The sequence below is a fragment of the Stenotrophomonas sp. NPDC077420 genome (genome assembly GCF_044543385.1).
In the GTDB taxonomy this organism is placed as follows: Bacteria; Pseudomonadota; Gammaproteobacteria; order Xanthomonadales; family Xanthomonadaceae; genus Stenotrophomonas.
The window spans coordinates 55957-111190 of sequence record NZ_JBITVZ010000005.1 but is presented as its reverse complement, the minus strand read 5'-3'; the positions used below and the strand labels follow the sequence as shown (position 1 = coordinate 111190).

Sequence of the window (55234 nt, the reverse complement as noted above, 5' to 3'; positions counted from 1 at the left end):
GTTCGACCGCGGCTACCTGTCCCCGTACTTCATCAACAACCAGCAGTCGCAGACTGCCGACCTGGATGATCCGTACATCCTGCTGCACGACAAGAAGATCTCCAACGTGCGCGACCTGCTGCCGGTGCTGGAAGGCGTCGCCAAGGCTGGCAAGCCGCTGCTGATCGTGGCCGAGGAAGTCGAAGGCGAAGCGCTGGCCACCCTGGTGGTCAACACCATCCGTGGCATCGTCAAGGTCGTGGCCGTCAAGGCGCCGGGCTTCGGCGACCGTCGCAAGGCGATGCTGGAAGACATGGCCGTGCTGACCGGTGGCACCGTGATCTCCGAAGAGATCGGCCTGTCGCTGGAAAAGGCGACCATCAACGACCTGGGCCGCGCCAAGAAGGTGCAGGTTTCCAAGGAAAACACCACGATCATCGACGGCCTGGGCGACAAGGCTGCCGTGGAATCGCGCGTGGCCCGCATCAAGACCCAGATCGAAGACACCTCGTCGGACTACGACCGTGAAAAGCTGCAGGAACGCGTGGCCAAGCTGGCCGGCGGTGTTGCCGTGATCAAGGTCGGCGCGTCGACCGAAATCGAAATGAAGGAAAAGAAGGACCGCGTCGACGACGCCCTGCACGCGACCCGTGCAGCGGTCGAAGAAGGCGTGGTGCCGGGCGGCGGTGTGGCCCTGGTCCGTGCGGTCACCGCGCTGGCCGGCCTGAAGGGCGCCAACGAAGACCAGAACCACGGCATCCAGATCGCCCTGCGCGCGATGGAAGCCCCGCTGCGCGAAATCGTCGCCAACGCCGGCGAAGAGCCGTCGGTGATCGTGAACAAGGTCAAGGAAGGCACCGGCAGCTACGGTTACAACGCCGCCAATGGCGAGTTCGGCGACATGCTGGAGTTCGGCATCCTGGACCCGACCAAGGTGACCCGTTCGGCCCTGCAGAACGCCGCGTCCATTGCCGGCCTGATGATCACCACCGAAGCGATGGTGGCTGAAGCGCCGAAGAAGGATGAGCCGGCCATGGCCGGTGGCGGCATGGGTGGCATGGGTGGCATGGGCGGCATGGACTTCTAAGGTCCCCGCACACGCGACATCCTGTCGTGCTGTACATGAAGACCCCGCCGCAAGGCGGGGTTTTCGTTTGTCCGGTCGACGGCGCTACCGGACGAAGGTCTTGTTGCCGTATTCCCAGGTCCACGGTGCGCCGGTGTCGCCGAGCACGAAGCGCACCAGTGCCGGGAACGCCGCTTCGGCGCGCACGTCGTTGCCCAGGATCACCACGCAGCGCTGGCCGCGTTCCACGCAGACCAGGGTGTTGCCCACCGCGTCGTCGTGCCCGCCCTTGTAGAACGCGTGGCCCTGCGGCCCTTCGAACACCACCACCCCCAGGCCCGCGGCCAGGCCTGCACGACGTTGCAACGGCGGCAGTTCTTCCTGCAGGGTGGGGAACTGCGAGGCGGTGGTGATCGGCCACTGCGCGCGGACCAGGTCGCGCCGACTGCCGGCGGAGAGTCCTTCGCCGCGCACCAGTCCGGCGGCCAGCGTGGCGATGTCGGCAATGGTGGTATCCATGGAACCGGCGGCGCGTACCCGGCTGCGTTCGTCATGCGGTTCAGTGCTGCCGTCCATCGTCCAGCCATCGGCGAGGTTGCCGGCGAAGTCGGCGCGCCAGGTCATGCTGGTGCGGGTCATGCCGAGGCGGTCGAACACGCGCCGTTGCATTTCCCTGCCCACGTCCAGGCCGATTCCCTGTTCCAGCACGAACTGCAGCAGGATCAGCCCCTCGCCGGAATACGCGTAGCGCGTGCCCGGGTCGAAATGCAGCCGCAGTTTCCCTTCCGGCTCCAGGAAGGCGAAGTTGGAAAAGCCGCTGCGGTGGCTGAGCAGCATGCGCGGGGTCAGCTGGCGCCAGCGCGGGTCGTCCTTCAGGTCCGGCCATGGCGCGTAGCGCGCGTCGGGCGGATAGTCCGGCAGCGGTCGGTCGAGGGAGTCGGCGATGGGCTGGTCCAGGTCCATCACCCCCTCATCCACCAGCTGCAGCACCATGTAGGCGAAGGCGGCCTTGGTCAGCGACGCGGCGTACATAATGGTGTCTGGTTGCAGGGGATCGCCGCTGGCATTGCGCTTGCCCGCCGCGTGCACCTGTACCACCCTGCCGCCATCGACCACGGCGAGGGCCAGGCCCTGGGCATGGGTGGCCTGCATCAACCGCTGCATTTCCGCATCCACCGCTGCGGCAGTGGGCAAGGGGGGTGGGGCTGCCAGGCCCTCGTGGGCGGGCAACAGCAGGGAAAGGATCAGGACGAACGGGCGCATGCTCGGCACTCCTCCGGGGATCATCGCGGATCGTAGCGCGCCGCCCGGCGGCGTTCCCAGTTGCGAATGAAACATTTTGCGTCGCACAAAAGCTGTGCTATCAATAGTCCCCAATGAACGCACGCCCCGCCAATTCCTACTTTTGGTATTACTTTCCGAAGCCACCGGCGGAGGAAGGCATGCGCTCACCCTGAAGAAACCTTCAGACGCATTCCCGAAAGCCGCCAGCGCACCTGGCGGCTTTTTTGTTGCCGCCGCGCTGGGGACCCCTACCTTCCAGGAGACACCCCCATGCCCCCGCACACCGACGACCTGCGCATCCGCAAGATCGAACCCTTGACCCCGCCGGCCCAGCTGCTGGCGATGTTGCCCTGCGATGACGAAGCGTCCGCCACGGTCAGTGCCTCGCGCGCCGCATTGCACGAGATCCTGCACGGTCGCGACGACCGCCTGGCGGTGGTGATCGGGCCGTGCTCGATCCACGACCCGGTGGCGGCCATCGAGTACGCCCAGCGCCTGAAGCCGCTGCGCGATGCCTACGCCGGCGAGCTGGAAGTCGTCATGCGCGTGTACTTCGAAAAGCCCCGCACCACCGTGGGCTGGAAAGGGTTGATCAACGATCCCGACCTGGATGGCAGCTTCCAGATCAACAAAGGCCTGCGCGTTGCGCGCGGCCTGCTGCGCGACATCAACAAGCTGGGCCTGCCGGCCGGCGTGGAATTCCTGGACGTGATCTCGCCGCAGTACATCGCCGACCTGGTTGCCTGGGGCGCGATTGGCGCACGCACCACCGAAAGCCAGGTGCATCGCGAGCTGGCGTCGGGGCTGTCGTGCCCGGTGGGCTTCAAGAACGGTACCGACGGCAACATCAAGATCGCCGCCGATGCGGTGGGCGCCGCCTCCAATCCGCACCACTTCCTGTCGGTCACCAAGCAGGGCGACACCGCCATCGTCGCCACCGCCGGCAACCCGGACTGCCACGTGATCCTGCGCGGCGGCAAGGTGCCCAACTTCGATGCAGCCAGCGTGGATGCCGCCAGTCAGACGCTGGCCAAGGCGCAGCTGCCGGCGCGATTGATGATTGATGCCAGCCACGCCAACAGCAGCAAGAATCCCGAAAACCAGCCGAAAGTAATCGCCGATATCAATGCACAGCTGATGGCAGGCGAAGAACGCATCGTGGGCGTGATGGTGGAAAGCCACCTCGTCGCCGGTCGCCAGGACCTGGTGGAAGGCCAGCCGCTGGTCTACGGCCAGAGCATCACCGATGGCTGCATCGGCTGGGACAGTTCGCTGGAGGTGCTGGAGGCGCTGGCCCAGGCCGTGCGTGCGCGGCGCGCACGGCGACTGGCCGAGGCGGCTTGACCCCGGAGGCCGCCCGGCGTCCGCCGGCGCCACGAAAGTAAGGCGCTATCGGAAGTCTGCTTTTATTGAATAGAATCAATTGGATACTGCGCGGCCGGAAGCGGACACTGCAGGCCCCACTTGAGGGGCCTACAGGTTGTATGTACGATGTATGCACAATCCAGCAACGTGCGAGTGCTTCCCATGGGAACCGCAAGCAAAGTCATCAATTTCCGCGCACCCGCCGATAAGCAGGCTCTGATCGATCGTGCAGTAGAGATCAGTGGTTTGAATCGCACCGAGTTCATCCTGGATGCCGCGTGCGACCGGGCGCGAGAGGTGCTGGCCGACCAGACGCAGTTCACGTTGAATGCCGAGCAGGTGCAGCGCTTCAACGCGCTGCTGGACGCACCGCTGGAGGACAACCTTGCCCTGCGCCGGTTGTTGAGCACGCCGGCGCCCTGGGAACGCTGAGCCCTTGTGGCTCTCCGCTCCAACACCGCTGCACGCGGATCATCTGTTGGATGACGTCCGCTGCAGCGCTCCCGCCCTGGCGAAATGGCTGCTTGAACGTGCACGCCAGAACCAGGCATCCGGCGCATCACGATGCTTCGTGGCCTGCGACGAGCAGCGTCGCGTTGTCGGTTACTACGCGCTCTCAGCCGGCTCCATAGCGCATGAAGCCGCGCCCGGACGAATGCGCCGCAACATGCCCGATCCTGTTCCGGTCATCGTGTTGGGGCGGTTGGCGGTACATGAGGACAGGGCGGGACAGGGCATTGGCCAGGGTTTGTTGAAGGATGCGGTGCTGCGTTCGCTGCAGGCGTGCGCTCAGGTCGGCGCACGCGCGTTGCTCTGCCATGCCATCAATGAGCCCGCCAAGGCGTTCTACCTCAAGCACGGTTTCATCGCTTCACCCATCCACCCGCTCACGCTGATGCTGCCCCTCAGCCACCAAGCGTAAGTGACGACCGCTGGTCGGTGCGCTTCAATGCACCTCGTCGCGGTACACAAACTTCGGCATTTCCCACTTGAAGTGGATCGCCAGCAGGCGGAACGCAAAGCCGCCGCCCAGGCACCCCAGCGTGGCGGCGTTGAGCGACACCCCCAGTTCCAGCAGGCCCAGCCATGCCGCACCGGTCAGCAGGGTGATCACCGCATAGAGTTCCTTCTGGAAGATCAGCGGCACTTCGTTGCACAGCACATCGCGCAGCACCCCGCCGAAAGCGCCGGTCAGCATGCCGGCGATGAGCACGATGGGTGCGGCGTGGCCGCCATCGCGCGCCACCGCGCAGCCGATGAGCGTGAAGCAGATCAGCCCCAGGCCATCGAGCACAAGGAAGGTGCGGCGGAAGTGGTGCATCCAGCGTGCCACCCAGGTGGCGATCAGTGCCGCACAGATGGTGAAGCCCAGGTACTCGGGGTGCTTGACCCAGCCCAGCGGGTAGTGGCCCAGCACGATGTCGCGCAGCGAACCGCCGCCCAGGGCGGTGACGCAGGCGATGATGACCACGCCGAACAGGTCCATGCGCCGACGACCGGCAGACAGCGCACCGGTCATGGCTTCGGCGGAAATGGCGATGAGGTAGATGATGGACAGCAGCATGCAGCGGCTCCGGAGGGAAGGCAGGGACGGAAACGCGCACGCGCCAGCGCCGCAGCACTGTCATGGGGTGGGATTCCGTTGCCGCTCCCGCTGTCCTTTTGCCTGAGAGTTCAGTGGCCAGGCCACGTGCCCCTTCGGCGGGTCATTGAAGACCTCTCTCCAGATCGGCGTGTTGGATGCATGGTTGATGGCGTGTCGCGCCACCGGCCTGAGCGATTATGGGAGCCTGCGCCTTCGGCGGGCGCCGGCGCGGCGCCTCTCTCCTGCATCCGGGGCCGATTCTAGCAGCCAGCGTGCCCGTGCCGGTGGATAATCCCGGTATGCCCGCTGAACCCGCCCCCTGGTACGTGTACCTGCTCGAATGTCGCAACGGCAGCTATTACGCCGGCATCAGCAATGACGTGGAGGCGCGGTTCCAGGCCCACCTGAGCGGCAAGGGCGCGCGTTACACCCGCGCCAATCCGCCGCTGAAGCTGCTGGCGATGCGCGCCTACCCTGACCGGTCGGCGGCCTCCAGGGCGGAATGCGAGCTCAAGCGCCAGCCGCGCGCCCGCAAGCTGGCCTGGCTGCAGCGCCCGTAACGGCGGCGTTTTCGCCGCTTTCCCTGTGCCGGGACGGACGACGCGAAAGCCACTTCCACCGAACCGGGCGTAACGCTAAGCTTGGCCAGCCCCAACGGGCATACCAGGAGACAGGCACAAGGACATGCCCGCCAGGAGTGCGGGACCGCCGTGAACGCAGGACCCGCGCGACCACCGCGCCGCGGCCCGCGCTGCTATACCCCCCCTTACCTGATTCAGTGCGCTGCCGGTTACGCCGGCGGCACGCGCGCAGCCGGCCGTCCTGCTGCCAACCCACCACCACAGGAAACCTGTCCCATGTCCTTGAGCATCCACGACATCCATGCCCAGCTGGGCCAACGCCATGCCGGCAACGAGGGCGTGCGCGTCGAACTGATCGAAGGCCTGACCCCTGCGGTCCGGGTCGAGCTGCAGGAGTTCGGTGACCTGGACATCATCATCGCGGTCTCCGGTGAGCAGATCGTGGTGTCCACGATCCTGGTGCCAGCCAGCGAGGTGTCGGACGTGGCAGGCCTTGATGCCGCGTGCATGCGGCTGAACCCGATCAACCCGCTGTCGAACCTGGGCATCACCACCGATGCCGATGGCGTGGAGAACTACGTCGTCTTCGGCGAGCTGTCGACCCGCTCGGGTATCGACGCCATCGACGAAGAAATCCAGGCGCTTGCCGCCAACACGATCGACGCAGTCGAAGCACTGCGCCCCTACTTCGTCTGAGGCCTCATCGATGAGCATTTTTCTCAAGCTGGTCACGCTGTTCCGCGGCACCGCACACGAGGCAGGCGAGAAGATCGTCGATGCCAAGGCGCTGACGATCCTCGACCAGGAAATCCGCGATGCCGCGACCCAGCTGGACCGGTCCAAGGTCGACCTGGCCCGGCTGATGGGTCAGTCGAAGCTCAGCGAGAACGAGATCGCCGCGCGCGACCGCAAGATCGCCGAGTACAGTCGCTATATCGAAGGCGCATTGGGCAAGGGCGACGAAGCCCTCGCGCTGCAGGTCGCGGAAAAAATGGCGCCGCTGGAGACCGAGCAGGCCAGTGCGCGCGACGCCAGGGCCCAGCTGGACCAGAGCATCGCCACACTGCGTTCAACGGTGTCCAGGACCGAATCGCGGCTGAAGCAGATGCGTGCGCAGGTCGACCAGGTCAAGGCTACCGATACCGTACAACGTGCCCAGGCCGCCATCGCGTCGCGCCACGCCGGGGCCAGCAGCAAAATGTCGACCGCGCTGGGCTCGCTGGAGCGGATCAAGGCACGCCAGGCCCAGCAGGGCGCCCAGATGCTCGCCGCTGAAGAACTGGAGGCCGAGACCGGCGATGGCGACCTCAACCGGAAGCTCGCGGCCGCCGGGCTGCTGGAAGATTCCTCCAGTGCCGCAGCGGTGCTGGCGCGCTTCAAGCAGCCCCGGCAGCTGCCGCAGCAGGCGTCGGGCCTGCTGCCCGGCACCGTGCCGATAGCCGAGGGAGACGTGCTGGTCGGGGTGATCAGCCCGCGCGACGGCCAGCACTGACCCTCGGGGGCGGCATGTTCCTGATCCAGCGCCTGGCCAGTGCCTTCCGCCTGCATGTACGGCGGGTGAGCTGGCCGATACTGGCGGCGGTGCTGCTGGTCCACATGCTGGCCAGCTGGTGCCTGCTCGCGGCCAGCGGCGAGGAGAAACTCACCGCGTGGCATGCCTTCGTGTACTTCTACGTCACGACCGCCACCACCATCGGGTATGGCGACCTGTCCCCGGGCTTGACCCAGGGACGCCTGATCACCGCGTTGTTCGTGATGCCGGTGGCAGTGGCGACCTTTGCCGCGACGCTGGCCAAGCTGAGCGGCGCACTTCTGGCTTTCTGGAAGAGACATCACATGGGCAAGATGGCGTATGACATGGCCGGCCACACCGTGCTGGTCGGATGGCGGGGAGCAGAATCCACCCGCCTGGTCCACCTGCTGTTGAGCGACACCGCGACCGACGACGAGGGTATCGTCATCGTGGCGACCGGCCTGGAAGAGCATCCGCATCCCAACAACGGCCTGGTGCGCTTCGTCAACGTTCCCAGTTACGCCGATCCGGCGGTGTACGCGCGCGCCTCCATGACCACGGCCGGGCGGGTGTTGGTGTACTGCGCCAACGACGACCTGGCCATCTCGGCCACCCTGGCGGTGGGCGCGCTGGCGCTGGACTGCCCGGTCGTGGCGTATTTCGACGCGGTTGCGCCGTCGCGGCTGGTGCTCGCCCACTATCCGTCCATTGAAGTGACCCGCCCGCTGACGGCCGACATCATGGCGCGCGCTGCGCAGGATCCCGGCACGTCCGCGTTGACGATGGACATGCTGTGCGCGGGCGATACCGGCATGACCAACTTCAGCGTTGCGGTGCCGGCGGGACCCCTGCGCAGCTATGGCGGCCTGATCGACGCGTTCCGCCTCGAGCGCGCCAACCTGCTCGGCCATTGCGCGCGCGGCGGTGTCCCGACGTTGAATCCTCCCGAATCCACCGCGGTGGCGCCGGGCGATGTCCTGTATTACCTGCGCCAGCAACGGATCGAACCGGCCGCCGTGTTCGCCTCGTCCCTTGCATCGCCCGCTGCCGCCCTGGCCACTGCATGACATTCTTCAACCGCTTGTTCGGGAAGCCTGCCGCCATGCCGGTGGCGCCAACGCAGGCGCGCGGCGCCATGCGATTCCCGCTGCCACTCGGGCTGCGCATCGGCGCGCGCATCACCTTCGACCGCACCATGTACCAGGTGGCGCCGGCAGCGATGCTGGGCGAGCTGCCGGGTGGCTTCCAGGGCATCCCGTGCATCGGCCAGATCGACCTGGGCGACGGTACCGTGCAGCACCGCTGCTATGTCGACGACGATGCCTACCTGATGGTGCAGACCATCGGCGGGGATGTGGATGGGCTGATGGGTTTCAGCTTCGCCGAAACCGTGAACCCTCCCGACAAGCATGCCTTCCAGGCCTTCATCCTGACCCACGCGCACCTCGGCGCGCCGGAGATCGACTACGGCGGCAAACGCTGGCAGCGGCAGATCAATACCACTGCCAGTGGGCGCATCCCGGCCATGGTGTTCGACGAAACCCTGTACCGTTATGACCCGGCGCGCAAGGATGGCGAGCTCACCCACTACGCCATGATGTACCAGCGCGACGTGCCCGAACTGGACCGCAGCGAATTCCTGCTGGTCACCGCCGAAGACAGCGGGCCAACCGAGTTCTGCGTCACCTACGCGGTGGGCGTGGACCTGGGCGTGGAGGATTTCCAGATCACCTGATGCCTCGACCTGCAACGCTCCATTGCGCATCCCTGTCATTCCCACCTTGCAAGGACCACCCATGCAGTATGTCATCAACGGACATTCCTTCCTCGCGTTCTGCGCCTTTGCCGGCGTTGGCCTGCTGATCCTGCTGCTGGCGATCACGCTGGTGGCGCTGGTCACCCCGCACCGCGAAATTACCCTCATCCGCCAGGGCAACAAGGCGGCAGGCATCGGCATGGCCGGTGCGCTGGTGGGTATCGCGCTGCCACTCAACGCCGTGATCAGCAATTCGGTGTCGCTGCTGGATGCGGCGATCTGGGGCGGTATCGCCGCAGTGATGCAGCTGGTGGCGTTCGGCATTTCGCGCGCCATCATCACCCGTCGCGGACCGGACCAGATCGATGCAGGCAATGAGGCAGCCGGCTGGTTCTCCGCAGGCGTGGCCATTGCCGTGGGCCTGGTCAATTCCGCCGCCATGGTTCCGTAAGGGAGACGCCCATGAAGAAGCGCTCTTCCAACCTGCGCCTGACCCTGATGGTGGCCGCCGCGCCCACGGTGTTGCTGCTCAGTGGCTGCGACAGCCCCGAGCCGCAGACGACCGGACAGGTGCTGTATACCGATTCGCAGTGCGATACCCAGACCGACGTACCGATCGATCAGTGTCATGCGGCCTACAGGAAGGCGCTGGCGGACCACGAGCGGGTCGCGCCGCGCTTCAGCGATCGCAACCAGTGCAATGAACAGTTCGGCGCGTGCACGGAGGCGCGCAACGACCAGGGCCAGGTCAGCTGGGTGCCGCCGATGACCGGCTTCCTGGTGGGGTACATGGCCAGCAACCTGCTCAACGGCCGCCCCGGCACCGACTGCCAGCGCACCCCGGACGCCCAGGGCTGCAGCCGCGGCGGCGGCTCTGGTGGCTACCGCACCGTGGGCGGCAGCTCACCGCTGTATCGTGACTACCGTACCGGCGGATTCCGCCGCCCCAACGGGGATATCGCCAGCGATCATGCGGGTCGTGTTTACGGAGACGCCGGCAATACCAGCGTGCCCGCGCGTGCGGTCAGCGTATCGCGCTCCGGCTTCGGGTCGGTGTCTGCGGCCCGCAGCAGCTTCAGCAGTTCGCGCAGCAGCTCCGGCAGCAGCCGCGGCTATGGCGGCGGACGCAGTTTCGGCGGCTGAGCGCACGCACGGTGAAACGGATCCCGATCAACGAACGCCCGGACTGGCGCGAGCAGGCCGAAGGGCTGGGTTTCCACTTCCACACCATCGACGGTGAGCGCTATTGGGACGAAACCGCCTATTACGCGTTCACCCTGGAGCAGATCGAGCACGACATCGAAGCGCCCACCGAGGCGCTTCACGACATGGCGCTGGGCCTGGTGTCCGAGGTGGTGGAATCGGAGGCATTGCTGACGCGCCTGGGTATCGGGCCGCAGTACTGGGACTGGATTGCCGAGTCCTGGCGGCGACGCGACCCGCACCTGTACGCACGGATGGACCTCAGCTATGCCGGCACCGGGCCGGCCAAGCTGCTGGAGCTGCAGTACGACACGCCGACGTCGCTGTATGAAGGCGCGTACTTCCAGTGGTTGTGGCTGGAGGATCAGATCCGGGCCGGCCGCCTGCCGGTCGGCACCGACCAGTACAACAGCATCCAGGACATGTTGCTGGAGGCGCTTGCCACGCTGGCCCAGCAGCGCCTGATCGGGTCGACGATGCACTTCTCGGCCGTGCGCGAGTCCGAGGAAGATCGCGCCACCGTGCGTTACCTGCGCGACTGCGCGCACCAGGTCGGGATCACCACCCGGGAGGTGGTGATCGAAGACATCGGCCTGTCGCGCGAGGGCTGGTTTACCGACGAGCAGGACAACGTCATCCAGACGTTGTTCAAGCTGTACCCGCTCGAGTACATGATGGAAGAACGCTTCGGGCCGGAGCTGGCCACGCGCCGCATGCAGCTCATCGAGCCTGCATGGAAGGCGGTGCTGAGCAACAAGGGCGTCCTGGCGCTGCTGTGGGAACGGCATGCCGGGCATCCGAACCTGTTGCCGGCCCACTTCGTGGCGCCGGGTGAAGCACCGGCTCCCGGCTGGGTACGCAAGCCGCTGCTGTCGCGCGAAGGCGCCAATATCCGCATCACAACGCCCGACGGGGACTGTATCGAAACCGACGGTCCGTACAACGACGATGCCGCCATCGTGCAGGCCTTCCATCCATTGCCCTGTTTCGACGGCAACTATCCGCTGGTGGGGTCCTGGGTGATTGCCGATACGCCCGCGGGCATCGGCATCCGTGAAGACGCCACGCTGATCACGCAGAACACCTCACGGTTCGTGCCACACGCTATCGTATGACGATACTGAAAGGGCAGGGCCACGACCGTGATCGACCGCGATAAGGCCGAAGCGATGATCGGCGCCACCGTGCTGGCCGGCATCACCTACCTGGATGCCGACGGCAACGCGCTGGAACACCGGCAGTTCGCCGGACGGGTGCTGCGCATCAACGAGGACGAAGGGGTGGTGCTGGCCAGTGCGCTGGACGGCGAAGAACTGTTCCTGCCGCCCGCCCTGGATCACTACACGCCAGCGGCACCCGGCAACTACACCCTGCGTTCGCAGGCGTTGACCATCAGCGACCCGGACTACCTGTGCACCTGGGACGTTCACCTCGCTCCCGGCAACGATCCCTGATCGGGCCGCTTCGGTCGCCGATCCTCCCGATCATCGCCGAAGATGATCCGCGCGCTGCGCTGGTAGCTCCAGTACGCCACCGCCCAGTTGAGCAGCACCACGATGCGGTTGCGGAAGCCGATCAGGAAGAAGACGTGCGCGGCCAGCCAGAACCACCAGGCCAGCACGCCGGACAACTGCAGCCGGCCCAGGTGCACGATGGCGGCCATGCGCCCGATCGTGGCCAGATTGCCGAAGTCCTGGTACTTGAACGGGCCTGGCGCGGGCGCGCCCTCCAACCGTGCGCGCAGGGTCGCGGCCACATGCTTGCCCATCTGCTTGGCGGCCGGGGCCACGCCAGGCACGGGCCTGCCGTCGGCCTGGTTGATCGCGGCAAGGTCGCCGGCCACGAAGATCTCCGAATGACCCTCCAGGGTCAGGTCGGGCTGCACCGGCACGCGCCCGGCGCGGTCCAGGGGAACGTCCAGCGTACGCGCCAGCGGTGAGGCGGCTACGCCTGCGGCCCACACCACCGTACGCGCGGCAACAAACTGATCGCCCAGCTGGAAGCCCTCGCCGTTGATGTCGCTCACCGCCGTGCCGGTCAGCACCTCCACGCCCAGCTTCTCCAACTGCCGCCGCGCTTTCAGCGACAGCACCTCGGGGAAACTGGACAGCACCCGCGGCCCGGCTTCGACCAGCCGCACCTTGGCGCTGGCCGGGTCGATATGGCGGAACTCGTTGCGCAGCGTGTGCCGCGCGATCTCCGCCAGCGTACCGGCCAGCTCCACGCCGGTGGGACCGCCGCCCACCACCGCAAAGCTGAGCCAGGCGGCCTTGCGCGCCGGGTCCGGCTCGGCTTCGGCGCGCTCGAATGCCAGCAGCAGCTTGCGGCGCAGCGCGATGGCGTCATCCAGGGTTTTCAGGCCCGGTGCATCGGCCGCCCATTCGTCATGCCCGAAGTAAGCATGGGTGGCCCCGGTGCACAGCATCAACGTGTCGTACCCGAGCGTGCTGCCGTCGGCCAGGGTGATCTGCCGGGCGTGCTTGTCGATCGTGGTGACCTCGCCCAGGCGGACTTCCACGTTGCGCTGCTGACCCAGGATGTGGCGCAGTGGTGCGGCGATATCGGGCGCGGACAGGCCAGCGGTGGCCACCTGGTACAGCAGGGGTTGGAACAGATGGTGGTTGCGACGGTCCACCAGCGTAATGCGGACGCGCGCGCTGGCCAGCGCGCGGGTGGCCCAGAGGCCGGCGAAGCCACCCCCGATGATGACCAGGTGGGGCAGGGGATCGCGGGTCATGCAAGGACTCCTTGGCAAGCGACACCGGACATCGTCGCACGTACGGGCGCGTGCGTACGTGCAGGCCCGCTGCAGGGTTCAGCAGCCGTCGCGCCTGCGACGCCGATCGGCGTATCGTAGCGGCGCACTTCAATGATCAGGAAACCAACATGCTGAAGATCTGGGGCCGGCAAAATTCCAGCAACGTGCGCAAGGTGCTGTGGTGCGCGCAGGAAATCGGCCTGGCGTACACCTCCATCGAAGTCGGTGGCCCGTTCGGCGGTACCCAGTCGCCCGAGTATGTGGCGATGAACCCCAATGGCCTGGTGCCGGTGATCGAAGACCAGGGACTGCCGCTATGGGAGTCCAATACCATCGTGCGGTACCTCTGCGCACGTTACGCGCTGGGCACGCTGTACCCGGAAGAAGCGATGGCGCGCGCCCAGGCCGAGAAGTGGATGGACTGGAGCACCTCGCGGATGGCGCCGCTGTACAGCGAACTGATCTGGGGCATCATGCGCACCGCCCCGGCCAACCGCGACGAAGCGCGCATCAACGCTGCCGTGGTGCGAGCCGGTGAACTGCTGGCGATGGCCGATGCCACGCTGGCGCAGCAGCCCTGGTTGTCCGGCGGGCAGTTCGCGATGGGCGACATTCCGCTGGGCGCGCTGGTCTACGCGTGGTTCGAACTGCCGATCCAGCGTCCCTCGCTGCCGCACCTGGAAGCGTGGTACCAGCGCCTGCAGCAACGTCCTGCGTATGTCAAAGCGGTGATGACACCGCTGACCTGACCGGCCTTCCCGATCTCAATACAGGTCAGTGGGATCCACGTCCAATGACCAGCGCACCTTGCGCGCCTGCGGCAGCGCATGGACCTGCGGCATGATCTGGTCGAGCAGCGCATGCAGCGGACGCCGCGACGGTGCCGACAGCAGCAGCTGGGTGCGCTGGTACCCCGCGCGACGGGGCATCGGCGCCGGCATCGGGCCGAACCGCTCCACCGGCCAGTCGTGCGGAATCAGATCGCGCACGCCGCTGAGCATGGCGTTGGCATGGTCGACCTGCTGCGCTTCGGCGCGCAGCAGGGCCAGGTGCGCAAATGGCGGGAAGCCGGCCGCGTCGCGCTGCTGCAGCTCGGCGTCGGCGAAGGCGTGGTAACCGCCAGTGACCAGCGTTTCCAGCAGCGGGTGGCCGGGATGGTGGGTCTGCAGCCAGACCTCGCCGGCGTCGGTCGCGCGCCCGGCCCGGCCGGCGACCTGGATCAGCTGCTGTGCCAGCTTTTCGCTCGCGCGGAAGTCGGCCGAGAACAAGCCCTCGTCGATGCCCACCACCACCACCAGGGTCAGCTTGGGCAGGTCGTGGCCCTTGGCCAGGATCTGCGTGCCGACCAGGATGCCGGCGCGTTCGCCCAGCGTGGCCAGCTGGGTCTCCAGGGCATCGCGGCGATGGGTGGTACCCCGGTCGATACGGATCACCGGATAGTCGGCGAAGGCATCCACCAGATGCTCCTCCAGACGTTCGGTGCCGATGCCCTGCGGCTGCAGTGCCAGGCTGCCGCAGTCCGGGCACGCCAGTGGCGCCGGTTGCCGCGCACCGCAGTGATGGCATTGCAGGCGGCGCCCCCCGGCGTGGACCGTCATCGGCGCGTCACAGCGCCGGCACGGCGCGGTCCAGCCGCAGTCGTGGCACAGCAGCACCGGCGCATAACCGCGTCGGTTCTTGAACACCAGGACCTGATGTCCTGCCCGTAGATGCTGGCCGATGCCGTCCAGCACCTCGGGCGACAGGCCGTCCTTGAGCGGACGCTTGCGCACATCCAGCACCCGGACCGTGGGCGGGCGCGCATCGCCGGCGCGCTGCTTCAGGCGCAGATGGGCGTAGCGACCGGCATGCGCGTTGTGCAGCGATTCCAGCGATGGCGTGGCGCTGCCCAGCACCACGGGAATGGCCAGTGCCTTGGCCCGCACCAGTGCGAAGTCGCGGGCGTGGTAACGGATGCCGTCCTGCTGCTTGTAGCTGCCGTCATGTTCTTCATCGACCACGATCAGGCCGGCATTGGGCAGCGGCGTGAACACCGCCGAACGGGTGCCGACGATGACCTGGGCCTCGCCACGTGCGGCGGCCGCCCAGACCCGCGCGCGCTCGTTGTCGTTCAAGCCGGAGTGCAGCACATGCACCGCGATGCCCAGCCGGCTGCGGAAGCGCGCCAGCGTCTGCGGGGTGAGCCCGATCTCGGGCACCAGCACCAGCGCCTGGCGTCCGCGCGCCAGGCAGGCCACGATCGCCTGCAGGTAGACCTCGGTCTTGCCGCTGCCGGTGACGCCATCGAGCAGGAACGCACCGAAGCCCTCGGCGGCGGTGATCGCGGCAATTGCGCTGGCCTGTTCTGCATTCGGCACGGGGCCGGGCTGGAGGCTGGGCTGCGCGGGGCGGTGTGCGAGCGCGACGCGCTCGACCAGTCCGCGTTTGGCCAGCGCACGCGCGGCGCTGCGCCAGGCATCCAGCGCCTGGTCCAGTACGTCCTCGTCGACACTGCCGTCGGCCAGCAGCTCGGCCATGCGGCGCGGCCGGGTACCGGCGCGCAGTGCCGCCCGTTGTTCGTGTCCGGCCGGGGTCAACTGCCAGCCCCAGCGGTGGGTGTCAGGCACCGGTACACCTTTGCGCAACGGCGCCGGCAGCGCCGTGCTGACCACCTCGCCCAGCGGCGCGTGGGTATAACGCGCCAACCACTGCAGCGATGACCAGAGCTCGCCGCCCAGCAGGGGGGCCGGGTCCAGCCACGCGAGCGCCGCACGCAGGGCGCCGGCATCGGCGTCGGCACCCTCCACCGTGCCGATACCGGCAACCACCCCGACCAGCTCGCGCGTTCCGAACGGAACCCGCAGCCGGCGCCCGATCATGCCCGGGTGGGGGGGCTCGCCGGGCGGCGGGGCGTAATCGAACCACTGCGGCAGTGGCACGGGCAGGACAACCTGCAGGCAGGGAATGGGCTCGGGGCGGGGCATCGGACCAGTGTAGCGGTCGCGCACGGCCCTGTTCAGTCAGGCAACGCCGTGCACCGGGGTGGGGCTGTGCAACTTAACTACCGGCTAAATATCCGTGGCCATTAGAGATTCGGTCTTATCCACATCTTCTGTGGATAAGTCTGTGTGCGAGTGTCGAACTCCGAGCTGATTGTCAGGGAGTTCCGCAGCAGCGCACAGGTTGGTCAAAAAATAGCCACAGAGTAATTTTATTTAAAATCAACAAGATAGCTGTGAAACAAAGCTGACACATGAGTGACGCGGGCTTCACCCTCGGGTTTTGTGCCGAATTTGTTGGTGCTGTGCACAACCTGCGCCGCTGTCAAGCGGTCCAGCGCCGCGCTGTCTTCACGTGCGGCCTGCATCGGCATGCCTTGGCGCGGGCGCACTCGGTATCATTCCGGGCACTTTATGGAGTTGCTATGACGGTTGTGAACGCCCCTGTTTCTTCCAACGCAGCGGGTGCGCTTTCTGCGTTCCTGCGCGGTGTCGAACGCCGCGCGCTGGTGGTCGCCGAACTGCAGTGCGGCGATCCGACGCTGGCCGAACAGGCCCTGGTCGCGGTCATGCGCGCCTTCGCCGGGATTGCCAGCGATGTGCCGATGGCGCAGTGGCCGGACCGGTTCTGGATCCTGCTGGCCCACCGGCACCCGATCCGGCAGCCCCCCGCCGGCGGCCAGTGGGCGCCGGGGCTGGCGCATCTGCAGCAGCTGGCTCCGCCCGCGCGGCTGGCCCTGCTGCTGCGGGTCGGTGGCGGGCTGGACGAAGCCGCCGCGGCGCAGATCCTGGACATGCCGGTGGGCGAGTACCAACAGGCGCTGGCCGAAGCCTGCCCGCGCGATGCGAACGGCCACCCGGATGCAGCGGCCTGGCGCGCGCTGGCCGAACAGGTGCAGCAGCGCCTGCGCGAGCTGCCCGCCAGCCGCCTGCAGCAACTGCACCAGCCTGCCGCGGCGCCGTCGCCGGGCAAGGACGCGCCGGCCACGTCCTGGCGTGCCCCGGCGGCGACCGGCAGCGCCGGGCGCCGCCTGCCGCCGCGCCGTGCCGGCAGGCACCGGCCCCTGTGGCGGGGGCTGCTGATCCTGCTGGTCACCACCGGCGTGCTGCTGGGCGGTGCCGCCTGGTGGAAGCACCGGCCGGCCGCCGCGCCGCCCGAAGCCAGCGTGCCCGACGGCGCCGTGTCGATCGCCGATCCGGTGGTGGTGGAGGCCCTGCCGGCCGACGACCTGCCGGTGACCGCCCCGGCCGATCCGGCCCACGCCGCCAGCGACGCCGCGATGCTGGCCGATCCCGAGCTGATGCTGGCCCGCGATGCCGATCTGTATGCCTGGTTTGCCGCCGGCGGCCCGGTACCGGTGGATGAGTCGCAGCCACAGCCCAACCGCCCCGAACCCGCCACCGCCGGCCTGGAGACGGCTGCCGCCGATGAATAAGTCGTCCCTGCTGTTGGCGCTGTGCCTGTGCACTGGCGCCCATGCTGCACCGCTGCCGTTGCCGCAGCCTGCTGCGCCGGCCGTCCCCGTTCCCACCACCGCGCCGGCCATTCCGGCCACGCCAGCGGCGCTGGACCCGGCCCAGCTGCGGCAGCTGCGCGCCCGGTATGCGCAGTGGCAGGCATTGCCCGAAGCCGAACGTGCCCGCATCCGTGACGCGGCACGCCGGGTGGCCGCATTGCCGGCCGCGCAGCAGCAGGCGCTGCGCGCACGTTTCGACGAGCAGGACCAGCGCTTCCGCGACGGTTGGTTGCTGGGTCCGCAGCTCGGCCAGCAGTTCCCCAAGCTGCAGGGTCTGTTCGGCTACCTGCCGGCCGCACAGCGCGAGTCGGCCCTGGTCGCACTGCGCCAGCTCAACGACGGCCAGCTGGCCCAGCTCACCCTGATCGCCCAGCGCACGCCCCCGCAGGAGCGTGACCAGGTGCGTGACCAGTTCCTCGGCCTGGCGCCGGCCGCGCGCGATGCGTGGCTGCGGGAAAATGTAGTGCGCTAGGCGTAAGATGGCCGCCCGCAACCCGGTGCCTGTGCCCTTCGCGCGCTGCCGTAGTCTGCGGTCTGTGATCCCATGTCTACCGCTATCTCCACGCCGCGCCTTTCCCGGGAAGTGCGCGCCACCGGTCTGCTTGCGCTGCCGCTGGTGCTCGGCCACATCTCCACCGGCCTGATTTCCTTCGTCGACAACGTCATTGCCGGTCACCACGGCACCCACACCCTCGCCGCCGTCACCATCGGCACGGCCCTGCTGTGGCTGCCGATGCTCATTCCGATCGGCACCCTGATCTCGCTCACCGCCTCGGTGTCCCAGCTGCACGGCGCCGGACGGGAGCGCGAGATCGGCCCGCTGTTCCGCCAGGCGCTATGGCTGGCGCTGGGCCTGGGCCTGATCATGTTCACCTTCCTTACGGTGGTGCCGCCGCTGCTGCCGGCGTTCGGCATCGCGCCGGACATCGTGCCCGGCGCGACCGCGTTCCTGCACGCCGTGCGCTGGGGTGGACCGGCGCTCACCCTGTATTTCTGCATGCGCTACCTCAGCGAAGGCATGCACTGGACGCTCCCGACCATGCTGCTCGGCTTCGGCGGCCTGCTGGTGCTGGCGCCGCTGGGCTACGTGCTGTGTTACGGCAAGCTGGGCTTCCCGGAAATGGGTGCCGAAGGCCTGGGCATCGCTTCGGCCACCATGATGTGGATCCAGGCGCTGTGCTTTGCGGGGTATCTGTGGAAGACCCGGCGCTTCGCCCACCTGGAACTGTTCTCGCACCTGGAGATGCCGCGCTGGGCGGCGATCTGGGATCTGCTGCGCACCGGCCTGCCGATCGGCATCACCGTGCTGATGGAGGGCGGGTTGTTCATCGTCACCGCGCTGTTGATCGGCCGGCTGGGGGCAACCGAGGCGGCCTCGCACCAGATCGCGATCAACGTGGCGCAGCTGTGCTTCATGATCCCGATGGGCGTGGCCGAAGCCACCACCGTGCGCGTCGGCCATGCGGTGGGCAGCGGCAACGGACCCGGCGTGCGCCGCGCGTCGATCGCCGGGCTGCTGATCATCCTGGGCACGCAGACGCTGTCGGCGCTGGTGCTGCTGTTCGGGCACGACGCCATCGTCGGCGTCTACACCGCCGACCTGGGCGTGGCCGCGCTGGCCTCCACCCTGCTGCTGTATGCCGCCGCGTTCCAGTTCCCCGACGGCATCCAGGTGCTTTCGGCCGGCGCCCTGCGCGGGCTGAAGGACACCCGCGTGCCCATGTTCATCGCCATGTTTTCTTACTGGGGGCTGGGCATGCCGCTCGGGGCCGGGCTGGGCCTGGGCCTGGGCATGGGGCCGCAGGGCATGTGGCTGGGCCTGATCCTGGGCCTCACCGCCGCGGCGATCCTGATGGCGTGGCGGCTGCGTGTCAGCAGCCGCCGTGTCGGAAACGGTCTGGCGGATGGCATCACCTAAACCCGGCCTGACGGCCCCCTTACTTGTGTCCGATGCCGCCCTGTGCGGCAGCGGCTATGCTGGTACCACGGCAAGAAGCCAATTGGAGTTTTCCCCATGAACCAACCCGTGCGTCGCAATCCCGTCGCCAGCTTCTTCATCGGGCTGTGGGATGTGATGAACTTTACCCGCAGGCTGATCCTCAACCTGCTGTTCTTCGGCCTGCTGTTCCTGATCCTGGTCCTGTTCGTGGTGGCCATGGGCAAGGGCGCCAGCAGCAACCGCGCGCTGCAGGACCGCACCTCGCTGGTGATCGCGCCCGAAGGTCGCCTGGTCGAGCAGTTCAGTGCGGACCCGGTCAGCCGGGCGCTTGCCAAGGCCATTGGCGACAACAGTGCCGAAGAAGTGCAGCTGCGCGACCTGATCCGTGCGCTGGATGCGGTACGCGAAGACAAGAAGATCGAACGGGTGGTGCTGCAGCTGGACAAGCTGCAGCCGAGCGGTTTTGCCTCGATGCGCGAAGTGGCCGCCTCGCTGCAGGCGGTGCGTGCCGCCGGCAAGCAGGTCGTGGCCTACAGCGACAACATGAGCCAGTGGCAGTACCTGCTGGCCGCGCAGGCCGATGAGATCTACCTCGACCCGATGGGCGGGGTGGTGCTGGAGGGCCTCGGCCGCTATCGCCAGTACTTCCGTACCGGCCTGCAGGACAAGCTGGGCGTGGACGTGCATCTGTTCAAGGTGGGCGAATACAAGTCCGCTGCCGAACCGTATGTGCTCGATGCCGCTTCGCCGCAGGCCAAGGAAGCCGACCTGTTCTGGATGAACGACGTATGGCAGCGCTACCTGGCCGATATCGCCAAGGCACGCAAGCTGGACGCCGCGCAGCTGGCCGCCGGCATCGACACGATGCCCGAAGGCATCGCCGCCGCCGGCGGCGACCTGGCCAAGTTCGCGTTGCAGCAGAAGCTGGTGGATGGCCTGAAGACCCGCGAGGAAGTCGAGGACCTGCTGGCCGACCGTGGCGTGGCCGACGAAGACGCCGACGGCGGCTTCCGCAACATCGACCTGGACGGTTACCTGGCCCAGCTCGACCTGCGCCGCTCGCCGGTGGACTCGCGTCCGCAGGTGGCGGTGGTGGTGGCCTCGGGCGAGATCGCCGGCGGCGACCTGCCGGCGGGCCGGGTCGGTGGCGAATCGACCTCCGCCCTGCTGCGCGAAGCGCGCGACGACGACAACGTGAAGGCCGTGGTGCTGCGCGTGGACTCGCCGGGCGGCGAGGTGTTCGCGTCCGAACAGATCCGCCGTGAAGTGGTGGCGCTGAAGGCGGCGGGCAAGCCGGTGGTGGTGTCGATGGGCGACCTGGCCGCTTCGGGCGGTTACTGGATCAGCATGAATGCCGACCGCATCTATGCCGATCCGTCGACCATCACCGGGTCGATCGGCATCTTCGGCATGATCCCCAACCTGTCGCGTTCGCTCGACAAGATCGGCGTGCATACCGACGGCGTGGGCACCACCCGTTTCGCCGGTGCGTTCGACATCACCCGGCCGATGGATCCGGCGGTGGGCCAGGTGATCCAGTCGGTGATCAACAAGGGCTATGCCGATTTCACCGGCAAGGTGGCCGATGCGCGCAACAAGCCGGTCGAGGCGGTGGATGAAGTCGCCCGTGGCCGTGTGTGGAGTGGTGCGCAGGCCAAGGAGCGGGGTCTGGTCGACGCCTTTGGTGGGCTGAAGGACGCGGTCGCCGATGCGGCCACCCGCGCCAAGCTGGGCGGTCCGGACAAGGTGCGCGTGCGTTACATCGAAAAGGCCGCCACCCCGTTCGCACAGTTCCTCAGTGGCTTCGCCGGCACCCACGCCGGGGCCTGGATGCTGGGCGAAACGGGCATGGCGCGGATGATGCTGGCCCGGTCGATGCCGGAAGTGGACACCCAGCTGCGCTTCGTCGAAGACGCCGCCCGCGATCCCCGCGGCAGCGCCCCGGTGAAGGCATTGGCTTACTGCTTCTGCGGGTTCTGATGGCGGATCACGACCAACGGTCGTGATCTACCCGATGCGATTGTCCCGGTAGGTCACCACCGTGGGTGGTGACGCGCTTCAACAGGAAACCCGGCCAAGGCCGGGTTTTTTGTTGCTGGCGTCCTGGCGGCTAGAGAATTGCCTGCAGGCCCTTGTCCGCGATGACATTCAGAAGCTTGAGAGCGGGTCCGGTGGGGTGGGTCTCTCCCTGCTCCCATTTGCGAACGGTCGACGCTGACGTGTGCAGGTGTAATGCGAACACCGGTTGGCTGAACTTCAACACTGCCCGGAGCTGTCTGATGTCGGCAGCGCTGAAGTTTCGGACAGGCGGCGGGCAAAGCGCGTCGAATTCACGCATCGTCACTTTGTTGATTGCCCCCGCTTCAACGAGCGCGGCAAGGTCACTGCGCAGGGTCTCGACAATCTTGCTCACAACGTACCTCCAATAGAACGCCAGCCTGGGATAAAACCCGGCAAAAGCCGGGTTTGTAGCCAGTGCAGACCCCGTGTGGCTTGTCGAACTAGCGATCGGCTTCGACTTCGTCGGCGGCGCGGGTGTCGGGTGCTTTCTCCAGCGTGTCGCGCGCGGCCTTGGCCTTGTCCAGTGGCTGCTGCATGGCGTCACGCAGCGCCGTGGCCTGCGGTTCGGGTGGCGTGTCCGGTGCCGGCGGCACCGGGCGATTGCAGCCGCACACGGCGAGCACGGCCAGCAACGGCAGGGCGGAACGGATCAGCATGGCAACCTCGCGGGCAAGCCCAGGGAAACGCAGTGTCGCACCGCTTTGCCAGCCCGTGTGTGATGGGGTGCGCCGCACGGGCATGGGGGGTTATCCTCCCCGCAGCGTTGGATGCGGTATCCGGCGTAGGACGTACAGGGCCGTGGCCCAGGGCAGGAGAAGCAGGTGAGCGCGCAGCGTTGGCGACTGGATGGACAAACCGCATTGATCACCGGGGCCAGTGCCGGGATCGGCCTGGCGATCGCCCGGGAACTGCTGGGGTTCGGGGCCGACCTGCTGATCGTCGGCCGCGATGCGGACGCATTGGAGATGGCGCGCGATGAGCTGGCCGACGCCTTTCCCGACCGGGAGATCCACGGCCTGTCCGCCGACGTGTCCGACGACGAAGACCGTCGCGAGATCCTGGACTGGGTGGAGGACCACAGCGATGGCCTGCACCTGCTGATCAACAACGCCGGCGGCAACATCACCAAGGCGGCCACCGAATACACCGAAGACGAATGGCGGGGGATCTTCGAGACCAACCTGTTCTCGGCCTTCGAGCTGTCACGTTACGCGCATCCCCTGCTGGCGCGCCATGCCGCGTCGGCCATCGTCAATGTCGGCAGCGTGTCCGGCCTCACCCACGTGCGCAGCGGCGCGGTGTACGGCATGACCAAGGCCGCCATGCACCAGATGACGCGCAATCTGGCCGTGGAGTGGGCTGAAGACGGCATCCGGGTGAACGCCGTGGCGCCCTGGTACATCCGCACCCGGCGCACCTCCGGCCCGCTAGCCGATCCGGACTACTACGACCAGGTGATCGACCGCACTCCGATGCGACGTATCGGGGAGCCCGAGGAAGTTGCAGCGGCCGTGGGCTTCCTGTGCCTGCCTGCGGCCAGTTACGTCACCGGCGAATGCATCGCGGTGGACGGCGGTTTCCTGCGTTACGGGTTTTAAAGCGGCACGGCACAGCTGCTCTCGGCCAGCACGGCCTGCAGGCGCTCGCGTTCGGCGGCGGCGGCGGCGGCGTTGCCCGGCGAGGCGAAGCGCTCGCGGCCGCGCGCGTCGCGGAAACGTTGCTGCCACGCATTGCAGCGCTGCGCTTCGTCGATCGGCGTGCAGGCGTCGCGCACCACTTCGCAGCTGGCGGCGTTGGCCGGCGTGCGCCCGCCCAGGCCGGTGACCGCGAGCAGTTCGCAATGCGGTGGCGCGGGCTCGCGCTCATGCAGGTAGCGCCCGCCGTCCCGGCCCTGGCACTGGAAGATCTCCGGCAGTGGCGGCTTCGGCACGCCATCGACCGGAATATCATCGCCCGGCTTGGGCAGGTTGGCGCTGTCCAGGATCGCAGTGCCGGTGGGCACCACGTAGGCTTCTGAAATGGCACGCTCGATGGGCCTGGCCTTACCCGGCACCTGCGGCGGCAGCGGCGTGGGTGGGTCGGGCAGCGTCGTTGGTGCCTGCTGCGGTACCGGCACTGGCGCCGGCGGCGGCGTGGGGCCGGTAGATACCGTTACCTCGGTGCGTGCGGGAGCGGCATTCATCCGCTGGATGACCTGGTGGCTGCCGCCCGGGCAGGGCGTGCCCTGGACGGTGACCTTGTCATTGGCATCGGTACAGCGGAACACGATGCCGTCATCGGCCATTGCCGACGACCACGCCACGCACAGCAACAGGAGCCACCCGGTTTTCATCTGCGCAGGATACAAGATTCGCACCGAGCGTCAGCGGCAGTCGCGGTCCAGCCGTGCATCCACCCCGCGCTGTTCGCGGCTGATCGCATCGCGTTCGCTCTGCAGCGCGCTGTTGTAGCGGCGTACCAGTTCCCAACGCCGGTCGCTCAGGATCGAACAGACTTCGCTGGCCGGCAGGGGGTGGCACGCATCGCGCACCAGCACGTTGCCGGCGGGCACCACCACGTCCTGGTAGGTGCCCGGATAGGCCGCACCTTCGCTGTGCCACTGCGTGCTGCCGCTGCCCACGCTGATGCTGCCGCCCCCGCGGGAGCCGCCGCCGGACACCGTCAGCGAGCCGCCGCTGGCGGTCACCGAACCGCTGCCCATCGGGGCGATCGGCGGCAATGGGCGGGGTCCAGGGCCCGGGCCAGGGCCGGGATGGATGCCGCCGGGCCGGCGTCCGGGAATCCAGGCGCTGGTCCACACCGGCACCCAGCGCGGATTGCCCTCGCTGGTTTCGCTGGTATAGCGGCTGCCGTCGTCGCGGATGCACTCGTACATCGGCTGCGGTGGCTGCACCTGCACGTAGCGCACCTCGCGCTCGGGTGCTGCCGGCGCCGGCGCGGCAGGGTCACGGTCGCTGCGCACCACGCGCGGCGCCGGATCGCGCGGCCGCTGCATTTCCCTCACTTCCTGGCGGCCGTCGCGGCAAGGCGCGTCCTGCAGGGATACCGCCCCGGTGCTGCCCACGCAGCGGTAGACACGCAGGCTGCTGTCCTGCGCCGCCAGCGGGGCGCTGCACAGCAGCAACAGGTACAGCGGGAGGGCAGGATGTGGGCGCATGGCCGCAGTGTGCAGCCTGGGCTGTGCAGGCGCAAAGAACGCCCTGTGGCTCAGCTGCGCAGGACGTGGCCGGTGAGGGCGTCGCGGATCGGGGTGGGTTGTTCCAGCCCGCCGGTAGCGCCATCGACCCGCCCGTCCAGGTCGCGCAGCAGGTTCGGGTCCAGTTCGTCACGGCTGCGCGCCGGCGGCTGGCCGGCCAGGTTGGCGCTGGTGGACACCAGCGGCCCGCCCCAGGCCCGGCACAAGGCCGCCACCACGGGATGCGCGCTGATCCGCACGGCAATGCCGCTGTGTTCGCCGGTGATCCAGCGCGGCGCGCGCGGGCCGGCCGGCAGGATCCAGGTATGCGCGCCGGGCCAGCTGGCCAGCACCTCGGCGCGGCGCTCGGCCGGCAGTGCGTCAATGTCGACCCACCCGTCCAGCTGCGGCAGGTCGGCAGCGGCCAGGATCATGCCTTTCTCGACCGGGCGCTGCTTGAGCTGCAGCAGCTTCAGCACGGCATCCTGGTTACCCGGATCGCAGCCCAGCCCCCACACCGCTTCGGTCGGGTAGGCGATGACAGCGCCGGCGCGCAGGGCGGCGGGGGCGGTAGCTATGGTGAGTTCTTTCATGGCGGGGACCGTTCCGCTGTGTCGGGTTTACGCCCGACCAACGGTCGGGCGCTACCTGTCTCAGGCCTTCCTGGTGGCGGTCTTTTTGGTTACTGCCTTCTTGGCAGCCGCCTTTTTTGCGGCGGCCTTCTTCGTTGTCGCCTTCTTGGCAGGCGCTTTCTTCGCGGCCGCCTTCTTCGGTGCCGCTTCCTTCTTTACGGCGGCCTTCTTGGCCACGACCTTCTTGGCGGCCTTCTTGCCGAAGCCCTTGCGCACCGGCTTGCCGGTTTCTTCCATGAGCTGCTGCACTTCGGCCAGGGTCAGCGACGCGGGTTCGCGATCCTTGGGAATCTTGCCGTTCATCTTGCCGTCGCTCAGGTACGGGCCGAAGCGGCCATTCAATACCTGGATCTCGCTGCCATCGAATTCCTTGATGATCCGGTTGCGGGCGATCTCTTCCTTCTCTTCGATCAGGAACACCGCGCGGGCCAGGTCGATGGTGTAGGGGTCGTCTTCCTTCTTCAACGAGGCATAGGTGCTGCCGCGCTTGGCGAAGGGACCGAACCGGCCGATGCCGACGCTGACGTCCTCGCCCTTGTCCTCGCCGAGTGCACGCGGCATCAGGAACAGCTCCAGCGCGTCCTCCAGGCTGATGGTGTGCATCGACTGGCCCGGGCGCAGCGACGCGAACTTCGGCTTCTCCTCGGCGTCTTCGGCGGTGCTGCCAATGGCCGCGTACGGTCCGAACCGGCCCAGGCGCACGCTCACCGGCTTGCCCGTCTTCGGGTCGGTTCCGAGCTCGCGCGCGCCGCTGGCCTCGGCCCGGTCGACCGATTCCTTCTTCTCTTCCACCAGCTTGTTGAAGGGGTCCCAGAACCGGGCCATCAACGGGATCCAGTCTTCTTCGCCGCGCGATACCGCGTCGAGCTCGTCTTCCAGCTTGGCGGTGAAGTCGTAGTCCACGTACTGGGTGAAGTGGCTGGACAGGAATTTGGAGACCGCACGGCCGACGTCGGAGGGCCGGAAGCTGCGGCCTTCCATTTCAACGTATTTGCGGAACAGCAGGGTCTGGATGATCGACGAATACGTCGAGGGACGGCCGATGCCATATTCTTCCAGCGCCTTGACCAGCGCCGCTTCGGTGAAGCGAGGCGGCGGCTGGGTGAAGTGCTGTTCGGCGAGGATGCGGTCCAGCGGCACGCGGTCGCCCGGCTTCATCGCCGGCAGCTTGCGGCCTTCGTCGTCGTCCTCGGCGCTCTTGTTGTCCTTGCCCTCTTCGTACACGGCCAGGAAGCCGGGCACCACCACGGTCGTGCCGCTGGCACGGAACACGTGCTCGCTGCCGGCGGAGAGGTCGACACTGACGGTGTTGAGCGTGGCCGGAATCATCTGGCTGGCCACGGCGCGCTTCCAGATCAGCTCGTACAGCTTGCGCTCGTCGTCGGTGAGGTAGCGCGAGACCTGCGCCGGGGTCCGCAGGGCCGAGGTCGGGCGCACCGCTTCGTGCGCTTCCTGGGCGTTCTTGGACTTGGTCTGGTAGGTATTGGGCTTGTCCGGGAGCGCGGCAATGCCGTAGTCGCGGGCGATCACGTCGCGGATCTCGGCCAGCGCGTCCTGCGACAGGCTGACCGAGTCGGTACGCATGTACGAAATCAGGCCCACGGTGCCTTCGTCGCCGATCGCCACGCCTTCATACAGCTTCTGCGCCACCTGCATGGTCTTGCGGGTGGTGAAGCCCAGCTTGCGCGAGGCTTCCTGCTGCAGCGTGGAGGTGGTGAACGGAGCCGCCGGGCGCCGCTTGCGCTCCTTGCTGGCCACGTCGGTGACGTGCAGCGAGCCCTGCGCCGCCTGCTGGATGCGCAGGCGGGCGGCTTCGGCGGTGTCGCCGTCGGTCACGGTGAACTGTTCGAACTTCTGCCCGTCCAGCTTGATCAGGCGCGCATTGAAGTGCTGCGAGGGATGCGCGCAGGCGGCATCGATGCTCCAGTACTCACGCGCGATGAAGGCTTCGATCTCTTCCTCGCGCTCGACGATCATGCGCAGCGCCGGGCTCTGCACGCGGCCGGCGGACAGGCCGCGCTGGACCTTGCGCCAGAGCACCGGGGAGAGGTTGAAGCCGACCAGGTAATCCAGCGCGCGGCGCGCCTGCTGGGCATCGACCAGGTCGCTGGCGATGGCGCGCGGCTGGTTCATGGCTTCCTTGATCGCGCGCGGGGTGATCTCGGTGAAGACCACGCGCTGCATCGGCTTGTCCTTGACCAGCCCGCGTTCCTTCAGGATCTCGGCGATGTGCCAGCTGATCGCCTCACCCTCGCGGTCCGGGTCGGTGGCCAGGAAGATGTCGTCGGCGCTCTTGGCGGCCTTGGCGATGGCATCGACGTGCTTCTCGTTCTTGTCGATCAGGTCGTAGCGCATCGCGAAGTTGTTGTCGGGGTCGACCGCACCTTCCTTCGGAACCAGATCGCGCACATGCCCATACGAGGCCAGGACAGTGAAGTCCTTGCCGAGGTATTTGTTGATCGTCTTGGCCTTGGCGGGCGATTCGACGATGAGCAGGTGCTTGGGCATGTCGTTGATTTCTGTGGGCAGCAGCCCGGGGGAGGGCGCTAGGGTGGAGCAAAAGGCCGCATTAGTGAAGGGCAGCCGTCGATTTCCATAAACTGAACGCCCGGTTATGCGCCGGGCGTTCAGGTTCTGCGCCTGTTAGAGGAATCACGCCGGGGCCGCCCGTGTCAAGCGGCCGGGTGTGACGGCCGCTCAGGACATGGTGGAGGCAATGACCCCGAACATGGCGATCACCAGGCCGATGCTGGCCACGGTCAGGATCCCGCTGATGACCAGGATCACGATGGTCACCGTACCCAGGCCGCGCTCCTGGAACTCGGCGTTTTCGGTGAACGCCCACTTGTCCACCACCAGGGTGTCGCACAGCATGTCGTGCAGGGCCTGCTTGCGCTCGGTGAACGCGGCCATGATGAAGCCGATCATCAGGGTCAGGCTGCTCAGGATGAAGCCGAAGTAGCGACCGACGCCGCGCAGGAAGGTGATCCGCTCGCCATCGCTGCGCACCACCTTGATGCCCACGGCCATCTTGCCCAGGGTGGCGCCACCCTTGGAGGCGTGGAAGCCGGCGTAATAGCCGATGCCGATGACGAAACCGCCCAGCATCGCCACCATGCTCAGCGCCACCGCCAGGCTTTCGTTGCCGCTGGCCGCGCCGATCAGGTTGAACACCAGGCTGACCGGGACGTTGATGATGGCCACCACGATCGAGTCGAGGAAGTAGGCGGCATAACGTTTCCAGAAGCCGGCGTAGACCACGTCGCCGCCGGTGACCACGGCCGACCCGTAGCTGCCGGTGGCACCCGGCGCCGTGTAGGGCGAATGGGTGCCGCCACCGGTGCCGGGCAACGGCGCGGTGCCATTGTCGATGGCGGTGTAATCACCGCGCAGGTCGAAGCCGCTGCCCAGGTTCTCGGTTGCGCTGGTGAGGTTCTGCAGCTGCAGTTCCTCCACCGCTTCAGACACCGGCTTCCACTGCGGATAGCCCTCGCGCCAGACCAGTGTGGTCAGGCTGATGTCCCCCCGCTGGAAGCGCTGGCGAAGTTCTTCCACCGGCAACGGACCCTGGCGCTGCTGGCCTTCGGCGTAATACCACTCAGTCATTGCGTACTTCCCCTTCTGGATTCATCCGTAAATGTGAAGCTGCGGCTCAGCCGCGGCACTGCGTCGGAACATATTTGCTGTCCAGATCGCTGCTGCAGGTCCATTCCTGGCGTTGCATGTCGTACTCGAACCACAGCATTTTGCCATCCAGCGCGCGCTTGCCCGGCACCGCGAACTCCATTTCAATGCCGCATTTGTCTTCGCCGAAGCGGCCGATGCGCACTGCAGCGACATAGTCGGCGGCGTACGCGCCGGGGCTCTGGAAGCCGTCGTCGCCGTTGACCGGGCAGCGGTTGGTTTCCAGCGCGTACACGCTTACCTGGTTCTTCAGCGGCGAGACGATGGCCACTGCATTGGCCACTTTGGCGCGATGCACGTAATCGTTGTAGGCCGGCAGGGCGATCGCCGCCAGGATGGCGACCACCACCAGGAAGGCAACGCCCACCACCAGGCCGATCACCAGGCAGCCGGAGGTCTTCTTCGGCGGCGGCGCGGCGCGTGGGTAGGACGGGGCCGTGGCGTAGCCGGGTGCAGGACCGGGGGTGACCGCGCGCGGGTCGGGGGTGTCGAACCCTGGAATGCGCGGCGGGCTGGGCACGGCAGGCGCCGGGGGCGGGCCCACGGGCGGGGCTTCGGCGGCTGCATCCAGGCCGATTTCATCGGCCACGCTGCGCAGCGGCTGCCACTGTGGCAGCCCGTCGCGCCATACCAGCGTATCCAGCGCGATGCGGCTGGACTGGTACAGCGCGATCAACTCTTCAGACGTCAGCGGGCCGCGCTGCTGACGATTTCCTTCTGCATAGAACCACTGGCTCACTTTCCATTCCCCTGAATGCGCAAGGCGCCCAGTGTACGGTCAGTGAAGGGGTTCCGGTTCGTCCACGAACATCTGGGTTTCCATCCAGGCGTAGGCGGCCTCGGCGCCGGGCTGGTTGAACAGCACCATCAGCACCACCCACTTCAGGTCGTCCAGGTCCAGTTCGTCCTGGTCCAGGGCCATCGCCCGGTCCAGCACCAGCTCACGCTGGTTGGCGTCCAGGATGCCGTGCTGTTCCAGGAACATCAGGAAACCGCGGCCTTCCACGTCGAGCTTGTCCAGCTCCGGACCATGGAAAATACGCACGGGGCCATCGACCCGGGCCACGCTCACGGCGGGGCGCTGCTCGGCGAGGGCGTCGAGCCAGTCAAAGGCCTTGTTGATTTCGGTGGGGCTGAAGCCGGCCTGTATCAGGCTGTTCTGGAGGGTATCGCGGTCGCGGACGAGGTCCGCGTCTTCGCTGAAGTAGTGTTCAAACAGGTACAGCAGGACATCCAGAATGCTCTCTTTCATTGCCCCTCGGCCTGCGTCGACGACGCTGTGGAGGTGAAGAAACTAGGGTTTTCGACAGTAGCGGCCATGCCTGGCAACCACCTTTCCATCCAGTTCCATGATCAGCAGCATGGCCGACAGCTGCGTCGCCGTCAATCCGCTGCGCTGGATCAGTGAATCCATACCCGTTGGGTTTTCATCCAGCACGTTCCACAAGCGCTGGTAGTCGGGAGGGAGGAGGGGAGGAGGGGTGGGTGCCGCTGGCCCTGCCTGTTCAGTGGGGACATCCAGGCGCGAACGCAAGGCCTGGCCCAGCCGGGCGGCCACCGCGCCCAGTCCGGCGACCACCTCGGCCGGGGCTTCCACCAGCTGGGCGCCGTCGCGGATCAGCCGGTGGCAGCCCCGCGCGCGGGGGTTGCGCACCGAACCCGGCAGGGCGAACACCTCACGCCCGGCCTCGGCCGCCAGGCGCGCGGTGATCAGCGCCCCCGAGCGGAGCGCGGCTTCGATCACCAGCGTACCCAGCGTGAGCCCGGCGACGATCCGGTTGCGGGCCGGGAACTGGCCCGGGCGCGCGGCCGTGCCGGGCGGGTATTCACTCACGACCGCACCGCGGGCGGCAACCCGGGCCTGCAGATCGGCGTGGTGGGGCGGGTAGGCCAGGTCCAGCCCGGTGGCCACCACCGCCACGGTGCGTCCGCCAGCGGTATCCAGTGCCGCCTGGTGGGCCCGCGCATCCACCCCCGCGGCCAGCCCGCTGACCACGGCCAGGCCGCTGCGGGCCAGCGCGCCGGAGAATTCCGCTGCCAGTTCGGCACCGCTGGGCGAGGGCGTGCGGCTGCCGACCACGGCCACGCCGGGGTGCCACAGCGCGGCAGGGTCGCCGTCAATGAACAAGGCCAACGGCGCGGTGTCGAGCTCGCGCAGCAGGGACGGGTAGTCGGCATCGCCAACCGCGAGCAGGTGTCGACCGGGGTGTTCAAGCCAGGCCAGGCCGCGGGCAAGCGCGCGCGGTTCGGGCAGGGCGAACAGGGCACGCTGCTCGGGTGTGCACCCGGCGGCGCGCCAGGCGGACGGGCCGGCCCGCAGGGCGCAGGCGGGGTCGTCGAAGCGGGACAGCAGCAGGCGGCGCGGGGCGATGGCGCCCCCGGCCAGGACCAGGCGCAGCAGGGCCTCGGTGGAACAGTTCAGTTCGGCAGGCATCCGCTCAGGCTAGCCCGCATACGAAAACGGCGCCCTGGGGCGCCGTCGCGTTGTTACGTAGGGTTTTGCGGTTATTGCGCGTCGGGGTGCTTGGCCGAATAGCCCACCAGCACCGGCTTCACGCCCTGCATCACCAGCGCATAGCTGACCTTGTCGAAGGTGCGGAACACCATCGCATGCGCGGCGTACTCATCCGGCAGCGAGACGCGACCGGCACCCGGGGTAAGCGAGTCGTCCATCCGCGAGGAGTTCGGGTACTTCATGCGGTGGGCCACGTGGCGGCCCTGGCGCCACAGCGACACCACGGTGCCGTTGTCGATGCCATTGGCGCTGCCGGCCGAGATCGCGATGACGTCGCGCGGGCCGCCGGACAGGTACATGTCGGTCACCGCCAGCACGCGCATGTCCAGGCCTTCGGTCTGGGCGGCGGGTGCGTGCGGGAAGAACTGCAGGTCGTACGGGGTGGCCTCCACCGGCACCAGGCGGTCGCCGGCGCGCACTTCACGCCCGTCGACCCGGCCCTGCAGCGCCAGCGTGGTCACTTCGGACGTGCCGTCGGGCACCTTCACCACCGTGCCCACGTTCAGCTGGGCCAGCTCGTAGCCCAGCATCTCGTTGCGCTTGCTCGGCGCGGCCACGAAGTTCTTCCACAGGTTGCCGCTGCCCGGGGTGACGTCGCCATTGGCGGTCAGGTCCTCGGTCGGTTTGGGCAGCGAGTAGCGCACGGTCGGGCGGACCACGGCCCAGCGCTGGCCCACTTCAGCACCGTCCAGGCCACGCACGTAGGCGGTCTGCCCGGTGGTCGCGCGCAGGCGGTTGTCTTCCAGCGCCACCACGTAGGGCAGCGAGTCGATCTCGTCCACCACGCTGAGCTGCTTCAGGAACGGTTCGATCTGCCCCAGCGGCAATGCGTTGATGGGCTGTTCCTGGCGCGGGCCGGGCTGGGCCACGACACGGTCCAGGTAGGCCAGGCTCAGCACGTCGCCCGGGTAGATCAGGTGCGGGTTCTTGACCTGCGGGTTGGCCTGCCAGATTTCCGGCCACAGCCACGGCTTTTTAAGGAAGCGCGCGGAAATGTCCCACAAGGTATCGCCCTTCTGGACGACGTAGGTTTCCGGGTGCCCGCCATTCACTTCAACGGCGGTAGCATAGGTAGCGACGGTCAGCATCGCGACGGCGATGACCGTACGAGTTTTTTCAAACATAGGTGTGGTGCCTGATTCCCCAACAGGTTCGAGCACTATAGTCCAGAAACCGGGGCGCAAGGCAAGCGTTGGCGATAGAATTGCGACGTACGCCGCTTTAAGGGCGCCCCCAAACGGTATTTGCCATGGCCATCCTGCCCATTCTTGAGTTCCCGGACCCGCGCCTGCGCACCAAGGCGGTGCGGATCGACGCTGCCGAAGTGACCACCCCGTCCTTCCAGACCCTGCTGGACGACATGTTCCAGACCATGTACGACGCCCCCGGCATCGGACTGGCCGCGTCCCAGGTGGACGTGCACAAGCGTTTCATGGTGATCGACGTCAGCGAAGAGAAGAACACCCCGCTGGTGTTCATCAATCCGGAGATCGTCGCCAGTGAAGGTGGCCAGGTCTACCAGGAAGGGTGCCTGTCGGTGCCGGGCATCTTTGCCGACGTGACCCGTGCCGACACCATCACCGTGCGCTTCCTGGACCGCCAGGGCGCGGCCCAGGAACTGACCACCGACGGCCTGCTGGCCGTGTGCGTGCAGCACGAGATGGATCATCTGGATGGCAAGCTGTTCATCGATTATCTCTCCCCGCTCAAGCGCGAGATGGTCCGCAAGAAGCTCGCCAAGTCGCGCAAGCACGTTGCCTGACCTGGCCACGGACGTGGCCGCGCGGGATGCCCGCGCGCCGCGACCGGTTGTTTCGGCGCCGTGATCCGGCGCCGTTTTTCTATCTGCAAGTGGGAGCGCCATGAAGATTGTCTTTGCCGGAACGCCTGAGTTCGCCGTGTCATCGCTGCGCGCTGCCGCGCGCCACCACGAGGTGGTGGCGGTGTATACCCAGCCGGATCGCCCGGCGGGCCGCGGCCGCGGGGTGATGCCGTCACCGGTGAAGCTGGAGGCGATCGCCCGCGGCATTCCGGTGTTCCAGCCCGAGTCACTGAAGACCGCCGAGGCCCAGCAGCAGCTGCGCGACCTGCAGCCGGACCTGATGGTGGTGGTGGCCTATGGGCTGATCCTGCCCAAGGCGGTGCTGGCCATTCCCACCCACGGCTGCTGGAACGTGCATGCCTCGCTGCTGCCGCGCTGGCGCGGTGCTGCGCCGATCCAGCGTGCGATCCAGGCCGGCGATGCCGAAACCGGTGTGTGCCTGATGCAGATGGACGCCGGCCTGGATACCGGTCCGGTGCTGCTGCGCCAGCACACACCGATCCAGAGCGGCGAACTGGGCGGGTCGCTGCACGACCGCCTGGCCGAGCTGGGTGCGCAGGTGCTGTCCGACGGCCTGGGCCTGCTGCGCGCTGGCCTCAAGCCGATCGCGCAGCCGCAGCCGGAGCAGGGCGTGACCTACGCGCACAAGCTGGACAAGGCCGAAGCACGGCTGGACTGGTCCGGCGACGCCCAGGCGCTGGAGCGCACCGTGCGCGCCTTCAACCCGTGGCCGATTGCCGAAGCGCAGCTGGCCGGCGAGCGGGTACGCATCCATGGCGCGGTGGCCCTGGAGGACAACCAGGGCAGGGCCCCCGGCACCCTGCTGGCCGCCGGCCGCGAAGGCATCGACATCGCCTGCGGCCAGGGCGCGTTGCGCCTGCGGGTGCTGCAGCGCGAGGGCGGCAAGGCGATCACCGCGGCCGACTACCTCAATGCGCGTCGCGACCTGGTCGCAGGTGGCTGAGATGGCACAGCCCCGCGCACGCCAATCCTTGTCCGCGCTGGCCCCGGGCGTACCCACGCGCGTGCTGGCCGCGCGCGTGCTGGCCCAGGTGATCGGCCGTGGCCGTTCGCTCAAGGCCGAACTGAACACCGCACTGCCCAGCCTGGACGACAGCCGCGACCGCGCCCTGCTGGAAGCCCTGTGCTTTGCCGTGCTGCGCCGGCGCAACGCGTACGACGCGGCGCTGGCGCAGTGGATGGAGCGCCCGCTCGGCGCCCGCGACGAGGACCTGCGTGCCCTGCTGCTGGTGGGTTTCGCCCAGCTCGATGCGCTGGACCTGCCCGCGCATGCCGCGCTGTCGGCCACGGTCGAGGCCGCGCGCGCGCTGGGCCGGGAGCGCCAGGCCGGCATGGTCAACGCGCTGCTGCGCCGCGCCCAGCGCGAGGGCATTCCGGCAATGCCGGCACGCGACGCCTTCCCGAAGTGGCTGGCCGAGCAGATCGAGCAGGACTGGCCCGACCAGGCCGACGCCATCTTCAATGAAAGCCTGCAGCCGGCGCCGTTGTGGCTGCGGGTGAACCGCCAGCAGGGCAGCCGCGAGGCGATGCTGGAGCGCCTGCAGGCGGCCGCGATCGCAGCCGACACCACCGACCTGGGCGCCGACGCGATCCGGCTGCCGGTGCCGGTGGCCGTGGCCTCGCTGCCCGGCTTCGCCGACGGCGCGCTGTCGGTGCAGGACCTGTCGGCGCAGCAGGTCGCCGATGCGCTGGCGCCGCGCCCGGGTGCACGCGTGCTGGATGCGTGTGCCGCGCCAGGCGGCAAGTCGGCGCACCTGCTGGAGCGCGACCCCGGCCTGCGCCTGCTGGCGCTGGACATCGACCCGCGCCGGCTCAAGCGCATCAGCGATACCTTCGCCCGCACCGGAGTGGGCGAACACGCCCAGGTGCGCGCGGCCGACGCCACCGACCCGGCCAGCTGGTGGGACGGCGAACCCTTCGATGTGATCCTGCTCGACGCGCCCTGTTCGGCCACCGGCATCATCCGCCGCCAGCCCGACGTGCTGCTGCATCGCCGCGCCACCGACATTCCGGCGCTGGTCGGGTTGCAGGCCCGCCTGCTGGATGCGTGTTTCGGCATGCTCGCCCCCGGCGGCACCCTGCTGTACGCGACATGCTCGATCCTGCGCGAAGAGAACCAGTTCCAGGTCGAGGCCTTCCTGCAGCGCACCCCGCGGGCGGGGTTCCTGCCACTGGGTGACGCCTACGGCCACGATTCCTGGGCCGGTCGCCAGCGCCTGCCGGGCGAGCAAGGGGCTGACGGCTTCTTCTACGCGCGTCTGCTGAAGAAGGGGTGATCCTGCCCGGTTAGAATCGCGCCATGCTGAAAACACGCCAATCCCGGGAGTTCTGGTTGCTGGCCCTGATGGCGCTGCTGGTGCTGGGCGCCGGGCTGGGCATGCGCGACCCCTGGCCGTCCGACGAGCCGCGCTTCGCGCTGGTCGCCAAGCAGATGGTGCTGAGCGGGGACTGGCTGTTCCCGCACCGCGGTACCGAGCTCTACTCGGACAAGCCGCCCATGCTGATGTGGCTGCAGGCCACCCTGTACACGTTGCTGCGCGACTGGCGGGTGGCGTTCCTGCTGCCCACGCTGCTGGCCTCGCTTGGCACGCTGGCCTGCGTTTACGACCTTGGCCGCCGCTTGTGGACGCGCAAGGTGGGGCTGTATGCCGCTTGGGCGCTGCTGTTCGCGGTGCACTTCACCTTCCAGGCCAAGAAGGCGCAGATCGACCCGCTGGTGGTGTTCTTCATCACCCTGGCCAACTACGGGCTGCTGCGCCACCTGCTGTGCGGGCCGGCCTGGCGCTGGTGGTGGCTGGGCTGGTTCGCGGCCGGGCTGGGGGTGATCACCAAGGGCGTGGGCGTGCTGGCCTTGTTCATGCTGGTGCCGGCGCTGGTCGCGGTGGCGCTGGGCTGGCCGCGCGTGCGCCTGGACCTGCGCAACTGGCGGTTCTGGCTGGGCCCACTGGCGTTCGCGCTGGCCGTGGCGCTGTGGCTGGTGCCGATGGTGCTGGCCGCCACCAGCAGCGGCTCGGCCGAGTACCGCGCCTACATGAACGACATCCTGTTCCGGCAGACCGCCAAGCGTTACGCGCAGTCCTGGGACCACCACCAGCCCTGGTGGTACTTCCTGGCCACCATGCCGTCGATGTGGATTCCCGCTTTCCTGCTGGTGCCCTGGGCGATTCCGGCGTGGTGGCGGCGCCTGCGGCGACGTGACCCCCGCTACCTGCTGCTGCTGGGCTGGTGGCTGCTGATCGTGCTGTTCTTCTCGATCCCGCACGGCAAGCGTGACGTCTACATCCTGCCGGCGCTGCCGATGTTCTGCCTGGCGCTGGCGCCGCTGCTGCCCGGGCTGCTGCGCCGGCGTGACGTGCAGTGGGTGCTGGGCGGGTTTGCCGCGTTGCTCACCCTGGCCCTGCTGGGCGTGGGCGTGGCCATGCTGGGGGGCGAGCCGGGCTTCGAGCGCAGGTGGATCCTGGAGCGGGGCATCGACACGTCGGTGACCGCCGCGCTGGGATGGGTGGGCGTCGCCCTGGGCAGCTGGGGCGTGGTCAGCCTGCTGTTCGCCGGCCCACGCCGCTTCCACCTGGCGGTGATGTCGATCCTGGCCCTGGCCTGGGTGGCCTATGGCCTGGTGGGCTACCCGCTGTTCAATGATTCGAGTTCGGCACGGGGGCTGATGCACCAGGTAGGCGAGCGGATCGGCCCGGCAGGAGAACTGGCGCTGGTCGGCTGGAAGGAGCAGAACCTGCTGATGTCCGACCGCCCGGTGCGGACCTTTGGTTTCAAGCGGCGCTGGTATCTGCAGCTGCAGGACGGCGTGACCTGGCAGGCCGAGGCGCCTGAACGGCGCTGGCTGCTGGTGCAGCAGGCGGCGCTGCTGGCGTGCGTGGACCGCAGCCAGGCCGAGCGGGTGGGCGTGGCCAACCGGCGCGGCTGGTGGCTGGTGCCGGCGCGGGCCTTTGTTGGACCGTGCGAACCCAGTGCGGTGGACCTGGCCCGGATCCGCCGGGAGCAGGGCAAGGAAGACGGGGAGGAGTAGCCGCGCGCTCATGGATCATTCCCGACCGATCAGCCACAATGCCGACCGCTCTGCCCTACTCGCACCGAACGTGAACAACCCGCTTTCCCGTCCTGCCGGCGTCAACCCAATCCTGGCGTGGTTGTTCACCGGGGCGCTGGGGCTTTCGCCGGTGCTGCTGATGTCGACCATGGACGGGGGCAGCGCGGGCTATTACGGGCTGGTGCTGCTCAGCTTCATCGTGCTGGCCTGGGTACGCCGCCCGACGCAGGGCGCACGCTGGTGCGACAACCGCCGCGACTACCTATGGATGGTGGCGGGCATGGCCGTGATGCTGCTGGGGGTGCTCACCAGCCTGGTGGTGCACGGCATCTGGAAGGGGTCGGAAGTCGAAAAAGCGGTGCGCTTCCTCAGCGTGGGCTTGATCCTGGCCGCCGCGCTGCGGATTCCGCGCCACATCCTGGCGCACGCCTCGCTCGGCCTGCTGGGAGGGATCTGGTACGCGGTGATCAACGTGGCCTGGCTGGTGCTGAGCACCGGCGAACGTCCGGCGACCCGGCAGTTCAACGCGGTCACCTACGGCGACCTGACCCTGCTGTTCTCGATGATCGCCTTCCTGCTGCTGGGCCTGCGCATCACCCGCTTCCGCCGCACCGAATTCGCGCTGAAGCTGGTCAGCGGCATCGCCGGGATCGGCGCGTTCCTGGCGACCCAGACCCGCGGCGGCCTGTTGGCCATTCCCTGTTTCCTGTTCATCGCCATGCTGGTCCAGGGTCGGCGCATGACCCGCCTGAAGCTGCTGGCGGCGGCGGTGCTGCTGGGCATGGCCGGGCTCATCGTGGCCAGCGACGCTTCGATGCGCGAGCGCATCCACCTGGGGGTCAGCGAATACGACCAGTGCCAGGTGGCCCACCTTTCCGACACCTCGGTGTGCATCCGCCTGCAGCTGTGGAGCGCGGCCGGGCACATGATCCGCAGCGAACCGGTGTTCGGCATCGGCGGCGGCGACCGCTTCCGCGAAGAACTGGCCAAGCTGGCCGAGTCCAAGCAGGTCACTCCCACGGTGGCACGCGACTTCGGTGAAACCCACAACGACCTACTGTACTTCCTGGCCACCTACGGGGTGCTCGGTGGACTGGGGCTGGTGCTGCTGTACATCGCACCGGGCTGGCTGTTCGCGCGCCGCCTGCGGCTGGACATGACCGACCGGCCCACCCGCCTGTTCGCCGGTGCCGGGCTGATGATCTGCGTGGGCTTTGCGGTGTTCGGCATCACCGAGATGATGTTCCGCGACATGCGTACCGCCTCGTTCTACGCCACCTGGATCGCGTTCTTCCTGGCCCTGTCGGACCCCCTGCGCCTGCGCACCAGCACCGACCGGTAGAGCCGACGTGTAGAGCCGACGTGTAGAGCCGACTGTTAGTCGGCTGCCCCACCCAACACCGCCACATAACTGGCTTCAGTCAACGCACTGAACGTCTCCAACCCGAACGCGTCCACCGCATGCGCGCGCGCGGCCTGGCCAACGGCCGGCAATGTCTGCCGCTGCTCATACAGCGCCACCACCTGCGCGGCGATGGCTGCCACGTCGCGCACCGGCACGATCCAGCCGGTGCGTCCGTGTTCGATGTTCTCCGGCAACCCGGCGTAGTCGCTGACCATCACCGGCTTGCCCATCGCCATCATTTCCCGGCAGGCGAAGGAGATGGTTTCCACGTCGTAGGACAGCACGAAGCCGGCATCGCCACTGGCCACGAACGGGCGGATATCGTCCAGCAGGCCGGCGAAGTGGACCTGCGCGGCCACCCCCAGCTGCTCCACTTCGGCTACCAGGCGTGGGTCCGGGTCGCGTCCGGCCACGGCCATGTGCACCTTGCCGTGCAGCGGTGCGGGCAGGCGGGCGATCGCGCGGGCCAGGTCGATCCAGCCCTTGTGGCCGTCGGTACCGGCGTTGCTCACCAGCACCAGCGCCTCGGGGTCGTGCGTCCAGCGCGCGCGCAGCGCCGCCCCCGCGGCGGCGTCCACCGGGGCGAAACGCTGCAGGTCCACGCCATTGCGCACCACGTCGATCGGGCAGCGCCGGTACGGGCTGTCCAGCAGCATCTGCCGGGTGTGTCCGGACACGGCAATGACCCGGTCGGTACCCCAGCGTGCACGCACGGCGTTGCCGAACGTGCGGGCCGATTTGCTGTTGTGCTTGGTGAACACCAGCTTCGGCCGGTGGCTCAGCCCGGCCACCGCCTCCATGGCGACGCGGTGGTCGCGCGCGCCATTGGCGTGGACGATGTCGATGCCATGCTGCTGGATCAACCCGCGCAGGGTGCGCAGGTCGGCCCACTGCTGGCCCAGCGTGGCCAGGCCGCTGCTGAAGCCGATCTCCACCGGCGTGGCGATGCCTTCGGCGCGGACCACGCGGATCACCCGGCTGTTGCCCGGCGCCGCCATGAACAGCTGGTGCCGGGGCGACAGCGCACGCGCCAGCGAGGCCAGGTAGGTGGTGTGCCCACCGCCGTCACCGGCGTGGAAATTGGTGTAGAGGATCTTCATGGGGGCCTTCGGCAATACGCCCCCAAAGTCTGACATACCCGTGTTCAGGGAGTGTCGCCACCGTCCCGTGGCGGGTCGCTGACCGGCTGTCCCTGCTGCAGCATCCACAACATGATGGTCTTCTGGCGCACGTAGTTGGCGCGCACGTAGGCATACACCAAGCCATGCCAGCCATCGCGGAAGCCGCCGCGCAGCAGCAGCCCCCGCCAGAAACGCCACGCCGGGGCCAGCACCAGCTTGGCCAGCGTGGCGCGCTTGCCGCGCGCGAACTCGTGCTCGGCCATCATCCGCGCATAGCGCTGGGTCTTGGCCAGCTGCTGCTCCAGCGAGCGGTAGGGGTAGTGGATCAGGTCGCCGCGCAGGCTGCCCACGCTGCCATCGACACTGGCTGCTTCGTGGATCTCGCGCTTGCCGCGCCAGCCGCCGTGGCGGCGGTCGAACAGCCGCAGCACCCGGTCCGGGTAAGCGTTGCCATGGCGCAGGAACTTGCCGAAGTACTCGGAAAGGCGGGCGAAGCGGTAACCGTGGTGGCCGGTGAAGCCCGCCGCCTGGGCGGCGAGGATCGCCGTACGCAGGTCATCGCTGACCCGCTCGTCGGCATCCAGGCACAGCACCCAGTCGTGCGCGGCCTGTGCCACGCAGAATGCCTTCTGGCTGCGGAAGCCGTCGAACGGACGTTGCAGCACCCGTGCCCCGGCGGCCGTGGCGATGGCGACGGTGGCATCGGTGGAATAGGAGTCCACGACGATGACCTCGTCGCAGAAGGCCAGCGACGCCAGGCAGTCGCCGATGCGGTCGGCTTCATTGAACGCGATAATGCAGCCCGTAATGCGAGGCCGTTCAACGGGAGCGGTCGTGGAGGACATGATGGCCGAGTACCTGCTGTTTGCGACGGAGCGCTATGCGCTGCCTATTCTCGCCCCGTTGGCCCAGGCGTTGCACGCCTCCGGTCAATCGGTGTCGGCGTGGTTCGCCGACGGGGCGGCCGGGGCCAGCCTGCCGGGCGTGCCGAACGTGGGCCTGCAACAGGCGCTGGCGCTGCGCCCGCGCGCGGTGTTCAGCGCGGCCAACTGGGTGCCGCCGTTCATTGCCGGGGCCAAGGTGCAGGTCTTCCATGGCTTCAACGTGCAGAAGCGCGACAGCGCCCGTGGCCACTTCCGCGTGCGGGGGCTGTTCGACCTGTACTGCACCCAGGGCCCGGCTACCACCACCCCGTTCCGCGAACTGGCCGCACGTGAGGGCCACTTCGCGGTAGCCGAAACCGGCTGGCCCAAGCTCGACCCGCTGTTCCTGGACGACGGCGGCGCCAGCGCGGCGCTGCGCGCGCCCGCACAGGGGCGGCCGGTGATCCTGTTTGGCTCCACCTTCACCGAGCGCCTCAGCGCGGCCCCGCACCTCTACGAGCAGATCGCCGGGGACATCGCGCGGGGCGGCCACTACTGGCTGCTGACCCTGCACCCCAAGTGCCCGCCGGCGTTGTTCGCGCGCTACCGCGCACTGGCCGGCGCCAACGCCGCCTTCATCGAACCGGAACAGGTGATGGCTGCGCAGCGCGCCGCCGATGTGCTGGTGTCGGACACCTCCTCGATCGTCTCCGAGTTCGTGGTGCAGCACAAACCCGTGGTGACCTTCCGCAACCGCGTGCCGCAGCCGCACATGATCGACTTCGACGATCCGGCCCAGCTGCCGGCGATGCTGGCACGCGCGCTGCACCCGGAGCCGACGTTGATGGCAGAGATCCGCCGCTACGCCGACGACATCCACCCGTGGCGCGACGGCCGCTCCAGCGAGCGCGTGATCGCCGCCACCGAAGATTTCCTGGCAGGCGAGATGGGCACCCTGAAGCGCAAGCCCTTCGGCGCGTGGACACGCGGCCTGCAGATCCGCAGGGACCTGGGCTATTGGGGCCCATCAAAGCGATAACTGAAGCCGACGCTCTCCAAGCGCAGCATTGAGCTGTTCAAACACCCCCCGCGCCTCAGCCTCCGGCAGATACCGCAGGCACAGCGCGATGCTGCCGCTGGCCCCGGCCGTATCCAGCCACACGCTGGACGTGCCCAGCCAGCGGTCCAGCGGCGAGCGGCCCAGCCGCAGCGACTGCAGCTTGTCCAGTTCGGCAAACCGCCACCAGCGCTGCCACCAGCCACCGCGCACCGCTACATAACGCGCGTCCAGGTGGTAGCCCATGCGCGCCATGGTGCGGTGCGCGCGCAGCGCCGACCACGGCAGCCACGCCAGCACCAGCGCGCCCCACGGCCCCACTTCCCACACCGCACCGGCGGCCAGCAGCGGCACGATCACCAGCGCCGGCAGGCACAGTCGCCACCAGCCGCGCTGCGGCACCGGCCGCCACTGCGCCGGCGGCCACTGCAGCTGCGGCAACAGGTGCCGGACCAGCGCATCGCACGCCTCCGGCGTGGCCAGCGGCGCCAGCTCGCGCAGGTCGCGGCGCTCGCCGTCGTTGGCAACGCCCGCGGCGATGTCGATGCGCAGGTGGCGGCGCCGGAACCAGCGCTGCAATGCCGTTTCCCGCAGCGTCCAGGCCTGGATGCGGCGGCGTGCCACGCTGGTGCGCATGCGCGTGAGCAGCCCACTGGCCACGGTCAGCCGGCGCTCGTGTTCGGTCAGGCGGAAGCCGTGGTAACGCAGCAGCGCCATCACCACCGAGAACACCCGCAGCATCACCCAGAACCCCGCCACCAGCACCACCGCGGCCACCACCCAGACCCAGGTGGCCGGGTGCAGCGTATTTGCGTAGCCGAAGGCCTGGCGCCCGCCGTACTCGATGGCCTCGTCCACCGCGCCGCGCGGGAACAGCTGGTAGGACGCACCGAGAGCGGCCAGCACCACCACCCAGCCCCGGTTGGACAGCAGCCCGATCCGGACCACGTCGGCGGTGCCCAACTGCAGCAGTACCTCATCGGCCGGCGTGGCGACCGGCACTTCGCTGACCTGGCCGGTGTCGCCCACGCCAGCGGCGACCGCCTGCTGCCCACGCTGGCGCACCAGCTGTTCCAGTGCCAATGCCTGGTCGAGCCGCAGCACGCGCATTTCCGCCTCCGGGCGATTGCCACCGGCCGATTCCAGGCGCAGTTCGGCCACCCCGAACAGCCGGTGCAGCGGGTTCTGGTGTACCACCACGTTGTGGATGCGTGCGAAGGGAATCTCGCGCCGATTGCGTGAAACCACCCCGCTGCGCACGCTGATCGCGTCGCGGCCGATGCGGTAGTGGAAGGTGAGGTACTGCAATATCGAGACCGCCACCAGCACCACGATCACCACCAGCGCGGCCAGGTTCGACCACATCTCCTCCTGGTCACTGTCGCCGCGGCCACCGAACACCACCAGCGCCACCAGCGGCAGCAGGAACTGGCGCAGCTGCATCAGCAGCACGAACAGCCACGACCAGGGATGCAGGCGCTGGTCGGGGGCGCCGTCGTCAGCCAAGGGCGTGCTCACAGGGCGTCGTCGTCCTGATCCAGCTGGCGGCCCAGGGTATCGCGCAGGCGCTCGGCATCGGCCTGGTCCAGCCCGGCCAGCGACACCGCGCTGAAGCGGCTGCCGGCGGTGTGCACCACCAGCGTGGCCAGCCCGGCAGTGCGCTCGATCGGGCCGCGGCGCAGATCGAGGTGCTGCACGCGCGACAGCGGCACCCGCGTTTCCAGCTGCCACATCAGGTCACGGCGCACGCCCAGCCCCTGCGCATCCAGCCGCCACCAGGTGCGGCGCTGCCGGCGGAAACCAAAGACGCCGCCGATCAGCGCGCCGGGAAGCAGCATGGCCGGTCCCGCGATCCAGCGCATCGGCAGGTCGAAGACCACCCACAGCGTGCCGAGCACGCCCCCGATGAAGATTGCACCGGTGATGGCACCGGCCACGCCGGCAATGGTGGCCGCGCGCAGCGGCAGCGGCTGCCACGTGCCTTGGTCGGGCAGGGGTGGCGGGGACGGCAGCGGGGCAGGGGACGGGTCGGACAAGGCAAGCGCTCGGCAGGAGGAAACATGCCGGGCGTCCACGTCAGGTCGGCTGCGCCCGTCGCGCAGACGGTAGCAGGTTGGCGCAGGCTATTGCGCGGCCTGGATCAGCGCATCCACGTCCAGCAGGTGGCCGGCGCGTTCGGCCTTGGTGCGCAGGTAGTGCTCGTTTTCGGCGGTGATGTCGCCGGTCACCGGCACACAGTCCACCACGTCGATCCCGGCATGGCGCAGGCGCTGGGCCTTGGTCGGGTTGTTGCTGAGCAGTTGTACGCGCTGTACGCCCAGGCCCTGCAGCATCGCCACCGCGCTGCCATAGCGGCGCTCGTCGGCGCCGAAGCCCAGCTGCGCATCCGCATCGATGGTGTCCAGCCCATCGTGCTGGTAGCCGTAGGCCCGCATCTTCGCCGCGATACCGGTGCCGCGGCCTTCCTGGTCCAGGTACAGCAGCACGCCGCCGCCCAGTTCCTTGAGCTTGCGCAGGCCGCGCCGCAGCTGGTCGCCGCAGTCGCATTTGAGCGAGCCGAACAGGTCGCCGGTGAGGCAGGAGGAGTGCACGCGTACCGGCACCACGCCGCCCAGGTCCGGGGTGCCCACGATGATCGCCACCTGGTCGCGCTGGGCCACGCCGCCGCGGAACACGGCAAATTCGGTCATGCCCACCTCGCGCAGCGGCACCGGCGAACGCGCCACCAGCTCGTACGCATGCGCGGCCTGTTCGGCGCCCTGCGCCAGGTCGCACAGCGCGACCTGCGCGCAGCTGTCGAACCGGGTATCGCCCGGTGCCAGCAGCACCCCGACCATGGCCGGCAGCAGCAGGCCCAGCCGTGCGATTTCCACCGCACCCTCATCCAGCGCCTGGCCGGCCGTCCAGCCGGCGGGCATCGGCTTGGCATCGCGCAGGTAGCTGAGCGAGGGCAGGGCGTCGAAATCGACCCCGGCCAGCGGCACGCGCGCACCATCTTCGGCGGCCACGCCCAGCACCCGCGCGCGGGTGGCGGTCAGGAACAGGTAGTGCTGCCCGGCGGCCACCTCGGCAAAGGCGCTGTAGCTGCTGCGGGTACTGCTGTCCAGGGCGATGAACGCCAGGCGCTGGCCATGGCTGTCGTCGATCACCACCGGGCGGCCGGCACGCAGTTCGGCCACCGCGCGCTCGCAGCGGATCGCGGCCGGATCGCCGAACGGGGAAGGAGCAGCTGGGGTCATGGCAGGGGCCGTGGGGGACATCGTGGTTTCACAGTGGGGTCGGAAGGCACCGATTCAATCGTGGCCGGCGCGACGCAGCGTCGCATCGATGCGGCCGCGGCCGGTACGGCAACGCTTAGTGAGGATGTTCCTCGGTGGCGTAAGGGTCCACTTCATCGCTTTCGGGCGGGCGCAGCGTGTAGCGTTTGTAGGTCCACTGGTACTGCGCCGGGTCGCGGCGGGCGATCGCCTCGATCCCTGCGTTGAGCGCACTGGCCGCGGTGCGCGGGTCAGGATCGGCCACGGCGGCGTCGGCCGGCGTGATGTGCAGGGCGAACTGCATGCCCGGCCCGGTGCGTTCGCACCACCCGTACAGCACCGTGGCCCCGGTACGCTCGGCCAGCCGGTTGACCAGGGTCATGGTCAGCGCCTCCACCCCGAAGAACGGGGCGAACACACCATCGCCGGCCTTGGGCTGCTGGTCCGGCAGGATGCCGGTGGCGCCGCCGTCCTTGAGTACCTTGAACAGCTGGCGCACCGCCGGCCCTTCGGCGCGGACCTGCTGCACGTTGCTGCCGCCGCGGACCAGCTGCAGGAATTCGTCGCCCACCGCTTCATCGGGCGCCTTGTAGACGATGGCGATGGGGCCGCGCGAGGCCAGCCACTGGTTGAGCAGCTCCCAGTTGCCGTAGTGCGGGGCGGCCACGATCACGCCCTTGCCGCTGGCCAGCGCCGCGTCGTACAGCGCCTCGCCATGGCGTTCGGTCAGCAGGGCCAGGTTCTGCTCGCGCGGACGGGTCCACAGGCGCAGGGTTTCCACCGCCTGCAGCGCGGTCGAGCGCAATACCGCCTTGTACAGGGCCGATCGCGCCTCGGCCGACAGCTCAGGGTAGGCCAGCTCCAGGTTGCGGCGGGTCACCCGGCTCTCGCGGGCGTTCAGGGTGATCCACAGCCAGGCCAGCGCGTGGGCGAAGCCGCGCAGCCAGGACCAGGGCAGGCGGGTGAACAGGGCAGCGGCGCGATAGGCCAGGCGGGCAGTGGTTTGCGGTTTCATCGGGGCAAAGTCTAGCCGGTGCGTGCGCCCAACCCCTAAGGTAGGGCGCCATGTTTACCGGAAATGCCCGCCATGCTTGTCCTCATCCAGCGCGTTACCCAGGCCAGCGTCACCGTCGACGGGGCCGTAGTTGGCCAGATCGGCCCGGGCCTGCTGGCCCTGGTGGGCATGGAGCCGGGCGATACCGAGGCCCAGATCACCCGGATGGCCGATCGTCTGCTGGGTTACCGTGTGTTTGCAGATGAGACCGGAAAAATGAACCGATCCCTGGGGGAGACAGGGGGCGGGCTTCTGCTGGTGAGCCAGTTCACGTTGGCGGCCGATACGGCCAGTGGCATGCGACCGGGCTTCAGCACCGCCGCACCGCCGGCCGAGGCTGAACGTGGATTCAACAGATTGGTGGAGATCTGTCGTCAAAAGCACGTTTCGGGGGTGGAAACCGGGCAGTTCGGCGCCCATATGGTTGTCAGCCTGATCAACGATGGTCCGGTGACCTTCCTGCTCAGACCCTGACCCCGGGACCACCGCCCGGGCCCGAGGGGCGCTGGGCTGGTATAATGCTAGGTTCTATTCCCTATCCCTGCCGGTGGCGCGAGCACTACATGGCCAACGAACGTCCTGCCCAGCAAAACGACATCAAGCTTCTGATCAGCAAGGGCCTGGAACAGGGCTACCTGACCTACGCCGAAGTCAATGACCACCTGCCCGACGACATTGTCGACCCGGAGCAGATCGAAGACATCATCGGCATGATCAACGGCATGGGCATCGATGTCCATGAAGTGGCGCCCGATGCCGAAACCCTGCTGCTCAACGACGGCAACACCGGTAACCGCGAAGTCGATGACACCGCGGCCGAAGAAGCTGCCGCCGCGCTGAGCGCACTCGACACCGAAGGTGGTCGCACCACCGACCCGGTGCGCATGTACATGCGCGAAATGGGTACCGTCGAGCTGCTGACCCGCGAAGGCGAAATCGCCATCGCCAAGCGTATCGAAGAAGGCCTGGGCCAGGTCCAGGCCGCGCTCGGCACCTTCCCGGTGTCGGTCGAATCGCTGCTGTCCGATTACGAAGCGCACAAGGAAGGCAAGAAGCGCCTGGCCGAAGTGATCGTCGGATTCAACGATTTGGTGGAAGAAGTCCCGGCCCCGGTCGTGGCCGAAGACACCAGCGACGACGCCGACGCGGAAGCCGATGAAGACGAAGACGACGGCGACGACGTCGAGGAAGAAGCCGGCCCGACCGGTCCGGATCCGGAAGAAGTCGCCCGTCGCATGGCCGACCTGGCTGCGGCCTACGCCGCCTTCAAGAAGGCAGCGGCCAAGCCCGACCGCAAGCCGCTGGCCAAGCTGCGCGACGACATGGCCGCGATCTTCGTCACCCTGAAGCTGCCGTTGCCGCTGACCGACGTGCTGGTCAAGCAGCTGCGCGACGTGATGGCCGACATCAAGGGCCACGAGCGCCGCGTGCTGAACCTGGCCACCGTGACCGCCCGCATGCCGCGCAAGGACTTCATCCGTTCCTGGGAAGGCAACCAGACCAACCTGGAATGGGTGGAAGACGCACTCAAGCGCAAGCAGAAGTGGTCCTCGGCACTGCGTGACGTGAAGGACCAGATCATTGCCGAACAGCAGTCCACCATCGACATCGAGAAGAGCACCTCGCTGGAGCTGGAAGAGCTGAAGGAAATCAGCCGGGCCATGGCCTACGGCGAAGCCAAGGCGCGCAAGGCCAAGAAGGAAATGGTCGAGGCCAACCTGCGCCTGGTGATCTCCATCGCCAAGAAGTACACCAACCGTGGCCTGCAGTTCCTCGACCTGATCCAGGAAGGCAACATCGGCCTGATGAAGGCCGTGGACAAGTTCGAATACCGCCGCGGTTACAAGTTCTCCACGTATGCGACCTGGTGGATCCGCCAGGCCATCACCCGTTCGATCGCCGACCAGGCGCGCACCATCCGTATTCCGGTGCACATGATCGAAACGATCAACAAGTTGAACCGCATTTCCCGCCAGATGCTCCAGCAGTACGGCCGCGAGGCCACGCCGGAGGAGCTGGCCAAGGAAATGGACATGCCGGAAGACAAGATCCGCAAGGTGATGAAGATCGCCAAGGAGCCGATCTCGATGGAAACCCCGATCGGCGACGACGAGGATTCCCATCTGGGCGACTTCATCGAGGACACCAACGTGGAGTCCCCGATCGAGAACACCACCAACATCAACCTGTCGGAAACCGTGCGTGACGTGCTGGCTGGCCTCACCCCGAGGGAAGCCAAGGTGCTGCGCATGCGCTTCGGCATCGACATGAACACCGACCACACCCTCGAGGAAGTGGGCAAGCAGTTCGACGTCACCCGCGAGCGCATCCGCCAGATCGAAGCCAAGGCGCTGCGCAAGCTGCGTCACCCGAGCCGGTCGGAGCAGCTGCGCAGCTTCCTGGACATCGATTGATCTCCAGGCAGTCGCGTAAATGAAAAACCCCGCTTCGGCGGGGTTTTTTTATGGGATGCCGCCAGCGATGGACGGATCGGGCTCCGCCGCATCGCGCCGGCGCGGCGCGCCGGTCGGGGCACGCAATACGCTCAATGCGTAGGGTCGGTTCCCAAACGACCGCCGACCTCGCCCATCAGTACGGTAACGCATGACCCCAACCGAAGATCGCTCTTTGTCCGCCCCGGCGCCTTGCCGCGCTGATCAGGCCATTGGCGCCATGTCGCACTGGCTACCTCAAGCGTGCCACTGGCCCGAACGCTCGCCAAAAGGCCCTGGAGTGGGGGCGTAGCACGCCCTGCCTCCGCCCGTCCCCAGTAGCAAGCCCTGCTTCGCCTCTACTACACTGTGCATCCGCGAAGGGCCTATAGCTCAACGGTTAGAGCAGAGGACTCATAATCCTTTGGTTCCAGGTTCGAATCCTGGTGGGCCCACCAGTCAGATCAGGCGCATCGAATGTGCCGGGAGCGTCTGCGCGCACTTCTCTCGCCTATGGAACTGACGGAATCCATAGGCAAGGTCCAATTGGCGAGTGCGGTCTCGACGCGTAGGATCAGCACAGGACATGTCCCCATTTCGCCAGTACGGCTTCGTTGGGATGGGGTGCGCGCTTTGACCGGACGGGGGTTGAATGGACGCAGTGCGACAAGACATAGCCCGGGCGCGTCAGATCGTCGCTCAGCCAAAGCAATGGGCTGGCCCTGATGCGGTGCCGTGGAGAGCCGCTCTCGCCAAACGCAAGGGCTTCGAATTCACAGCGGCTTTGACCATCGACGCGACTCAGCCCGAGGGTCTTTTCGTCAAGGGATACTTCAAGGCAGACGGGATCGGGGGAGTGCGTGACAAGCTATCCCTTAGCCTGGTCCACGGAGCCCGGCTCGTGGGGCTCGATGAGGGTGGAATGAACATGCACCGCAGCCATGTGGGAGTGGGGAGGCCCTACCATGGACTGCGGGTAGGAGTTCCCCACCTCCACACCATATCGGATGACGCAATCGAGGGGTATGCTGAACCCATCGAAGTGGCGCCGCTGGAAGAGCTATGGGAGCTGTTCCTGCGACACGCCAACATCGTTCTCGCACCGAAACTTTCACTGCCAGTCATTCAGCGGCCACTGCTATGAATCTGTCTGCCATTGCCAACGTTCTCAACGGACGATACGTCCCCATCAGCGAGGACCATGGCTTCATCGAGTCGAGCCTCACAATCCCCAGGGACGGCACCCTGCTGGGGGCCTACTTGTTTGATTGCGGAAACGGCGAAGTGCGTCTGACTGATGATGGGGACACGCTCTTCAATGTTGCAGCCGCAGGTGCGGTAGTAAGCAAATCGAAAATATCAAAGTACCGCGACATCGCAACAGAATGCGGGGTGACTTTGACAGAAGATGGTGAGCTAACTGCGAACTGCAGAGAGACATCCGCGAGCATTGCATTGCCGCGCTTCTTCGAGGCGGCACACCGGATAGCAATCAGCAGTCTGGCCCATCGTCCGAAAACGTCTTCAAACTTCATTGGAGTGATCGATGAGGTGCTGACCCGTGCCATGCCAAAGCGCGTCACTCGTCGATTCACTGTGGTCGGAGCAAGCGGACATCAATTGATGTTCCCGTTTGCGCTTGATGCTGGCTCCGATAATCCGATCCTCCTCCAGACGGTGTCTGCAGACCACGGAGACGTGGATTGGGCTGGGGTGTACCAGGCGGATGGAAAGTTCCGAGACGTGATGAATACGGGTGCGAAGATCCGCCGCATCGCCGTCGTTGAGCAGGCCGACGCTACTCAGATTGCCCAAGCGCGAGTCGCACTTGGCGATTCTGCGGATGTGATTTTGTTCAAGTCACCGGAATCCCTTATCAGCGCACTTGCCGCCTGACTTCAAAGTGCGGCCATGTTCTTTCAACGGCTTTGCTGATGTGCCTCGACGGTCGAGGGTGGCAGTCTCGCCCAGGCCGTTTGCGCAGAAGCTGGCGCATGAGCGTGGGGTGACGGTGTACGCACCCAATACACAGGTCTGGTTCACTCGGAAGGGCGTCATAGGGGCCATGCCTAGGGTTGGGGGTAACGGGTCAGATCCTGACTGGTCCAATCCTGGTCACTGTTCTCCCTTCTACCCGCAATTGCCGGTGCCAAGATGAAACCAGGAATGCCCGTGGTGTTGCTTATAGCTGTTGCATTCGCACTGGCTGGCTGTGAAGACGAGCGAGGCGTCCCTGACGATAATGAGATCATAAGTCCAAGCGATGCGCACATGATTCCGGAAAAGGAGCGTGCATTGGTGGAGGCGGACGCGAAGAAGGGCGATCTCGAATCCGTGAGGCGATTGATCGCGCACTATGAGGCGCTCTCGGGGAGCGACCAACTTGCCGAGAAGTGGAAGGCAACCGCTCGCGAGCTTGGTGATTCGAACGAGCTGTACTTCTACGCCTCAAGTACTGTCTTGGCGGCAAGGCGGGAAAGCGATGCAGCGAAGCGACATGCAATGCTGCTTGATGCCTTGGAGGCGGCCAGGCGATCCGATGCAAGTAAAGCCAATGCAGCTCCACAGCAGCTCATTCGTGAGGTAAGTCGGCAAATGAAGGTCGAGCCGTAGGTCCGCAATTCTCCGGCCGCGGCATGCAGAGTCTGCTGGTCAAAGGAGCGGTCGCGAGGGCTGACACATAGGAGTGAGCTGTGATGGAAGCACAGGTGGAGCGCAGGGTTGGCGCTGTCCAGGGTCAATCCGAGAGGAGGGCGGGGCGATGATGCGTGCGCCACCCAAGTGGAGTTGGTTGCTCTTGACTGCGTGGATAGCGCTGCCGGCACTGCTCTGGTGTTGCGCGACGCTGCTGGATAACCTGCACTTGTTCATACTCCACCAAGCGTACTACCTGCCGCTTGGGAGTTGGATGGGTGAGCCTTTCTTCAGGCCTGACTTCGAAGTAATGTTCTTCGTAATGCCTGCAGGTCGGTTACTGACGGCTCTCGTTTACGCGGGTGTCGCGTTGATGTTGATGGGGGTCTGGCGACGCTGGCGAAGGCGTCGCCGTTAATGGCCAAGGGGGCAGGGTCTCCCCATACCCCGCCTCTTCGTCTGGCCGCACTGACCTCCGCCATGCTGGCGTCCGCCTGCAGCGAAGCGGCTTTACCGACGCCAGCGACCGCCTGCCGGCGCACAGTCAAGGCAATGGGCTGGCGATAGGTGACGTCAGCGGCGACGGCCTGCCGGACATCTTCGTCTGCAGCACCGGTGAAGCTTGTGCTTTCGCCCGAAGCCAGCTTCGTGCGGCTTCCACGCCGAAAGGTCTGAATTCCGGCAATTTGTTGTCCATCCGGACACCCACGGCCATTGCGTAATCTACCAGTGGTTGCTCTGGCTCCGCCGCTCTGACGGTTTGGCTGCTTCCGCGGGCCCCTGCCGATGGTCACGTTGTAGAACCTCCGACGCCATGCTCGAATCGGGCAAATCGTTCGTCACGGAGCATGTCGGATGTCCTTCAGATCCAACGCCACACACTTGGTGTGCATCGCGATTCTCCTACTGGTGCCACAGTGGGTCAGCGGTCAGTCAGGCGGACCGACGCGTCAGGCGCCTCCGTTGGTGACCGTGAGCTACGAGGAAGCGTTCGATCTGTTCAATCTGCTGGACAACCTTCCAGATTGGCTGCCGGGGTACACCAACGCGATCTACCAGCAGGACTGGGAGCGCAGGTTTGGGCTGGACGTGGAGGATCGTGCCGCGCTCGCGGCTTATGGACAGTTTCGCCAACGAACTTCCCCCATGGCCCGTAATGACGACGGAGAGCGCCCCTTGGTTGATCGCCTGCTCGCTGGGAGCAATACACGCATCGGCGACCCATATACCGCCTACTTCGAGAACGCGGCGTCATTCACCGCCGCCACCGAGGCTGCCGTCGCCGCGCAGGCCGCGGGTGACCAGGCGTTGTTACGGCGCTACTACGCCCGCTTCGCGCCCCACGCGCGGGAGGTGTTGGCCGGCAAGGATCGTTTCAGCCGGCAACAGGAGGCGTTGACCAGGGAACTGGCGGGACCGGAGGCCGCTGCTTTTGCTACTCGGATGCGCACCTTCTACGGCGCCAATTCCGCGCCCGTCTTCAACGCGAGATTCGTGTGGTGGCCATACTCGAACCGCACCCAGGCCAAGCTGCGCGGTGGCTCCATCGTGCTGTTCTCGGACTGGGCCGTGGAGGACGACTGGGCGCCCATAGTGTTGCACGAGTACGCGCACTTCCTGTCGGCTGGTCAGCCCGCGGCCAGCCGCGAGGCGTTGGCTGCAGGGTTCGCGCGGCTGTGTCCCGGTGCCTTGGCCCTGCCCAACCCGTTGAACGCACTCGAAGAGCCATTGGCCATCTACTGGGGCCAGTACCGGTTCGAACAGGAAGTGCATGGAAAAGCCCTCTCCAGCGACTCGTCGTGGTATTTCCAGCCCCATGCCGACCGCGCCGCCAAAGCCATTGCCGCCGCGTTTCCAGCTGACCAACCAGCACCGATGCTTGCCGTGGGGCCGCTATTGGAGGCCGCCGCGTCGACCTGCGAGTAGGATCACCGGCAGGCTCTGAGTCGCTCACCGCTGCGGTAGTACGACGGCATGCGGCGGCTGATGCCAAGCGCGTCGGCGGCGGTGTCAAGCGATAGGCCATGGTGGTGCATCCAGGTAACGGCCTGCCGATGTGGGTAGCCACCTGCCTGCTTAGGTGAAGGAGCAACGCTTCGTGCATGGGTGTTCATGATCTGAGCCTGACTTCTATGGTCACGTGGACGAGCTCTTCGTGAATGCTCAGTGCGCTTCTGAAGTAGTCGGCAGATACCGGCGACTCCGTCACCAGCGCCAGAATGCAGGCGTAGTGATTGCGGCCCACACGCCAAACGTGGATGTCCTCGATCTGTGCAGGGATCTGCGACTCGGCAATGACCTCCCGCACCTCATCGACAACGCCGGCGTCCATTTCCGCGTCCAGCAGCACCTTGCCTGAGTCCCGCAGCAGCCCGACCGCCCAGATGGTGACGAGCACCGCGCCCGCAATGCCCATCACTGGGTCCAGCCAGGACGCACCCCAGAGCTTGCCGCCAAACAGCGCAACGATGGCCAGCACGGAGGTAGCCGCGTCTGCCACAACATGGATGTAGGCAGAGCGCAGATTCAGGTCGTGCGCATGGCCGCCGTGATCATGATCGTGGGCGTGGTGTTGCCCATGGCCGTGCCCGTGCCCGTGATCATGTCCATGATCGTGATTGTCCTTCAGCAGCCAGGCGCAGATCAGGTTCACCGCCAGACCGACGAAGGCGATCGCGATGGCCTGGTTGTAATGAATTTCGGTCGGAGCCAGCAGGCGGTTGACCGATTCGAACGCCATGATCCCAGCCACGCCCAGCAGCAGGATCGCGCTGGTGTAGCCGCCCAGCACTTCTACCTTCCAGGTACCAAAGGCAAAGCGTGGGTTGCTCGCATGCTTGCGTGCGAAGGCATAGGCAAACGCCGACAGGCCCAAAGCCAAGGCATGGGAGCTCATGTGCCAGCCGTCGGCCAGCACTGCCATCGAGTTGTACCACCAGCCGCCGAGGATCTCTACGACCATCATGACCGCCGTGAGCCTGAAGGCCCGGCGGGTGTTCAGTTCCGCAAGGGGGTTGCCGGTTCCGAACTGATGGGTGTGATTCCGCGTGGGGTGGATGCTGCCGGTCGATTCGTTCATAGGGGAGGGGGGTATGCACGGGTACCCCTGCAGGGTATACCATTTATGCATGTCGCATATCCACGCCAACCCTAAAAAGCTTCTTGCCCGCGTCCGGCGCATCGGCGGGCAGGTCACCGCTCTGGAACAGAGTCTGATGAACGGTGCTGAGTGCGTAGACGTGCTGACGCAGATCGCCGCAGCCCGGGGAGCTATGCACGGCTTGATGCTGGAGGTGCTGAACGACCACCTTCATGCGCACATCGCCGATGAGCCGGAACAGGCTGTGCGCACTGCCGAGATAGAAGCGGTTACCCAGCTGATGAAGACCTACTTCAAGTAGCTCCCCAACCCTCTCCGGTTTAGAACGGCCCCGCCAACGCTGCTTGCCGTGGGGCCGCTATTGGAGGCCGCCGCGTCGACCTGCGAATAGGATCACTGGCAGGCTGCCGCTCTGGCCACGGGAGAGCCACAGACATCCGGGAGCATGCGTCACCTCTTACGCAACCTTATCGTACGCGTCCAAGTGGTGACCGCACTCCTGAGCCTCCCATCCCAGCATCGCCAGCCCTACCGTCTTCGGAATGGGGCGCTCACCACTGCGGTAGTACGCCAGCATGCGGCGACTGATGCCAAGCGCGTCGGCGGCGGTGTCAAGCGACAGGCCATGGTGGTGCATCCAGGTAACGACCTGCTGATGTGAGTAGCCACCTGCCTGCTCAATTGCCATTGCACGCAGGTTGTCGCTGGCCAGAGTCAGATCATCGTCACCGGCGAAGATTACGCCGCGGTTCCACTCATCAGGCGACACGGCGCGGAATATGTTCGGATCGGCAAGCCTCGCAAGCGAGGGATGCTTGTTGATTACCTCTCG

At 67.2% G+C, this 55234-nt stretch carries 56 protein-coding genes, 1 tRNA gene and 2 riboswitches (2 of these 59 running past the window's edge); of the genes, 33 read left to right on the top strand and 24 right to left on the bottom strand.

The window, feature by feature from the left end; translation table 11 throughout:
- On the top strand, positions 1–1066 hold the 3' portion of the coding sequence (gene groL / locus ACIGII_RS07015) for a chaperonin GroEL (RefSeq protein WP_399636037.1). It extends 581 nt beyond the left edge of the window; the window shows 1066 of its 1647 coding nt (coding positions 582–1647); the start codon falls outside the window, past its left edge; its stop codon occupies positions 1064–1066.
- A gap of 84 nt (positions 1067–1150) precedes the next feature.
- Here the strand turns inward: groL and ACIGII_RS07010 are convergent, their stop codons facing one another.
- On the bottom strand, positions 1151–2308 hold the full coding sequence (locus ACIGII_RS07010) for a serine hydrolase domain-containing protein (protein WP_399636035.1): 1158 nt from the start codon (positions 2306–2308) through the stop codon (positions 1151–1153).
- A 291-nt stretch (positions 2309–2599) separates the two neighbouring features.
- Here ACIGII_RS07010 and ACIGII_RS07005 point away from each other — a divergent pair, with 291 nt between their 5' ends.
- The 3 genes from ACIGII_RS07005 (at position 2600) to ACIGII_RS06995 (ending at position 4616) form a co-directional block, all read left to right on the top strand.
- Positions 2600–3673, top strand: a complete 1074-nt coding sequence (locus ACIGII_RS07005) for a 3-deoxy-7-phosphoheptulonate synthase (protein ID WP_399636032.1) — start codon at positions 2600–2602, stop codon at positions 3671–3673.
- 147 nt (positions 3674–3820) lie between these two features.
- Entirely contained in the window at positions 3821–4126 is a 306-nt protein-coding gene (locus ACIGII_RS07000; protein ID WP_399657476.1) for a DUF1778 domain-containing protein, read from the top strand.
- Positions 4127–4172: 46 nt separating this feature from the next.
- A complete protein-coding gene (locus ACIGII_RS06995) occupies positions 4173–4616 on the top strand; it encodes a GNAT family N-acetyltransferase (protein ID WP_399636026.1) in 444 nt (147 codons plus the stop codon).
- Between the two features lie 24 nt (positions 4617–4640).
- On the opposite strand, the gene ACIGII_RS06990 is transcribed toward ACIGII_RS06995, so the two are convergent.
- The gene (locus tag ACIGII_RS06990) at positions 4641–5258 is read right to left on the bottom strand and encodes a trimeric intracellular cation channel family protein (RefSeq protein WP_399636023.1); all 618 of its coding nucleotides are present in this window, start codon (positions 5256–5258) and stop codon (positions 4641–4643) included.
- A gap of 82 nt (positions 5259–5340) precedes the next feature.
- A riboswitch (glycine riboswitch) is annotated at positions 5341–5431 on the bottom strand.
- Between the two features lie 21 nt (positions 5432–5452).
- A riboswitch (glycine riboswitch) is annotated at positions 5453–5527 on the bottom strand.
- A gap of 51 nt (positions 5528–5578) precedes the next feature.
- On the opposite strand from ACIGII_RS06990, the gene ACIGII_RS06985 reads away from it, so the two are divergent.
- From ACIGII_RS06985 to ACIGII_RS06945, 9 genes are all read left to right on the top strand, one after another.
- Complete coding sequence (locus ACIGII_RS06985; protein ID WP_399636021.1) at positions 5579–5839, top strand: GIY-YIG nuclease family protein; 261 nt, start codon at positions 5579–5581, stop codon at positions 5837–5839.
- A 297-nt stretch (positions 5840–6136) separates the two neighbouring features.
- Positions 6137–6556, top strand: a complete 420-nt coding sequence (locus tag ACIGII_RS06980) for a DUF2170 family protein (RefSeq protein WP_399636020.1) — start codon at positions 6137–6139, stop codon at positions 6554–6556.
- Positions 6557–6566: 10 nt separating this feature from the next.
- Entirely contained in the window at positions 6567–7352 is a 786-nt protein-coding gene (locus tag ACIGII_RS06975) for a PspA/IM30 family protein (protein ID WP_399636018.1), read from the top strand.
- A gap of 14 nt (positions 7353–7366) precedes the next feature.
- Positions 7367–8440 carry a potassium channel family protein gene (locus ACIGII_RS06970; RefSeq protein WP_399636015.1) on the top strand — a complete coding sequence of 358 codons (1074 nt, stop codon included), beginning with the start codon at positions 7367–7369 and terminating at the stop codon, positions 8438–8440.
- Entirely contained in the window at positions 8437–9108 is a 672-nt protein-coding gene (locus ACIGII_RS06965; protein ID WP_399636012.1) for a DUF2491 family protein, read from the top strand. The genes ACIGII_RS06970 and ACIGII_RS06965 overlap by 4 nt, the downstream gene beginning before the upstream one ends.
- A gap of 61 nt (positions 9109–9169) precedes the next feature.
- Complete coding sequence (locus ACIGII_RS06960) at positions 9170–9580, top strand: DUF350 domain-containing protein (protein ID WP_399636009.1); 411 nt, start codon at positions 9170–9172, stop codon at positions 9578–9580.
- An 11-nt stretch (positions 9581–9591) separates the two neighbouring features.
- Entirely contained in the window at positions 9592–10272 is a 681-nt protein-coding gene (locus ACIGII_RS06955) for a DUF1190 domain-containing protein (RefSeq protein ID WP_399636008.1), read from the top strand.
- An 11-nt stretch (positions 10273–10283) separates the two neighbouring features.
- On the top strand, positions 10284–11447 hold the full coding sequence (locus tag ACIGII_RS06950; RefSeq protein WP_399636005.1) for a glutathionylspermidine synthase family protein: 1164 nt from the start codon (positions 10284–10286) through the stop codon (positions 11445–11447).
- Between the two features lie 27 nt (positions 11448–11474).
- Complete coding sequence (locus tag ACIGII_RS06945; RefSeq protein ID WP_399636002.1) at positions 11475–11786, top strand: hypothetical protein; 312 nt, start codon at positions 11475–11477, stop codon at positions 11784–11786.
- Here the strand turns inward: ACIGII_RS06945 and ACIGII_RS06940 are convergent.
- Positions 11759–13069 carry an NAD(P)/FAD-dependent oxidoreductase gene (locus ACIGII_RS06940; RefSeq protein ID WP_399635999.1) on the bottom strand — a complete coding sequence of 437 codons (1311 nt, stop codon included), beginning with the start codon at positions 13067–13069 and terminating at the stop codon, positions 11759–11761. The two genes, ACIGII_RS06945 and ACIGII_RS06940, sit on opposite strands and share 28 nt — an antisense overlap.
- A gap of 149 nt (positions 13070–13218) precedes the next feature.
- Between ACIGII_RS06940 and ACIGII_RS06935 the strand changes: the two genes are divergently transcribed.
- Complete coding sequence (locus ACIGII_RS06935; protein WP_399635996.1) at positions 13219–13839, top strand: glutathione S-transferase family protein; 621 nt, start codon at positions 13219–13221, stop codon at positions 13837–13839.
- Positions 13840–13854: 15 nt separating this feature from the next.
- Here ACIGII_RS06935 and ACIGII_RS06930 read toward each other — a convergent pair whose 3' ends face one another.
- Both ACIGII_RS06930 and ACIGII_RS06925 read right to left on the bottom strand, forming a co-directional pair.
- Complete coding sequence (locus ACIGII_RS06930) at positions 13855–16053, bottom strand: primosomal protein N' (RefSeq protein WP_399635994.1); 2199 nt, start codon at positions 16051–16053, stop codon at positions 13855–13857.
- Positions 16054–16280: 227 nt separating this feature from the next.
- Positions 16281–16460 (bottom strand): hypothetical protein, encoded by a 180-nt coding sequence (locus ACIGII_RS06925; protein WP_399635991.1) that lies wholly within the window; start codon positions 16458–16460, stop codon positions 16281–16283.
- 33 nt (positions 16461–16493) lie between these two features.
- On the opposite strand from ACIGII_RS06925, the gene ACIGII_RS06920 reads away from it, so the two are divergent.
- The 4 genes from ACIGII_RS06920 (at position 16494) to sppA (ending at position 21504) form a co-directional block, all read left to right on the top strand.
- A complete protein-coding gene (locus ACIGII_RS06920; protein WP_399635989.1) occupies positions 16494–17504 on the top strand; it encodes a hypothetical protein in 1011 nt (336 codons plus the stop codon).
- Entirely contained in the window at positions 17497–18057 is a 561-nt protein-coding gene (locus tag ACIGII_RS06915; RefSeq protein WP_399635986.1) for a DUF3106 domain-containing protein, read from the top strand. Before ACIGII_RS06920 ends, ACIGII_RS06915 begins: the two co-directional genes overlap by 8 nt.
- A gap of 72 nt (positions 18058–18129) precedes the next feature.
- The gene (locus ACIGII_RS06910) at positions 18130–19503 is read left to right on the top strand and encodes an MATE family efflux transporter (protein ID WP_399635984.1); all 1374 of its coding nucleotides are present in this window, start codon (positions 18130–18132) and stop codon (positions 19501–19503) included.
- Positions 19504–19599: 96 nt separating this feature from the next.
- Positions 19600–21504, top strand: coding sequence for a signal peptide peptidase SppA (gene sppA / locus ACIGII_RS06905; protein ID WP_399635981.1), 1905 nt, complete (start codon positions 19600–19602; stop codon positions 21502–21504).
- Between the two features lie 130 nt (positions 21505–21634).
- On the opposite strand, the gene ACIGII_RS06900 is transcribed toward sppA, so the two are convergent.
- Both ACIGII_RS06900 and ACIGII_RS06895 read right to left on the bottom strand, forming a co-directional pair.
- Entirely contained in the window at positions 21635–21937 is a 303-nt protein-coding gene (locus tag ACIGII_RS06900) for a helix-turn-helix domain-containing protein (RefSeq protein ID WP_399635979.1), read from the bottom strand.
- Between the two features lie 88 nt (positions 21938–22025).
- Positions 22026–22241, bottom strand: coding sequence for a hypothetical protein (locus tag ACIGII_RS06895; RefSeq protein ID WP_399635976.1), 216 nt, complete (start codon positions 22239–22241; stop codon positions 22026–22028).
- Between the two features lie 165 nt (positions 22242–22406).
- Here ACIGII_RS06895 and ACIGII_RS06890 point away from each other — a divergent pair, with 165 nt between their 5' ends.
- Positions 22407–23183: an SDR family oxidoreductase gene (locus ACIGII_RS06890; protein ID WP_399635975.1), complete on the top strand. Its 777-nt coding sequence runs from the start codon at positions 22407–22409 to the stop codon at positions 23181–23183.
- On the opposite strand, the gene ACIGII_RS06885 is transcribed toward ACIGII_RS06890, so the two are convergent.
- From ACIGII_RS06885 to ACIGII_RS06845, 9 genes are all read right to left on the bottom strand, one after another.
- The gene (locus tag ACIGII_RS06885; protein WP_399635972.1) at positions 23180–23917 is read right to left on the bottom strand and encodes a hypothetical protein; all 738 of its coding nucleotides are present in this window, start codon (positions 23915–23917) and stop codon (positions 23180–23182) included. The two genes, ACIGII_RS06890 and ACIGII_RS06885, sit on opposite strands and share 4 nt — an antisense overlap.
- Before the next feature lie 30 nt (positions 23918–23947).
- Entirely contained in the window at positions 23948–24742 is a 795-nt protein-coding gene (locus ACIGII_RS06880; protein WP_399635970.1) for a DUF4124 domain-containing protein, read from the bottom strand.
- Positions 24743–24792: 50 nt separating this feature from the next.
- Complete coding sequence (locus ACIGII_RS06875; RefSeq protein WP_399635967.1) at positions 24793–25353, bottom strand: Sua5/YciO/YrdC/YwlC family protein; 561 nt, start codon at positions 25351–25353, stop codon at positions 24793–24795.
- 60 nt (positions 25354–25413) lie between these two features.
- On the bottom strand, positions 25414–27900 hold the full coding sequence (locus ACIGII_RS06870) for a DNA topoisomerase I (protein WP_399635965.1): 2487 nt from the start codon (positions 27898–27900) through the stop codon (positions 25414–25416).
- A 189-nt stretch (positions 27901–28089) separates the two neighbouring features.
- A complete protein-coding gene (locus tag ACIGII_RS06865) occupies positions 28090–28998 on the bottom strand; it encodes an RDD family protein (RefSeq protein ID WP_399635963.1) in 909 nt (302 codons plus the stop codon).
- 46 nt (positions 28999–29044) lie between these two features.
- Positions 29045–29815 carry a pilin gene (locus ACIGII_RS06860; RefSeq protein ID WP_399635961.1) on the bottom strand — a complete coding sequence of 257 codons (771 nt, stop codon included), beginning with the start codon at positions 29813–29815 and terminating at the stop codon, positions 29045–29047.
- 39 nt (positions 29816–29854) lie between these two features.
- Entirely contained in the window at positions 29855–30328 is a 474-nt protein-coding gene (locus ACIGII_RS06855; protein WP_399635959.1) for a DUF494 family protein, read from the bottom strand.
- 42 nt (positions 30329–30370) lie between these two features.
- Positions 30371–31510: a DNA-processing protein DprA gene (gene dprA, locus ACIGII_RS06850; RefSeq protein WP_399635956.1), complete on the bottom strand. Its 1140-nt coding sequence runs from the start codon at positions 31508–31510 to the stop codon at positions 30371–30373.
- 71 nt (positions 31511–31581) lie between these two features.
- Positions 31582–32715, bottom strand: a complete 1134-nt coding sequence (locus ACIGII_RS06845; RefSeq protein WP_399635954.1) for a LysM peptidoglycan-binding domain-containing protein — start codon at positions 32713–32715, stop codon at positions 31582–31584.
- A 125-nt stretch (positions 32716–32840) separates the two neighbouring features.
- On the opposite strand from ACIGII_RS06845, the gene def reads away from it, so the two are divergent.
- The 5 genes from def (at position 32841) to ACIGII_RS06820 (ending at position 38821) form a co-directional block, all read left to right on the top strand.
- On the top strand, positions 32841–33353 hold the full coding sequence (gene def, locus ACIGII_RS06840) for a peptide deformylase (RefSeq protein ID WP_399635951.1): 513 nt from the start codon (positions 32841–32843) through the stop codon (positions 33351–33353).
- Between the two features lie 100 nt (positions 33354–33453).
- Positions 33454–34377 (top strand): methionyl-tRNA formyltransferase, encoded by a 924-nt coding sequence (gene fmt / locus ACIGII_RS06835; RefSeq protein ID WP_399635948.1) that lies wholly within the window; start codon positions 33454–33456, stop codon positions 34375–34377.
- Between the two features lies 1 nt (position 34378).
- Positions 34379–35710 carry a 16S rRNA (cytosine(967)-C(5))-methyltransferase RsmB gene (gene rsmB / locus ACIGII_RS06830; protein WP_399635946.1) on the top strand — a complete coding sequence of 444 codons (1332 nt, stop codon included), beginning with the start codon at positions 34379–34381 and terminating at the stop codon, positions 35708–35710.
- Between the two features lie 23 nt (positions 35711–35733).
- Entirely contained in the window at positions 35734–37458 is a 1725-nt protein-coding gene (locus tag ACIGII_RS06825) for an ArnT family glycosyltransferase (RefSeq protein ID WP_399635944.1), read from the top strand.
- Positions 37459–37468: 10 nt separating this feature from the next.
- Entirely contained in the window at positions 37469–38821 is a 1353-nt protein-coding gene (locus tag ACIGII_RS06820) for an O-antigen ligase family protein (RefSeq protein ID WP_399635941.1), read from the top strand.
- A gap of 35 nt (positions 38822–38856) precedes the next feature.
- Here ACIGII_RS06820 and ACIGII_RS06815 read toward each other — a convergent pair whose 3' ends face one another.
- Both ACIGII_RS06815 and ACIGII_RS06810 read right to left on the bottom strand, forming a co-directional pair.
- On the bottom strand, positions 38857–39984 hold the full coding sequence (locus ACIGII_RS06815; RefSeq protein ID WP_399635939.1) for a glycosyltransferase: 1128 nt from the start codon (positions 39982–39984) through the stop codon (positions 38857–38859).
- A gap of 44 nt (positions 39985–40028) precedes the next feature.
- A complete protein-coding gene (locus ACIGII_RS06810; RefSeq protein ID WP_399635936.1) occupies positions 40029–40850 on the bottom strand; it encodes a glycosyltransferase family 2 protein in 822 nt (273 codons plus the stop codon).
- On the opposite strand from ACIGII_RS06810, the gene ACIGII_RS06805 reads away from it, so the two are divergent.
- A complete protein-coding gene (locus ACIGII_RS06805; protein WP_399636367.1) occupies positions 40849–41907 on the top strand; it encodes a CDP-glycerol glycerophosphotransferase family protein in 1059 nt (352 codons plus the stop codon). The two genes, ACIGII_RS06810 and ACIGII_RS06805, sit on opposite strands and share 2 nt — an antisense overlap.
- Here the strand turns inward: ACIGII_RS06805 and ACIGII_RS06800 are convergent.
- The 4 genes from ACIGII_RS06800 to ACIGII_RS06785 form a co-directional block, all read right to left on the bottom strand.
- Positions 41896–43443: a PH domain-containing protein gene (locus tag ACIGII_RS06800; RefSeq protein WP_399635933.1), complete on the bottom strand. Its 1548-nt coding sequence runs from the start codon at positions 43441–43443 to the stop codon at positions 41896–41898. The genes ACIGII_RS06805 and ACIGII_RS06800 overlap by 12 nt on opposite strands.
- The gene (locus tag ACIGII_RS06795) at positions 43440–43961 is read right to left on the bottom strand and encodes a PH domain-containing protein (protein ID WP_399635932.1); all 522 of its coding nucleotides are present in this window, start codon (positions 43959–43961) and stop codon (positions 43440–43442) included. The genes ACIGII_RS06800 and ACIGII_RS06795 overlap by 4 nt, the downstream gene beginning before the upstream one ends.
- Positions 43962–44048: 87 nt before the next feature.
- Complete coding sequence (ribA, locus tag ACIGII_RS06790; protein WP_399635931.1) at positions 44049–45185, bottom strand: GTP cyclohydrolase II RibA; 1137 nt, start codon at positions 45183–45185, stop codon at positions 44049–44051.
- Between the two features lie 94 nt (positions 45186–45279).
- Positions 45280–46197 (bottom strand): lauroyl acyltransferase, encoded by a 918-nt coding sequence (locus ACIGII_RS06785; protein WP_399635929.1) that lies wholly within the window; start codon positions 46195–46197, stop codon positions 45280–45282.
- Between the two features lie 72 nt (positions 46198–46269).
- Between ACIGII_RS06785 and dtd the strand changes: the two genes are divergently transcribed.
- From dtd to ACIGII_RS06750, 7 genes are all read left to right on the top strand, one after another.
- On the top strand, positions 46270–46710 hold the full coding sequence (gene dtd / locus ACIGII_RS06780; protein ID WP_399635927.1) for a D-aminoacyl-tRNA deacylase: 441 nt from the start codon (positions 46270–46272) through the stop codon (positions 46708–46710).
- 89 nt (positions 46711–46799) lie between these two features.
- Entirely contained in the window at positions 46800–48650 is a 1851-nt protein-coding gene (gene rpoD, locus ACIGII_RS06775; protein WP_399635925.1) for an RNA polymerase sigma factor RpoD, read from the top strand.
- Positions 48651–49050: 400 nt separating this feature from the next.
- Positions 49051–49126 (top strand) — tRNA-Ile (locus ACIGII_RS06770).
- 194 nt (positions 49127–49320) lie between these two features.
- On the top strand, positions 49321–49812 hold the full coding sequence (locus ACIGII_RS06765; protein WP_399635923.1) for a hypothetical protein: 492 nt from the start codon (positions 49321–49323) through the stop codon (positions 49810–49812).
- On the top strand, positions 49809–50564 hold the full coding sequence (locus ACIGII_RS06760; protein ID WP_399635920.1) for a DUF1828 domain-containing protein: 756 nt from the start codon (positions 49809–49811) through the stop codon (positions 50562–50564). The genes ACIGII_RS06765 and ACIGII_RS06760 overlap by 4 nt, the downstream gene beginning before the upstream one ends.
- A 270-nt stretch (positions 50565–50834) precedes the next feature.
- Positions 50835–51281 (top strand): hypothetical protein, encoded by a 447-nt coding sequence (locus ACIGII_RS06755; RefSeq protein WP_399635918.1) that lies wholly within the window; start codon positions 50835–50837, stop codon positions 51279–51281.
- A gap of 987 nt (positions 51282–52268) precedes the next feature.
- Positions 52269–53228: a hypothetical protein gene (locus tag ACIGII_RS06750; RefSeq protein ID WP_399635915.1), complete on the top strand. Its 960-nt coding sequence runs from the start codon at positions 52269–52271 to the stop codon at positions 53226–53228.
- Positions 53229–53412: 184 nt separating this feature from the next.
- Here the strand turns inward: ACIGII_RS06750 and dmeF are convergent, their stop codons facing one another.
- Complete coding sequence (gene dmeF, locus ACIGII_RS06745) at positions 53413–54381, bottom strand: CDF family Co(II)/Ni(II) efflux transporter DmeF (RefSeq protein WP_399635912.1); 969 nt, start codon at positions 54379–54381, stop codon at positions 53413–53415.
- Between the two features lie 49 nt (positions 54382–54430).
- Between dmeF and ACIGII_RS06740 the strand changes: the two genes are divergently transcribed.
- Positions 54431–54703 (top strand): metal/formaldehyde-sensitive transcriptional repressor, encoded by a 273-nt coding sequence (locus tag ACIGII_RS06740; protein ID WP_399635909.1) that lies wholly within the window; start codon positions 54431–54433, stop codon positions 54701–54703.
- Between the two features lie 156 nt (positions 54704–54859).
- Here ACIGII_RS06740 and ACIGII_RS06735 read toward each other — a convergent pair whose 3' ends face one another.
- Positions 54860–55234, bottom strand: the 3' portion of a protein-coding gene (locus ACIGII_RS06735) for a DUF2442 domain-containing protein (protein WP_314103618.1). 99 nt of this gene lie beyond the right edge of the window; only the last 375 of its 474 coding nucleotides appear in the window; the start codon falls outside the window, past its right edge — the gene reads right to left on this strand; the stop codon is at positions 54860–54862.

Excerpts from the sequence above, each read along its gene's own strand:
- ACIGII_RS07010 (WP_399636035.1), bottom strand. The coding sequence starts at position 2,308 with ATGCGCCCGTTCGTCCTGATCCTTTCCCTGCTGTTGCCCGCCCACGAG.
- ACIGII_RS07005 (WP_399636032.1), top strand. The coding sequence starts at position 2,600 with ATGCCCCCGCACACCGACGACCTGCGCATCCGCAAGATCGAACCCTTG.
- ACIGII_RS07000 (WP_399657476.1), top strand. The coding sequence starts at position 3,821 with ATGTATGCACAATCCAGCAACGTGCGAGTGCTTCCCATGGGAACCGCA.
- ACIGII_RS06990 (WP_399636023.1), bottom strand. The coding sequence starts at position 5,258 with ATGCTGCTGTCCATCATCTACCTCATCGCCATTTCCGCCGAAGCCATG.
- ACIGII_RS06985 (WP_399636021.1), top strand. The coding sequence starts at position 5,579 with ATGCCCGCTGAACCCGCCCCCTGGTACGTGTACCTGCTCGAATGTCGC.
- ACIGII_RS06980 (WP_399636020.1), top strand. The coding sequence starts at position 6,137 with ATGTCCTTGAGCATCCACGACATCCATGCCCAGCTGGGCCAACGCCAT.
- ACIGII_RS06975 (WP_399636018.1), top strand. The coding sequence starts at position 6,567 with ATGAGCATTTTTCTCAAGCTGGTCACGCTGTTCCGCGGCACCGCACAC.
- ACIGII_RS06970 (WP_399636015.1), top strand. The coding sequence starts at position 7,367 with ATGTTCCTGATCCAGCGCCTGGCCAGTGCCTTCCGCCTGCATGTACGG.
- ACIGII_RS06965 (WP_399636012.1), top strand. The coding sequence starts at position 8,437 with ATGACATTCTTCAACCGCTTGTTCGGGAAGCCTGCCGCCATGCCGGTG.
- ACIGII_RS06960 (WP_399636009.1), top strand. The coding sequence starts at position 9,170 with ATGCAGTATGTCATCAACGGACATTCCTTCCTCGCGTTCTGCGCCTTT.
- ACIGII_RS06955 (WP_399636008.1), top strand. The coding sequence starts at position 9,592 with ATGAAGAAGCGCTCTTCCAACCTGCGCCTGACCCTGATGGTGGCCGCC.
- ACIGII_RS06940 (WP_399635999.1), bottom strand. The coding sequence starts at position 13,069 with ATGACCCGCGATCCCCTGCCCCACCTGGTCATCATCGGGGGTGGCTTC.
- ACIGII_RS06935 (WP_399635996.1), top strand. The coding sequence starts at position 13,219 with ATGCTGAAGATCTGGGGCCGGCAAAATTCCAGCAACGTGCGCAAGGTG.
- ACIGII_RS06930 (WP_399635994.1), bottom strand. The coding sequence starts at position 16,053 with ATGCCCCGCCCCGAGCCCATTCCCTGCCTGCAGGTTGTCCTGCCCGTG.
- ACIGII_RS06920 (WP_399635989.1), top strand. The coding sequence starts at position 16,494 with ATGACGGTTGTGAACGCCCCTGTTTCTTCCAACGCAGCGGGTGCGCTT.
- ACIGII_RS06915 (WP_399635986.1), top strand. The coding sequence starts at position 17,497 with ATGAATAAGTCGTCCCTGCTGTTGGCGCTGTGCCTGTGCACTGGCGCC.
- ACIGII_RS06910 (WP_399635984.1), top strand. The coding sequence starts at position 18,130 with ATGTCTACCGCTATCTCCACGCCGCGCCTTTCCCGGGAAGTGCGCGCC.
- sppA (WP_399635981.1), top strand. The coding sequence starts at position 19,600 with ATGAACCAACCCGTGCGTCGCAATCCCGTCGCCAGCTTCTTCATCGGG.
- ACIGII_RS06895 (WP_399635976.1), bottom strand. The coding sequence starts at position 22,241 with ATGCTGATCCGTTCCGCCCTGCCGTTGCTGGCCGTGCTCGCCGTGTGC.
- ACIGII_RS06885 (WP_399635972.1), bottom strand. The coding sequence starts at position 23,917 with ATGAAAACCGGGTGGCTCCTGTTGCTGTGCGTGGCGTGGTCGTCGGCA.
- ACIGII_RS06880 (WP_399635970.1), bottom strand. The coding sequence starts at position 24,742 with ATGCGCCCACATCCTGCCCTCCCGCTGTACCTGTTGCTGCTGTGCAGC.
- ACIGII_RS06875 (WP_399635967.1), bottom strand. The coding sequence starts at position 25,353 with ATGAAAGAACTCACCATAGCTACCGCCCCCGCCGCCCTGCGCGCCGGC.
- ACIGII_RS06870 (WP_399635965.1), bottom strand. The coding sequence starts at position 27,900 with ATGCCCAAGCACCTGCTCATCGTCGAATCGCCCGCCAAGGCCAAGACG.
- ACIGII_RS06865 (WP_399635963.1), bottom strand. The coding sequence starts at position 28,998 with ATGACTGAGTGGTATTACGCCGAAGGCCAGCAGCGCCAGGGTCCGTTG.
- ACIGII_RS06855 (WP_399635959.1), bottom strand. The coding sequence starts at position 30,328 with ATGAAAGAGAGCATTCTGGATGTCCTGCTGTACCTGTTTGAACACTAC.
- dprA (WP_399635956.1), bottom strand. The coding sequence starts at position 31,510 with ATGCCTGCCGAACTGAACTGTTCCACCGAGGCCCTGCTGCGCCTGGTC.
- ACIGII_RS06845 (WP_399635954.1), bottom strand. The coding sequence starts at position 32,715 with ATGTTTGAAAAAACTCGTACGGTCATCGCCGTCGCGATGCTGACCGTC.
- def (WP_399635951.1), top strand. The coding sequence starts at position 32,841 with ATGGCCATCCTGCCCATTCTTGAGTTCCCGGACCCGCGCCTGCGCACC.
- fmt (WP_399635948.1), top strand. The coding sequence starts at position 33,454 with ATGAAGATTGTCTTTGCCGGAACGCCTGAGTTCGCCGTGTCATCGCTG.
- rsmB (WP_399635946.1), top strand. The coding sequence starts at position 34,379 with ATGGCACAGCCCCGCGCACGCCAATCCTTGTCCGCGCTGGCCCCGGGC.
- ACIGII_RS06825 (WP_399635944.1), top strand. The coding sequence starts at position 35,734 with ATGCTGAAAACACGCCAATCCCGGGAGTTCTGGTTGCTGGCCCTGATG.
- ACIGII_RS06820 (WP_399635941.1), top strand. The coding sequence starts at position 37,469 with ATGGATCATTCCCGACCGATCAGCCACAATGCCGACCGCTCTGCCCTA.
- ACIGII_RS06815 (WP_399635939.1), bottom strand. The coding sequence starts at position 39,984 with ATGAAGATCCTCTACACCAATTTCCACGCCGGTGACGGCGGTGGGCAC.
- ACIGII_RS06805 (WP_399636367.1), top strand. The coding sequence starts at position 40,849 with ATGATGGCCGAGTACCTGCTGTTTGCGACGGAGCGCTATGCGCTGCCT.
- ACIGII_RS06810 (WP_399635936.1), bottom strand. The coding sequence starts at position 40,850 with ATGTCCTCCACGACCGCTCCCGTTGAACGGCCTCGCATTACGGGCTGC.
- ribA (WP_399635931.1), bottom strand. The coding sequence starts at position 45,185 with ATGTCCCCCACGGCCCCTGCCATGACCCCAGCTGCTCCTTCCCCGTTC.
- ACIGII_RS06785 (WP_399635929.1), bottom strand. The coding sequence starts at position 46,197 with ATGAAACCGCAAACCACTGCCCGCCTGGCCTATCGCGCCGCTGCCCTG.
- dtd (WP_399635927.1), top strand. The coding sequence starts at position 46,270 with ATGCTTGTCCTCATCCAGCGCGTTACCCAGGCCAGCGTCACCGTCGAC.
- rpoD (WP_399635925.1), top strand. The coding sequence starts at position 46,800 with ATGGCCAACGAACGTCCTGCCCAGCAAAACGACATCAAGCTTCTGATC.
- ACIGII_RS06765 (WP_399635923.1), top strand. The coding sequence starts at position 49,321 with ATGGACGCAGTGCGACAAGACATAGCCCGGGCGCGTCAGATCGTCGCT.
- ACIGII_RS06760 (WP_399635920.1), top strand. The coding sequence starts at position 49,809 with ATGAATCTGTCTGCCATTGCCAACGTTCTCAACGGACGATACGTCCCC.
- ACIGII_RS06755 (WP_399635918.1), top strand. The coding sequence starts at position 50,835 with ATGCCCGTGGTGTTGCTTATAGCTGTTGCATTCGCACTGGCTGGCTGT.
- dmeF (WP_399635912.1), bottom strand. The coding sequence starts at position 54,381 with ATGAACGAATCGACCGGCAGCATCCACCCCACGCGGAATCACACCCAT.
- ACIGII_RS06740 (WP_399635909.1), top strand. The coding sequence starts at position 54,431 with ATGTCGCATATCCACGCCAACCCTAAAAAGCTTCTTGCCCGCGTCCGG.